Origin of the sequence: Citrobacter sp. 172116965, from assembly GCF_013458095.1 — a bacterium.
GTDB classification, from domain to species: Bacteria; Pseudomonadota; Gammaproteobacteria; order Enterobacterales; family Enterobacteriaceae; genus Citrobacter; species Citrobacter braakii.
Window position 1 is genome coordinate 1,320,269 of record NZ_CP046673.1, and the last position, 57,671, is coordinate 1,377,939.

Consider the following 57,671-nt stretch of genomic DNA (forward strand, 5'->3'; position numbering starts at 1 on the left):
GAAAGAGGTAAAAAAGGGATTGGTAATGGAAGAAAGCAGCATTCTGCTTCAGTTAAAAAATGTCGCATGGCAGGCAGGGGCGACGCAGGTTCTCAATAACATCTGTTTTAATCTCCGGGCCGGAGAATTTAAGCTGATTACCGGCCAGTCTGGTTGCGGTAAAAGTACGTTACTCAAGATAGTGGCGTCATTAATTAGCCCGACTGCCGGTGAAATTCTCTTTGAGGGCAAGGAGATAAACACTCTTAAGCCTGAAACATATCGCCAGCAGGTCTCTTATTGTGCGCAAACGCCCGCGTTGTTTGGTGACACCGTTTACGACAACCTCATTTTCCCCTGGCAAATCCGCGATAAACGTCCGGATCCGGATGTGTTTCTTGCCGATCTGGCCCGTTTTGAGCTACCCGAAACGATCCTCAAAAAAAACATCAATGAGCTGTCTGGCGGCGAAAAGCAACGCGTCTCGTTAATTCGTAATTTACAGTTTCTGCCAAAAATCCTGCTGCTTGATGAAATCACCAGCGCGCTGGATGAAGCCAATAAACGGAATGTGAACGAATTAATTCACCACTATGTTCGCGATAAGAATATTGCTGTGCTGTGGGTGACGCACGACAAAGATGAAATTAATCATGCGGATAATGTCATAACCCTTCAACCGCACGCCGGAGAAATGCAGGAAGTAAGCAATGAACGAGCATAATATTACCAATGAATCACTGGCGTTAGCGATGATGCTGGTGGTGGTCGCGATACTGATCAGCAACAAAGAAAAACTGGCGCTGGAAAAAGATATTCTCTGGAGCGTTTGCCGGGCGGTGGTTCAGCTTATTATCGTTGGTTATGTGCTGAAATATATTTTCGGCGTTAACCACAGCATTCTGACCTTATTGATGGTGCTGTTTATCTGTTTCAACGCGGCCTATAACGCGCAAAAGCGCAGTAAATATATTGATAAAGCTTTTCTCTCGTCATTTATCGCCATCACGGCGGGGGCGGGGTTAACGCTGGCGGTGCTGGTTCTGTCAGGCTCTATCGAGTTTACCCCAATGCAGGTGATCCCAATTTCCGGCATGATTGCAGGCAATGCGATGGTTGCGGTAGGGCTGTGTTACAACAATCTGGGGCAGCGGTTTAACAGCGAACAGCAGCAAATTCAGGAAAAACTCAGCCTCGGTGCGACGCCGAAAGTGGCCTCCGCGCCGCTGATTCGCGACAGTATTCGCGCTTCGCTGATCCCGACGATTGATTCAGCGAAGACCGTGGGACTGGTGAGTTTACCGGGGATGATGTCCGGGTTGATCTTTGCAGGTATTGATCCGGTAAAAGCGATTAAGTATCAGATTATGGTGACGTTTATGCTGCTTTCGACCGCCAGTCTGTCAACCATTATCGCCTGCTACCTGACCTATCGGAAGTTCTATAATCCACGTCACCAACTGGTGGTGACGCATTTGAAAAAAAACTAATGGAATACCGGATGGCGCGGGCCTACGGGGAGATTGTAGGCCCGATTAGCGCAAGCGCCATCAGGCAAATGCAGCGGATTAGTACAACAGCGCGTACAGCTGGCGGCGGTATTTCGAGGCCAGCGCATCGCCGGTGCCCAGTGCGGCAAGGATCTCCTGGAAGGTTTTACGCGCCTGACCGTCGGCTGCAGTGAGATCTTTCTTCAGGTGACTGAACAGCAATTCCAGCGATTCCTCGTTACGTCCAACCTGGTGTAACTGAATGGCTAGTTGAGTTGCCAGCGCCGCATCCTGTGGATTGCTGGCGACCTGCTGCTGCAACTGTTGGATTTCAGGTGTATCAGCCGCCTGCTTCAGCAGTTCGATCTGTGCCACCAGGCCATGATAACGGGTGTCCTGATCCTGCAACGGGATAGTTTTCAGTACCGCTTCGGCTTCGTCAGAACGGTTCAGGGCGATTTGCGTTTCCGCCAGCAGCAGGCCAATTTCGCTGCTCTGGTTGGAGATCTGCCAGGCTTCTTTCAGCAGCGGCAGCGCATCAGCGTGATTGCCGGCTTCGATGAACTCGATCGCCTGGCGCGCTTTCAGCTCTTCCTCGCTCGGTAACACTTTCTCCAGCAGCGCGCGAATAACCTCTTCCGGCTGCGGGCCCTGGAATCCATCTACCGGCTGACCGTTCTGGAACAGATAAACCGTGGGGATCGCGCGCAGACCAAACTGGGAGGCGATCATCTGCTCGGCGTCGCAATCTAACTTGGCGAGAATAAACTGACCGTTGTACTGAGCAACAAGGCTCTCCAGTACCGGCGTTAATTGCAGACAATGCTGGCTGCGCTCAGACCAAAAATAGAACAGGACCGGCGTGGTCATCGACTGTTCAAGGGTCTGCTGGAGGTTCGATTCGTTAATGTTAACAATATTCTGTGTGGACATGGAGTTACTCTCTTTTGTCGATTTCTTGTTACATGGGGGCTGACGCGCGTGCTTCAACTCAACCGTGTAAAATTTTGTCCATTATGCGGCCTGGCAACAGGCGCTTCAGTAGCATAACTGCCCAGGTCACCAGCGTAACCGGATAACGCAGCTTTGGTTTGTCGCTCTCAAACGCATGACGCACTTTGGCGACAACCGCTTGTGGCCCCAGCGTAAAACGCGCGGCAATTCCGGGGTTTTCCACGGGAGCATCGCTCTGGGTCTGGTTGACGTTTTCGGTAAAGCGGGTGCGAATAGGGCCAGGCTCAATCAGGCTGACCTTAATCCCGCTGTGGCGCAGCTCCATACGCAGCGCGTCGGACCAGGCTTCCAGCGCATATTTGCTGGCGGCATAGGCCCCGCGCCCCGGCGTTGAGATCAATCCCATTACCGACGAGGTCATCACAATTCGTCCTTCGCCGTGGGGTAGCATGGCAGGTAACAGGCGCATGGTAAGCTGATGTGCGCCAAAGAAGTTGGCGGAAAACTGCTGTTCCATCTGCTCGCGGCTGATGGTGGGCAGTGGGCCATAGACGCCGTATCCGGCGTTGTTAAAGATCCCATACAAACGATTATCGGTCAGGGCGATCACCGCATCAGCCGCGCGATCTACGCTCTCGGGTGAATCCAGATCCAGCAATATGCCGGTGAATCCCATGCTGTTCATACGCGCCACATCGTCAGGTTTGCGACAGCCCGCCAGAATTTGAAAACCCTGGCGCTTTAGCTCAAGCGCGCTTTCCAGACCGATTCCGCTGGAACATCCTGTTATTAAGACCGATTTTTGCATAACTTTACCTGTCAGGATCTCCGTTGTTTTACGAGTCGTGATTTACTAGAGGAGTAAGATGTTGCGCCATCCAGTCGGCAATAAACGGCTGGGCGTCACGGTTAGGATGAATACCATCATCCTGCATCCACTGGGGTTTCAGATAAACCTCTTCCATAAAAAAGGGCAGCAGAGGTATATCAAACTCTTTGGCGAGTTTTGGATAAATCGCGCTAAAGCTTTCATTATAACGGCGACCGTAGTTTGCCGGCAGACGAATTTGCATCAGCAGCGGTTCGGCATTTGCTGCTTTCACATCCTGCAGAATCGTGCGCAGGGTTTGTTCGGTTTGCGCAGGCGCAAAACCGCGCAGACCGTCGTTGCCGCCAAGTTCGACCAGCACCCAGCGCGGCTGGTGCTGCTTCAGTAATGCAGGCAGACGGGCCAGACCCTGCTGCGAGGTGTCGCCGCTAATACTGGCATTCACCACCTGCGTTTTGGTTTGCCATTTATCATTAAGTAGCGCAGGCCACGCGGCGCTGGCGGACATACGGTATCCGGCGCTCAGGCTGTCACCCAGAATTAATAACGTGTCCGCTGCGGCGGCGCGGAAAGTTAACAGGACCAGGAACAGGAAAGGCCAATGCCAGCGGAAAACATTGTTGAAGTTCATCATCTTAAGAAATCCGTCGGTCAGGGTGATCATGAGCTATCCATCCTTACCGGAGTTGAACTGGTTGTCAAACGCGCCGAGACCATTGCGCTGATTGGCGAGTCGGGTTCAGGAAAATCCACACTGCTGGCGATCCTCGCCGGGCTGGACGATGGCACCAGCGGTGAAGTCAGCCTGGTGGGGCAGGCGCTGCACACCATGGATGAAGAAGCCCGGGCACAGCTGCGGGCGCGACACGTGGGTTTTGTCTTCCAGTCATTCATGTTAATTCCGACCCTAAACGCGCTGGAAAACGTCGAGTTGCCCGCGTTGTTGCGCGGCGAAAACAGCGGAAAAAGTCGCGACGGGGCAAAAACGTTGCTGGAGCAACTGGGGCTGGGAAAACGTCTTGATCATCTTCCGGCCCAGCTTTCCGGCGGGGAGCAGCAGCGCGTGGCGCTGGCGCGGGCGTTTAACGGTCGTCCTGACGTGCTGTTTGCCGATGAACCGACGGGCAATCTGGACCGCCAGACCGGAGACAAAATCGCCGACCTGCTGTTTTCTCTGAACCGGGAACATGGCACCACCCTGATTCTGGTGACCCATGATTCTCAACTGGCGGCGCGTTGCGATCGGCGTTTACGCCTGGTGAACGGACAGTTGCAGGAGGAGGCATGATTGCACGCTGGTTCTGGCGAGAATGGCGCTCGCCTTCATTACTGATTGTCTGGCTGGCGCTGAGCCTGGCCGTAGCCTGCGTGCTGGCGCTGGGCAATATCAGCGATCGTATGGAAAAAGGGCTGAGCCAGCAAAGCCGTGAGTTTATGGCGGGAGATCGGTCGCTGCAAAGTTCGCGTACCGTGCCGAAAGCGTGGATTGACGAGGCGCGACAGCGTGGCCTGAAAGTGGGCGAACAGCTGACCTTTGCCACTATGACCTTTGCCCGGGATACACCGCAGTTGGCGAACGTTAAAGCGGTGGATGATGTGTATCCGATGTATGGCACGTTGCAAACCAATCCGCCGGGACTGAAACCTCAGCCTGGCTCGGTGCTGCTGGCTCCGCGTCTGATGGCGTTGCTGAACTTAAAAATCGGTGATTCCATCGACGTGGGTGATGCCACGCTGCGCATCGCCGGGGAAGTGGTGCAGGAGCCGGACGCCGGTTTTAATCCGTTCCAGATAGCGCCGCGCCTGATGATGAACATGGCGGATGTCGAAAAAACGGCGGCGGTCCAGCCGGGAAGCCGGGTGACCTGGCGCTATAAATTTGGCGGGACACCGCAGCAACTGGAAGCCTATGAAAAATGGCTGCTCCCGCAGTTAAAGCCTGAACAGCGCTGGTATGGGCTGGAGCAGGATGAAGGGGCGCTGGGGAAATCACTGGAGCGTTCGCAACAGTTCCTGCTGCTGTCGGCGCTGCTAACCCTGCTGCTGGCGGTCGCTGCGGTTGCCGTGGCGATGAGCCATTACTGCCGCAGTCGTTACGATCTGGTGGCTATTCTGAAAACCCTTGGCGCGGGCAGAGCACAGTTGCGCAGGCTGATTGTTGGTCAATGGCTGATGGTGCTGGCGCTGTCTGGCGTGACCGGAGGGTTATTCGGGCTGTTGTTTGAACGCGTGCTGGTGGTATTACTTAAGCCGGTACTGCCCGGCGAACTGCCGCCTGCCAGTCCCTGGCCGTGGCTATGGGCATTAGGCACCATGACGGTCATTTCTCTGCTGGTGGGGTTACGCCCTTACCGTTTGCTGCTGGCGACTCAGCCACTGCGGGTACTGCGCCGTGACGTGGTGGCAAACGTCTGGCCGCTGAAGTTTTATTTGCCGGTGGTATTGATAGTCGTGATTGCCCTGCTCGCCGGACTGATGGGCGGAAGTCCGCTGCTGTGGGCCGTGCTGGCCGGAGCGGTAGTGCTGGCGCTTTTGTGCGGGGTGCTCGGCTGGATGCTGCTCAACGTGCTGCGTGGCCTGACGCTCACCTCGCTGCCGCTGCGTTTAGCGGTCAGTCGGCTGTTGCGCCAGCCGTGGTCAACGCTCAGTCAGCTGTCGGCATTTTCGCTTTCCTTTATGTTGCTGGCGCTGCTGCTGGTACTGCGTGGCGACCTGCTCGACCGCTGGCAGCAGCAAATGCCGCCGGAAAGCCCGAACTATTTTCTCATCAACATTGCCACCGAACAGGTGGTTCCACTCAAGGCTTTTCTGGCTGAGCATCAGGTGATCCCGGAATCGTTCTATCCGATTGTGCGGGCGCGTCTGACGGCGATCAATGAGAAGCCGACCGAAGGCAATCACGATGAGGCGCTGAACCGCGAGCTTAATCTGACCTGGCAGGATACCCGACCGGATCATAACCCGATCGTTGCCGGAAGCTGGCCGCCAAAAGCGGGCGAAGTCTCGATGGAAGAGGGGCTGGCGAAACGGCTGAACGTCAAGCTTGGCGATCGGGTGACCTTTATGGGCGATACCCAGGATTTCAGCGCTACGGTCAGCAGTCTGCGCAAAGTGGACTGGGAAAGCCTGCGCCCCAACTTCTTCTTTATCTTTCCCTCCGGCGCGCTGGACGCTCAGCCGCAAAGCTGGTTAACCAGCTTTCGCTGGGAGAACGGCAACGGCATGCTGACGCAGCTTAACCGCGAATTCCCGACTATCAGCCTGCTGGATATTGGCGCAATCCTCAAACAGGTGAGCCAGGTGCTGGAGCAGGTGAGCCGGGCACTGGAGGTGATGGTGGTGCTGGTTACCGCTTGCGGTATGTTGCTGCTATTGGCGCAGGTCCAGGTCGGAATGCGTCAGCGTCATCAGGAACTGGTGGTCTGGCGCACGCTGGGCGCGGGTAAGAAGCTATTGCGTACCACGCTATGGTGCGAGTTCGCCATGCTCGGGATGGTCGCTGGACTGGTGGCTGCTATCGGCGCGGAAACCGCACTGGCGGTGCTGCAAACCCGAGTGTTTGATTTTCCGTGGGAGCCAGACTGGCGACTGTGGGTCGTGTTGCCGCTTTGTGGGGCATTGTTGCTCTCGCTATGCGGCGGATGGCTCGGTTCACGTCTGCTAAAAGGCAAAGTGCTGTTCCGTCAATTCAGTAGTTAATTCATATTTGTGATGATTACGCACCGGTTTTTTAAATCGGTGCGTTTTTTTATCTATGTAGCACAAATTGATAACTCATTGATATTTAACAGCACAGAACAATAAAAACCCGACAACACGAGTGTATTAATAAACGTTAATATTTGTATGCTGAATAATTGGCAGGCTATCTATCAAGGTACAAATAATGACTATAAAAAAAACGGCGCTGGCGGTATCGATCGGCGCAGCAGTGGCATTAACGACGTTCGCCTCCCAGGCGGAAATCACGGTCCTGAAACAAGATCCACAGGCGGGCAACCCGCTGAGCCGTCTTAACTTCACCGTTGGCGGGAGTATTCGTCCGCAGTTCCAGAATATGGCCGGTGATGATGGTAAGAATGGCTACAAACGTAATGGTTTCGACGGCGGGACGCGTTTCCGCTTCGCCGCTGATTACTATCTGTTTGATGACATCAGCTGGGTGAGTTATTACGAGCTGGGCGTAAACTTCCCGGCAATGTTCAACTGGGATAATCACTATGCTAACGGCGCCAACGATACCACGCGTCGTATGTTGTACACCGGTCTGAAGAGCGCGACCTGGGGTACGCTGACCTTCGGTCAACAGAACAGCATTTACTATGATGTGGTTGGTGCGAAAACGGATATCTGGGACTACGACATGATCGGTCAGGCACCAGGTAACGGTATCAATGGCGACTATGACGGTTCCTATCGTACGCGTAAATCACTGAAGTATAAGAAAACGGTTGGCGATGTTGATCTCTACGCGTCTTATCTGTTCAGTGATGATTACAACCCGAACAATGGTCTGCGCTACAAGCGTAAAGGCGGTGGCTCGCTGGGTGTGGATTATCACATCACTGATGACCTGACCTGGGGTACGGCGTGGAACTACACCCGCGCGGAAATGCGTGGCGACACCAGCAAAACCTACGATCAAAACATCGTCGGTACCGCGCTGAGCTGGAAACCGGACAACTGGACCTTCTCGATGGGCGGCGGTTGGTATCAAAACTTCATGACCACCAAAAAAGTCTCTGTTAACGATTACTTTGCCGGTGATGCCTGGGGTCTGGAATACTTTGCGGGTTACACCTTCCCGGTTGGTCAGTATGCGCTGAAATCCGTTCAACCCTACGTTATGGGCGACCGTATTGAATACGTGAATGGTCGTAACTACCTGCGTACCGACAATGGTGTGGGTATCAGCTTCCAGCTGGACTACGGTTTCCGTGTGGATTACGAACACGTCTTCACCTCCAGCACCGACAATCTGGGTGATATGAACCTGGTTCGTCTGCGTTACGATTTCTAAGTCAATTTCCCTGCCAAAACCGGGTAACCAGAAGGTTATCCGGTTTTTTACTATCCTTTGCTGAAAAACACATTAGTACCTTCAGCGTACATTCAACGACATATCCCGCAACATCATGAAATAATTTCAAGGACAGCAGGTTGTGATCTGTGTCATGTTAACAATCAGCCTGTTAACAGGCCAACAAGAACAACGCCGCAAGAACGGCGTGAGACATGACACCACAACGTTAAAATGGAGAAATTATGGGATTGCGTCAGAGTTTACGCGTCGCGACCGGAGCGCTGTTACTGGCCTGTGGATTACAACTTGCTCATGCGAACAGTGACCCGCATACCATCGTGTTTGGCGTCGCACCTGGTCCGTACGGCGATATGGTGAAACAGGCCATTGCCCCTACGCTGAAAGAGAAAGGCTATAAGGTAGTGGTGCGCGAATTCAGCGACTACGTGCAGCCGAACATGGCGCTTTCCAACGGCAGTATTGATGCCAACTTGTTCCAGCACTCGCTCTACTTTGACAAATTCACCGCTGATAAAGGACTGAAGCTGAGCAAGCTGATTGTGGTCCCGACGGCCGGGATGGGTTTTTACTCACATAAAATCAAAAGCCTGGATGAGTTAAAAAAAGGGGATGTGATCACGCTTTCCAATGATCCAACCAATCTGGCTCGCGGTCTGCGTTTCCTGCAGTCTATTGACCTTATTACCATCAAAGACACTATCGATCCGACTAAAGCCTCTGAGCGCGATATCGCCAGCAACCCGAAAGGGCTGGTGTTTAAACCGCTGGAAGCGGCACAACTGCCGCGTACCCTGGACGGTGTGACCGGCGCGCTGGTCAACGGTAACTTTGCCGTGGCGGCGAAACTGGATCTCGCCAGCGCCATCAAGCAAGAGCATCTTGATGAAAATCTAAAAAATATCATAGCGGTACGCAGTGAAGATGCGGATAAACCGTTCGCGAAAGATATTGTGGCGGCGGTGAAATCTCCGGCGTATCGCGCGGTGATCGACGATCCGCAAAATATCTACAGCGCCTTCCAGAAACCGGAATGGATGTCGGCAGCCCAATAATCGCTGCGCACAAGGTTAACAGGGGCAGCGGCGACTGCCCTTTTCGCATTTCTGAGGTGGCTATGATTGAGATAGAAAAGGTTTGCGTGGATTTTAGCGCAGGCCGTGGACCATCAACCCGGGCGGTTGATGACGTCAGCTTGCGCATAGGCGCAGGCGAGATATTTGGCATTGTCGGGACCAGCGGCGCGGGGAAAAGTACGCTGCTGCGCACCCTGAACGCCTTAACGCGACCAGGCCTGGGAAGCGTAAAGGTTAACGGCGTAGAAATTTCCGCGCTGGAAGGGGCGCAACTACGTAAAGCCCGTCAGCGTATTGGGATGATTTTTCAGCATTTTAATCTGATGCATACCCGTACCGTGGCGCAAAACGTCGCTTTCAGCCTGAAGGCTGCCGGATGGGAGCGCAGTAAAATTGGCCCACGCGTCAGCGAAATCCTGACGCTGGTGGGGCTGTCTGACAAGGCGAACCGCTTTCCTGTGCAGCTCAGCGGCGGGCAAAAGCAGCGCATTGGTATTGCCCGTGCGATTGCCAATCACCCCGATGTGCTGCTGTGTGATGAACCGACCTCTGCGCTGGATCTGGAAACATCGGCCACTATTCTGGCATTGCTTAAGCAGATCAACCAACAGCTGGGGATCACGATCGTGCTGATCACTCACGAGATGAACGTGATCAAATCGATTTGCGATCGTGTGGCGGTGATGTCCGGCGGCAAGGTGGTGGAGTCCGGTGAGGTGTTTGACGTTTTTGCTCACCCGCAGCACGCTTTCACGCAGCAACTGGTGTCGCATACCCTCAATCTGACGCTACCCGAACGCTTGCGCCAGCATTTGCCTGGCCAGTTGCTGAAAATTCTGTTCATCGGCGATTCGGCGGAACAGCCAGTGTTGTCAGAAGTCGCGGTTAAATTTGGTGTGGCGGTGAACATTCTGCACGGCAAAATTGAATATATCGGCGAGCGTGCGCTGGGGATTCTGGTGGTGCAACTGACCGCGCCGCATAACCCTTCTGCGGTGGATGTCGCCGTGGAACATATTCGTCAACGCACGGCACAGGTGGAGGTGATTCGTGGATGATTTATTGCCTGATTTGACGCTGGCGTTTAATGAAACCTTTCAGATGCTAAGCATCTCTACGGTGCTGGCGATTATTGGCGGTCTGCCGCTCGGTTTTCTTATTTTCGTCACCGACCGGCATTTATTCTGGCAAAACCGTTTTGTGTATCTGCTCAGCTCCGTGCTGGTGAATATCATCCGTTCGGTGCCGTTTGTGATCCTGCTGGTGCTGCTGCTGCCGCTCACACAGTTTTTACTCGGAAATACCATTGGGCCGATTGCGGCGTCGGTCCCGCTCTCGGTGGCGGCAATCGCTTTTTATGCCCGTCTGGTCGACAGCGCACTGCGTGAAGTCGATAAAGGCATTATTGAAGCGGCGGAAGCCTTTGGCGCCAGCCCGATGCGCATCATCTGCACCGTTCTGTTACCTGAAGCGAGCGCGGGTCTGCTGCGTGGGTTGACGATAACGCTGGTGAGTCTGATCGGTTACTCCGCGATGGCCGGAATTGTTGGCGGCGGTGGGGTAGGCGACCTGGCGATTCGCTTTGGTTATTACCGCTACGAAACCCAGGTCATGATCGTCACCGTGGTGGCGCTGATTATTCTGGTGCAGGTCGTGCAGGTGCTGGGCGACTGGCTGGCGAAACGCGCGGATAAGCGCGACAGACACTGATCACTGTGCGTTAAGCCAGTCGGCAACATCCTGCCATGTGCCGCGAAAGACGATTTTCGCGGCTTTCTTTTCCAGTTGATAGCGATACATCGGGTCGTAATACTCGTTGAGCAACGGCACCAGCCAGCCCATATGGGCGTCGGTACTGCCCGTCGCTTGCTGTTCGCGCAGAGCCACGTCGAGCAGGGCCGTCAGCTCGGCAAAACGTTGTAAACCCAGACGGCGGCGAATAGCAAACAGGCCGTGGTGCAGATACTCGCTATACTCCTGCCAGCCCTGACTCTCGCCATAAGCATGGGTAAAATCGTGGTGCATCCGCACGAAATACTCTTCGCGCAGTCGCTCCAGACGACGCTCAAAAGGATCGTCCACCACTGCAATAGATGCCTGGGTCATGCGTTCGCGCAGGCATTCGGGCAGATGATTAGCCCCGATCATGCGGCCTTCATCTTCCAGTACCCACAGACGCAGATCCTGACGGCTGTCGGTTCTGAGCATTTCGACCGCCAGTAGGTTTTCAAAACTCGCCTGACTCAGCTGCGGTTCAACGGTGCGACCAAACGAGGAACCGCGATGGTGCGCCAGACCTTCGAGATCCACGCCGTTCGGCTGCTGTTGCACCAGCTGCGTTTTACCGTTCCCGGTACAGCCGCCAATTAAGACGATCGGCTTTTGCACTAATTCTTCAGTCAGTTGAATCGCCGCCTGACGCAGGGCTTTGTAGCCGCCGTGTATCAGCGGGTAGTCAATCCCGGACTCGCGCAGCCACTGCTGCACAATGTGCGAACGCTGACCGCCGCGCGCGCAGCATAAATAACCCGCAGGATTTTGACGACAGGCATCCAGCCAGGCCTTCATACGTTGTTGGCGAGTCTCGCCGCAGACCAGTTGATGGCCGAGCGTGAGGGCTGCCTCGGGTCCCTGACGTTTATAACAGGTACCCACGACGGCACGTTCGTCATCGTTCATTAGGGGAAGGTTGATTGCGCCCGGCATTGCGCCTTGCAGAAATTCGACGGGGGCGCGTACATCGATTATAGGCGTACCAGCGAGCAAAATTGCGCGATAGTCCTGTGCTGTTTGTGTGTCTTGCATAGTAAAAAACGAAACCTCAAATCATCCTGTGTACTATTTTACGCGCCAAATGAGAGGATGACTTGATTTTCAATCGCGTGCATTGTTGAAAATTGCTAAAAATCCGGCGATTTCCGGTTTTCGCTGGGTAAACAGCGCCACAATATCTTCTACGGCCTTACCCGCGCCAAACTTATGCCACGCGAGGCTTAAGGGGGAAGGGGGACGCATGGTCGGGATGATACTGCTGACCAGTTGGCCGCTATCTAGTAACGGTTGGCAGAGCGGCTGCGGAACGAATCCAATACCCACACCCGCAAGATGCGCCGCAATCTTGGTTTCCATGTCCGGTACGATGATCTCCTTTTGACCGGGAAGACGCCATGCGACCCGTTTGGTCAGGGTCCGCGCGCTGTCCTCAATGTTAATTGCCGGAAAGCGGCGCAACTGCGCTTCCGTTAATGAGCCGCTGACGTCTGCTAGTGGATGATCCGCTGACATGACAAATCGCCACTGAACAGAACCCAAAGGATCGAGGGTAAAGGTGTTTGCCATCGGTTCCGTGCCGGTTACGCCGATAGCCAGCGAGAATCCTTCGTACAAGAGTGAATCCCATACGCCCATATAAATTTGCCGGGAAAAGTGAAACTGAGTAAAGGGGTAGCGGGCGTTAAGCCAGGATAACAGGCGAGCGACGGCTTCAGGGCTGTACAGCAGGTTGTTGACCACAATATTCACCTGGCGCTCTACGCCGTCATTCACTTGCTGTAATTCGCTGGGCATGCTGTCCAGCCAGGCGAGCCAGTCTTTTGCCTGGGAAAGAAGGTGAGAACCTGCGGCGGTTAACGTCACGCTTCGGGTGGTGCGAAAAAACAGCGCGACGCCGGTATTTTCTTCCAGAAGCTTAATGCGGTAACTGATGGTGGCCGTGGTTTTACACAAGCGATCCGCTGCCCGGGAGAAACTTCCCGTTTCGGCGACGCCGATAAAGGTACGTAGTGTTTCCGGGTCAAACATTTTCAGCTACTCCCTAAATGATCATCTGCAAGCCTGATTTCTTGTTCTCTGATTTATAAGTATTTTTGCATAATGACCTTGTTTAAATTGTGGTCTAAATCTAGTTTTGGAAAATTTTTCCAATTTTTGTGTTGATGTTAAATCACGAAGGTTTTAGATTGCATGGTATTGAAGCCGCTAAGTGTTCTGACTGCGGTTCAGCGGAATTCAGTTACAAGGAAATGATGATGAAACTAGAGGTACTACCGTTAAATCAGCACGCGTTCAGCGCCTATGGCGATGTGATAGAAACTCATAAACGTGATTTTTTTCATATCAATGATGGGCTCGTTGAACGTTATCACGACCTGGCCAATGTGGAGATACTTAAGCAGGATCGCACGCTCATCAGTATCAACCGCGCGCAACCAGCAGCGATGCCGATTGTTGTGCATGAACTGGAGCGCCATCCGCTAGGCACTCAGGCATTTATGCCTATGAATGGCGAAGCGTTTGTAGTGATTGTCGCGCTCGGCGAGGACAAACCTGACCTTTCCACTTTAAAAGCCTTTATCACCAATGGCCAACAGGGTGTGAATTACCACCGAAATGTCTGGCATCACCCGCTGTTTGCCTGGCAAACCGTGACCAATTTTCTGACCATCGATCGTGGTGGTAGCGATAATTGCGATGTTGAAAGTATCCCGGCACATGAGCTCTGTTTTGCGTGACGCTATCGGCCTTCTTGCTTAATATGCGCATATTGTTCATTGTTTATGCTCATATTTTGGGCCGGAGTAAACGTAGTGGAGACGGAAGTAAGACGGCGCGGCAGGCCTGGACAGGCGGAGCCGGTTGCGCAGAAAGGCGCTCAGGCGCTTGAGAGAGGCATTGCGATTTTGCAGTATCTCGAAAGAAGTGGAGGCAGTTCGTCAGTTAGCGATATTTCCGGCAGTCTGGATTTACCGCTCTCCACGACTTTTCGCCTGTTGAAGGTTTTACAGGGTGCTGATTTTGTCTATCAGGACAGCCAGTTAGGCTGGTGGCACATCGGTTTAGGCGTATTCAATGTGGGCTCTGCGTATATTCATAATCGCGACGTCCTGTCGGTAGCCGGACCGTTTATGCACCGATTAATGCTGCTGTCAGGCGAAACGGTTAATGTCGCAATTCGCAATGGCACCGAAGCGGTGTTGATTGGTCAGAAGGAGTGCAAATCGATGGTCAGAATGTGCGCACCTTTAGGCAGTCGTATGCCGTTACATGCTTCCGGCGCGGGAAAAGCGCTGCTTTATCCGTTGATGGAAGAAGAGCTAATGGACATCATCGTGAAAACGGGTTTGCAGCAATTTACGCCAACCACGTTGGTGGATTTTCCTACTCTGCTGCGCAATCTGGAAATGGCGCGTGAGAATGGGTATATCGTCGATCACGAAGAACATGTTATTGGATTGAATTGCATTGCATCAGCTATCTATGATGATGTAGGTAGTGTCGTTGCTGCCATCTCTATTTCGGGGCCCGCATCCAGACTGACGGAAGATCGTTTTATCAGTCAAGGGGAGCTGGTACGGGATACTGCACGAGATATCAGTACGGCTCTGGGTTTAAAAGCCCCCGTAGCTTAAGTCGCAACCCGCTCAGAGGAGCGGGACTTTTTTGGATTTTTTCAAAGTTGGAAAATTTTTCCAATTAATAGAGGTAGAAAGAAAATGGCAAAAATGAGAGCCGTTGACGCGGCAATGTATGTGCTGGAAAAAGAAGGTATCACCACCGCATTTGGGGTTCCTGGAGCGGCAATTAACCCGTTCTATTCCGCAATGCGTAAGCACGGAGGCATCCGTCACATTCTGGCTCGTCATGTTGAAGGCGCTTCCCATATGGCGGAAGGCTATACGCGTGCGACGGCAGGAAACATTGGCGTTTGCCTTGGCACTTCTGGTCCTGCAGGCACTGATATGATCACTGCGCTGTATTCCGCCTCTGCTGATTCTATTCCAATTTTATGCATCACCGGTCAGGCACCTCGCGCTCGCCTGCATAAGGAAGATTTTCAGGCTGTTGATATTGAATCTATTGCCAAACCGGTCAGCAAAATGGCGGTAACAGTGCGTGAAGCCGCACTGCTTCCCCGGGTTTTGCAGCAGGCATTCCATGTCATGCGCTCTGGTCGTCCTGGTCCGGTATTGATCGATTTACCTTTTGATATTCAGGTTGAAGAAATCGAATTCGATCCCGACATGTATGAACCGCTGCCAGTCTACAAGCCTGCAGCCAGCCGCAAACAGATTGAGAAAGCGTTGGAAATGCTGATTCAGGCTGAGCGTCCGGTCATCGTGGCTGGGGGCGGGGTGATTAATGCTGATGCCAGCGAATTGCTGCAACGTTTTGCAGAATTAACCAACGTACCGGTAATTCCTACACTGATGGGCTGGGGATGCATCCCGGACGATCATGAGTTAATGGCCGGAATGGTGGGGTTGCAAACGGCGCATCGGTACGGAAACGCCACGCTGCTGGCCTCCGATATGGTGTTCGGTATTGGTAACCGCTTTGCTAACCGACACACAGGCTCCGTCGCGAAATATACCGAAGGGCGCAAAATCATTCATATCGATATTGAACCGACGCAAATTGGCCGCGTCCTGTGCCCGGATTTAGGAATCGTTTCGGATGCCAAAGCTGCGCTAACTTTGCTGATTGACGTTGCTCAGGAGATGCAGAAAGCCGGTCGTTTACCTTGCCGGAATACCTGGGTTGATGAATGTCAGCAGCGTAAGCGGACGCTACTGCGTAAAACCCACTTCGACAATGTCCCGGTTAAACCGCAGCGTGTTTATGAAGAGATGAATAAAGCCTTTGGTCGTGATGTTTGCTACGTCACTACCATTGGGTTATCGCAAATTGCCGCTGCGCAAATGCTGCACGTATTTAAGGATCGTCATTGGATCAACTGCGGTCAGGCAGGCCCTCTTGGCTGGACGCTGCCCGCGGCATTAGGGGTTTGCGTGGCTGACCCAATGCGTAACGTTGTTGGGATTTCCGGTGATTTTGACTTCCAGTTCCTGATCGAAGAACTGGCGGTGGGCGCACAGTTCAACATTCCTTACATCCATGTGCTGGTCAACAACGCTTATCTCGGCCTGATTCGCCAGTCGCAGCGCGCTTTTGATATGGATTACTGCGTCCAACTGGCGTTCGAAAACATCAACTCCAGCGAAGTAAACGGCTATGGCGTTGATCACGTCAAAGTGGCTGAGGGATTAGGCTGTAAAGCCATCCGCGTACTTAAACCTGAAGATCTTGCTCCGGCATTTGAACAAGCCAAAGCTCTGATGGCACAGTACCGCGTTCCGGTTGTGGTCGAAGTGATCCTTGAGCGCGTGACCAACATCTCTATGGGCAGTGAGCTGGATAATGTCACCGAGTTTGAAGAGATTGCAGACGGTGCGATGGATGCACCAACCGAAACCTGTTTTATGAAATACGAATAGAAGGGGTGACAGATGTTACGTTTCTCAGCCAATCTTTCCATGTTGTTTCTGGAATACAGTTTTCTTGAACGCTTCGATAAAGCGGCATAATCGGGATTTCGTGGCGTAGAGTTTATGTTTCCCTACGATTACGACATTGACGTATTAAAGGAAAAGCTGCAGATCAACCAGCTGGAGCATACGCTGCATAATCTTCCTGCCGGAGACTGGGCGGCGGGTGAACGCGGTATCGCCTGTATTCCAGGTCGCGAAGAAGAATTTCGAGATGGTGTCGCGGCGGCTGTTCGTTATGCGAAGGGGCTCGGCAATAAGAAGATCAATTGCCTGGTAGGTAAAACTCCTGCGGGGTTTTCTGCCGAACAGATCCAGCAGACGTTGGTGGAAAACCTGCGCTATGCGGCAAATATGTTAGCGAGGTAATGACTCCAACTTATTGATAGTGTTTTATGTTCAGATAATGCCCGATGACTTTGTCATGCAGCTCCACCGATTTTGAGAACGACAGCGACTTCCGTCCCAGCCGTGCCAGGTGCTGCCTCAGATTCAGGTTATGCCGCTCAATTCGCTGCGTATATCGCTTGCTGATTACGTGCAGCTTTCCCTTCAGGCGGGATTCATACAGCGGCCAGCCATCCGTCATCCATATCACCACGTCAAAGGGTGACAGCAGGCTCATAAGACGCCCCAGCGTCGCCATAGTGCGTTCACCGAATACGTGCGCAACAACCGTCTTCCGGAGCCTGTCATACGCGTAAAACAGCCAGCGCTGGCGCGATTTATCCCCGACGTATCCCCACTGTTCGTCCATTTCCGCGCAGACGATGACGTCACTGCCCGGCTGTATGCGCGAGGTTACCGACTGCGGCCTGAGTTTTTTAAATGGCGGAAAATCGTGTTGAGGCCAACGCCCATAATGCGGGCGGTTGCCCGGCATCCAACGCCATTCATGGCCATATCAATGATTTTCTGGTGCGTACCGGGTTGAGAAGCGGTGTAAGTGAACTGCAGTTGCCATGTTTTACGGCAGTGAGAGCAGAGATAGCGCTGATGTCCGGCAGTGCTTTTGCCGTTACGCACCACCCCGTCAGTAGCTGAACAGGAGGGACAGCTGATAGAAACAGAAGCCACTGGAGCACCTCAAAAACACCATCATACACTAAATCAGTAAGTTGGCAGCATCACCCGAAAATGTAGACGATGTATCGGTCATGATGGGAACGCCGGCGAATAAATCGTTACTGGAAACGACCGGGTTTTGGCATGACGATTTTAATCAGGCTACGCCGAATGATATTTGCGTGGCTATTCGTACTGAAGCGGCAGATGAGAGTATTACGCAGGCCATTTTGCAACAGCTGAATGAGTCGTTGCAGCAGCTGGCGCAGGCTACCGGGGGAAGCCAAACGCTACTGCAGGTCAGACGCTGGGAAAGTGCGTGTCAGAAATTGCCTGAGGCGAATATGACGCTAATTTCTGTTGCTGGTGAATACGCGGCAGAACTGGCGAACCAGGCGCTGGATCGCAACCTGAACGTCATGATGTTCTCCGACAACGTCACGCTGGAAGATGAAAACAATCTCAAGCGCCGCGCACAAGATAAAGGTCTGCTGGTGATGGGACCGGATTGCGGAACCGCCATGATCGCCGGTACGCCGCTGGCTTTTGCCAACGTAATGCCGGAAGGCAATATTGGTGTGATAGGCGCCTCCGGCACAGGGATCCAGGAGCTCTGTTCACAGATAGCGCTGGCCGGGGAAGGCATCACTCACGCCATCGGGCTGGGCGGACGCGATCTGAGCGCTGAGGTGGGGGGCATTAGCGCACTTACCGCGCTGGAGATGCTCGGTACAGATGATAAAAGCCAGGTGCTAGCTTTTGTGTCTAAACCACCGGCGGAAGCTGTTCGTCAGCGTATTGTCACGGCGATGAAAGCCACGGGAAAACCCGTTGTGGCCCTGTTTTTAGGTTACACCTGCGCAGCGGCCCGTGATGAGAACGTCTGGTTTGCATCGACGCTGGATGATGCGGCCCGTCTAGCCTGTTTACTGGCGCGAGTCACGGCGCGACGCTGCGCGCTTGCTGCCACGGGAGATGGACTGATTCGTGGGCTATATACCGGAGGAACGCTGGCTGCCGAAGCGGCGGGACTGTTGGCCGCACACCTTAACGTTGCAGCGGATGCTCAGCATCATCACGGCATGATGCTGGATGCCGCCGGGCATCAGATTATTGACCTGGGGGATGATTTTTATACCGTCGGGCGGCCGCATCCGATGATCGATCCTGCACTACGTAATCAGCTTATTACGGATCTCGGTTCGCAGCCGCAGGTACGGGTGTTATTGGTCGACGTCGTGATTGGTTACGGTGCGACGGCAGATCCTGCGGCATCAATGGTTCAGGCCTGGCAAAAGGCATGTGCTGCCCGAAACATCGAGCAACCGCTGTTTGCGATTGCGACGGTGACCGGTACAGAACGCGATCCGCAGTGTCGTTCACTGCAAATTGCCACGCTGGAGGACGCCGGTATCGCTGTAGTGAGTTCACTGCCTGAGGCAACTCTGCTTGCCGCCGAACTTATTCGGCCATCTCGACCGTTGTCTCATCAATCCGCACCTTCTCTACTGGAAAAAGTAGCGGTCATTAATGCCGGGTTACGCAGTTTTGCACTGGATTTACAGGCGGCAGAAAAGCCTGTGGTGCATTACCAGTGGGCGCCTGTCGCTGGCGGTAACAAAAAACTGGCTCGTTTATTAGAACGTTTGCAATAAGGGGTTCCAATGTTTACATCAGTGGCGCAAGCCAATGCTGCAGTAATCGAACAAATTCGTCGTGCGCGCCCGCACTGGCTGGATGTGCAACCCGCGTCCTCGTTAATCAGCGAACTCAATGAAGGAAAAACGCTGCTTCATGCAGGACCGCCAATGCGTTGGCAAGAGATGACCGGCCCGATGAAAGGGGCCTGCATTGGTGCATGCCTTTTCGAAGGGTGGGCCAATGATGAAATGAGCGCGCTGGCATTACTGGAGCAGGGGAAAATCAATTTTGTACCTTGCCATCACGTTAATGCCGTGGGGCCAATGGGCGGAATCACCTCTGCTAGCATGCCGATGCTGGTGGTGGAAAACATCACTGAAGGGAACCGGGCTTACTGCAATCTCAACGAAGGCATTGGCAAAGTGATGCGTTTCGGCGCATACGGAGAAGATGTCCAGCAGCGTTTACGCTGGATGCGTGATGTCCTGATGCCAGTCTTAAGCGCAGCGTTGGGCACTTTGGAGCAGGGTATTGATTTGACCGCCATGATGGCGCAGGGCATTACGATGGGGGACGAGTTCCATCAGCGCAACATTGCCTCTTCAGCCCTGCTAATGCGAACCCTGGCACCGCAAATTGCCCGTCTGCAACATGATAAGCAGCAGATTGCTGAGGTAATGGATTTCCTCAGCGTAACCGACCAGTTCTTCCTCAACCTGGCGATGGCTTACTGCAAAGCAGCGATGGACGCCGGAGCGATTGTGCGTTCTGGCAGTATTGTGACGGCGATGACCCGTAATGGCGACATGTTCGGAATTCGGGTGAGCGGACTTGGCGATCGCTGGTTTACCGCACCTGTTAACACACCGCAGGGACTGTTCTTTACTGGTTTTTCACAGGAGCAGGCAAATCCGGATATGGGCGATAGCGCCATCACCGAAACTTTTGGCATTGGCGGTGCAGCGATGATCGCCGCACCTGGCGTCACGCGTTTTGTCGGTGCAGGAGGGATGGAAGCCGCGAAATCCGTGTCTGAGGAGATGGCGGAAATCTATCTGGAGCGCAATATGCAGTTGCAGATCCCCGGCTGGGATTTCCAGGGGGCCTGCCTGGGACTCGATATCCGTCGCGTGGTCGAAACGGGGATTACGCCGCTGATCAATACCGGTATTGCGCATAAAGAGGCCGGTATTGGCCAGATTGGCGCGGGAACCGTCCGTGCGCCGTTAGCTTGCTTTGAGCTGGCCCTGGAAGCGCTGGCTGAAAGCATGGGCATTAGCTAAAAGGGGGGCGCATAATGATCATCCATCCTCTGCTCGGCAGCCAGCAGTCTGCGGATTATCGCTAGGTATGGCAGTTGTCCGGCATCTGGCGGCGCGCGATTAATCTTGTGGCCGAAAGCGGCGCACTGTTGACGTTGCACCGCCAGGGTAGCGGCTTTAGCCCGGGAGGATGGGTGATCCGTACGCATGACTTTGATGCGCTGCGTACGGCGTTACGTGGGAGTGAAACCCCTCTGGCTGTCCCAAGGGGGATCCAGTTGGGGCCATTTTTGCTGTGCCAGCCGCGGCGCTGCTGTTCATTGAGAATAACTTACCGTCCACATTCCCCGCGCCTTGCACCCGACTGGATGGAGCGCGGCGAGGAAACGGGATTGTTCGGGCCATTAATGCTGGCGGCAAACCTGCCTTTGTGCCCCGAGCTACGTCAGTTCCGCCACTGCTTTTTCTCGGCGCTTGCGGGGATGCCGACAGACTGGCGACAGTGGTTAGGCAAAGGGCCCGGTTTAACGCCCAGTCATGATGATACATTGACTGGCATGCTGCTGGCGGCCTGGTATTTCGGCGCGCTGAATAAGGTTTCCGGTCACCGTTTCTTTGATGATTCCGGCTACCTTGAGCAGGCGACGACTGTGGTTAGCGTGAGCTACCTACGCTACGCGGCATCAGGTTACTTCGCTTCACCTTTACTCCACTTCACCCATGCTTTGCGTCGCCAGGAAAGGCTGGACACAGCGATAAATTCGCTGCTGGCGCTTGGGCATACCTCCGGTGCAGACATCCTGTTGGGGTTCTGGATTGGGCAACAAATCATAGAAGGATAGGGAATGAAAACGCTGGTTGTTGCTCTTGGTGGCAACGCATTATTGCAGCGCGGCGAGGCGCTGACCGCAGAAAATCAATATCGTAATATTGCCAGCGCCGTACCTGCCCTGGCGCGTCTGGCGCGCTCGTACCGCCTGGCTATTGTACATGGCAACGGACCGCAGGTTGGCCTGCTGTCGTTACAGAATCTTGCCTGGAAGGAGGTCGAACCTTATCCATTAGATGTACTGGTTGCCGAGACTCAGGGCATGATTGGTTATATGTTGGCCCAGAGCCTGACCGCTGAACCGGAGATGCCGCCGGTGACCACGGTGTTAACACGGATTGTTGTGTCAGAGGACGATCCTGCGTTTATGGCACCGGAGAAATTTATCGGCCCGGTATATTTGCCCGAAGAACAAACGCAACTGGAAGCCACCTACGGCTGGCATATGAAGCGTGACGGCAAATATCTGCGGCGCGTTGTCGCTTCGCCAGAACCTCGCCAGATTGTAGAAAGCGATGCCATTAAGCTCTTACTTAAAGAAGGGCATGTGGTAATTTGCAGCGGGGGAGGCGGCGTACCTGTTACTGGCGAAGGATTAGGGTCTGAAGCGGTCATTGATAAGGATCTCGCTGCGGCGTTGCTGGCTGAACAGATTGATGCCGATGGTCTGGTCATTCTGACCGATGCCGATGCGGTCTATGAAAACTGGGGGACGCCAGAGCAGCGCGCGATTCGTCAGGCCTCTCCTGATGAACTAGCGCCGTTTGCGAAAGCCGATGGTTCGATGGGACCAAAGGTCACCGCCGTCAGCGGATATGTGAAACGACGTGGGAAACCGGCATGGATTGGCGCGTTGTCACGTATTGAAGATACGCTGGCGGGCAAAGCCGGAACCTGTATCCGTCTGTAAAAAATGGGCGGCGTGTGTAAACACGCCGCCCATATCGGCTTATTTCAGCGTTGACTGCGCCCAGATAATACCGCTGGCATATTCAGGCGGCAGCAGGGGGATAAGCGCTTCCAGCGTCGCGCTAAGACGCGCGGTATCGCTGTCGCTCAGGTTCAGGTGTCCCACCTTACGCCCTTCACGCACCTCTTTGTCATACCAGTGCAGATGCACCAGCGGCAGCTTCAGCCAGTCATAGTTCAGGTCGCTACCAATCAGATTTACCATCACCGAAGGAGTGTTCACTATCGGCGTGGGTAACGGCAGGTTGGTAATGGCGCGCAGGTGCAGCTCAAACTGGCTGATGCTGGCACCGTTTTGCGTCCAGTGCCCGCTGTTGTGCACGCGTGGAGCCAGTTCGTTAATCAGCAGACCTTCCGGGGTGATGAAACATTCCATCGCCATCACGCCGACATAGCCCAGCTCCTGCATGATGGCAGAGAGCATCGCTTCGGCCTGTTTCTGCTGTTTGGCGTTAGCCTGTGGGAAGACCACGCTGGTGCGCAGAATGCCGTCCTGGTGCAGGTTATGGGTCAGCGGATAGAAGACGGTGCTACCGTCGTGCGCACGAGCGCCAACCAATGAGACTTCACCAGAGAAGTTGATTCCCCGCTCAACGATGCACTCGCCGTAGCAGTCGTCCGGCAGTTGTTCGGTTTCATTTACGCGCAAACGCCACTGCCCACGACCGTCGTAGCCGCCGACGCGACGTTTCACGATCGCCAGCTCGCCGAGTTTGTCGAATACTGCAGGCCATTCGCTTTTATCCGCCAGCAACTGCCACGGCGCAGTTGCCAGGCCGAGCTTGTCAAAAAGCTGCTTTTGCGTCAAACGGTCGGCAATAATCGGGAAAACGTCGCGGTTGACAAATGCCGGATGGCGCGCGAGCTCGCGGGTGAGCGCCGTTTCCGGCCAGCGCTCAATCTCAGCGGTGATCACGCTTTGCTGAAAAGGGACCGCTGCTGGTTCGGCATCCAGCCCGACGGGCCAGACCGCAATGCCCAGCGGCTCACCGGCCTGGCGCAGCATGCGCCCTAACTGACCGTTACCGAGTACGCAGACCTGCTTCATGCCGCACCTCGCGGGTCCGGATTCTCCAGCACCTCGTCGGTTTGTGCTTTGCGCCAGTCGTTCAGACGCTGGTGTAATACTTTGTCGTGTGTTGCCAGAATTTGTGCTGCCAGCAGGGCCGCATTTGCCGCGCCCGCTTTGCCGATAGCCAGCGTTCCGACCGGAATACCGCGCGGCATCTGTACGATGGAGTAAAGGCTATCTACGCCGCTCAGCGCCGCGCTTTGCACCGGGACGCCTAAAACAGGCACCAGCGTTTTCGCCGCAATCATGCCTGGCAGATGTGCAGCGCCACCCGCACCGGCAATGATCACCTGATAGCCGTTCTCTTCTGCGCTTTCGGCGAAGCTAAACAGCTTGTCAGGGGTGCGGTGGGCGGAGACGACTTCAACATGATGCGGCACGTTCAGAATTTCGAAGATTTCGGCGGCGAACTGCATGGTAGCCCAGTCGCTTTTGGACCCCATCACGATGGCGACACGCGCCGGGTTATTGCGGGAAGACATGCGTCTGAAAACTCCTGTGATGCACTACACTCGACTTTTGAGGCCACAGAGAATAGCATAATTCGCCGTCAAGGAAAACGATTGCGCGCTTTACACTTCACCCTTCAAGCAGCCTCTGTAGCTGGCTGCATCTCAACGAGTTTTGTGTAAAGAGGAACTGGATATCTGCGGAATTAAAACGGAAATGCGATCAGTTCAACGTCATTTGGCGTGACTTTGATCATCGACCCTTCGGTGTGCCATGCGCCTAATACCACACGGAAAGCGGGTTGCTCATTGGCCGTAAGTTCGTGGACTGCCGGGCGGTGGGTGTGGCCGTGAATTAACCACTGGACCTGATGCTGTTCCATCTCGGTGATGACGGCCTGCGGATTCACATCCATGATCTCCAGTGACTTGCTGCTGTTGGCCGCTTTGCTGTTGGCGCGCATTTTCGCGGCGATACGTTGGCGAACGAACAGAGGTAAGGAGAGGAACAGCTTCTGTAGCCAGGGTTGATGTACTTTGGCGCGAAACGCCTGATAGCCTGCATCGTCTGTACACAAAGTGTCGCCATGCATGATCAATACCTTGCGGCCATACAGGTTGAGTACTTTTTTCTCAGGCAGCAAGCTCATGCCGCTTTCACGGGCAAAACGTTTGCCGAGCAGAAAATCTCGGTTGCCGTGAATAAAAAAGCAGGGAACGCCGGAATCAACCAGTGATTTTATCGCCGCGGCTATTTCATGATGCAGTGGGGTTGGGTCGTCGTCGCCAATCCAGGCTTCAAACAGGTCGCCGAGAATGTACAGTGCATCAGCTTTTCGCGCATCACCGGCTAAAAAACGCAGAAAACCGGCGGTGATCGCCGGTTCTTCTGTGCAGAGGTGAAGATCTGCAATAAACAGTGTCGTCACGATTACTCGCTGACGGTCACGTTTTCGATGATGACGTCTTCTTTTGGCACATCCTGGTGCATACCGCTGCGACCAGTGGAAACGCCTTTGATTTTATCAACCACGTCCATGCCTTCAACAACTTCGGCAAACACGCAATAACCCCAACCCTGCATGCTTTCGCCGGAGAAGTTCAGGAAGTCGTTGTCTGCAACGTTGATGAAGAACTGTGCGGTTGCGGAGTGCGGAGCCTGAGTACGCGCCATCGCCAGCGTACCACGGGTGTTTTTCAGACCGTTGTTCGCTTCGTTTTTGATCGCTTCTTTCGTGGCTTTTTGCTTCATGCCCGGTTCGAAACCGCCGCCCTGGATCATGAAACCGTTAATAACACGGTGGAAAATGGTGTTGTTGTAAAAACCTTCGCGGCAGTAGTACAGGAAGTTTTTAACTGTTTCAGGCGCTTTATCATCAAACGTTTTGATTACGATATCGCCGTGATTAGTGTGGAAAGTAACCATTTTTGCATCCTGTTCCGATAGATTGGTGCTTCGACCCCGTGAAGGGTCAGAGTTAGGGGTGTGTTATAGCATAACCGCAAGCTGCGATCACCTCGCAAAGTGTGCTGCTTCCGGTCTAAATTATGGGTATTATACAGACTTTACTATCCACACACGTCTACACGGAATCTTCGATGTTAAAAATCTTTAATACACTGACGCGCCAAAAAGAGGAATTCAAACCTATTCATGCCGGGGAAGTCGGCATGTACGTGTGTGGTATTACCGTTTACGATCTCTGTCATATTGGCCACGGACGTACCTTCGTTTCTTTCGACGTTGTCGCGCGCTATTTGCGCTTCCTCGGCTATAAGCTGAAATATGTGCGCAATATTACTGATATCGATGACAAAATCATCAAGCGCGCGAATGAAAACGGTGAGAGCTTTGTGGCGTTGGTCGACAGAATGATCGCGGAAATGCATAGCGATTTCGACGCACTGAATATTCTGCGCCCGGATCTGGAGCCGCGCGCTACGCACCATATCGCTGAGATCATTGAAATCACTGAACAGCTGATTGCCAAAGGTCACGCTTATGTCGCTGATAACGGCGACGTGATGTTCGACGTGCCGACTGACCCGAACTATGGTCAGCTGTCACGCCAGGATCTGGATCAGCTGCAGGCGGGCGCACGCGTTGATGTGGTTGATGTGAAGCGCAACCCGATGGACTTCGTGCTGTGGAAAATGTCCAAAGAAGGCGAGCCGAGCTGGCCGTCTCCGTGGGGGGCGGGTCGTCCTGGCTGGCACATCGAATGTTCGGCGATGAACTGCAAACAGTTGGGCAACCATTTTGATATTCATGGCGGTGGTTCGGATCTGATGTTCCCGCACCATGAAAACGAAATCGCTCAGTCCACCTGTGCGCATGACGGTGAATACGTTAATTACTGGATGCACTCCGGGATGGTGATGGTTGACCGGGAGAAAATGTCCAAATCGTTGGGCAACTTCTTTACCGTGCGTGACGTGCTGAAATACTACGACGCCGAAACCATTCGCTACTTCCTGATGTCTGGTCATTACCGTAGCCAGTTAAACTACAGCGAAGAGAACCTGAAGCAGGCGCGCTCTGCGCTGGAGCGTCTGTATACCGCGCTGCGCGGCACCGATAAGTCCGTTGCTCCAGCCGGTGGCGAAGCCTTTGAAGCACGCTTCATTGAAGCGATGGACGATGACTTCAATACGCCGGAAGCCTACTCCGTGCTGTTTGATATGGCGCGTGAGGTTAACCGCCTGAAGGGTGAAGATATGGCGGCGGCTAACGGTATGGCTTCGCATCTGCGTAAGCTTTCCAGCGTGCTGGGCCTGCTGGAACAGGAGCCCGAAGCATTCCTGCAAAGCGGTGCGCAGGCGGATGACGGTGAAGTTGCTGAAATTGAAGCGTTAATCCAGCAGCGTCTGGATGCCCGTAAAGCCAAAGACTGGGCGGCAGCTGACGCCGCGCGTGACCGTCTCAATGAGATGGGTATCGTGCTGGAAGATGGCCCGCAGGGCACTACCTGGCGCCGTAAGTAATGATATTGATTGCCGGATGGCGGCTCGCGCCCTGTCCGGCAATCAATGTACGAATGTCGGTCGGATAAGACGCTTGCTGTATCCGGCAAATTAATATTTCCGATACCACCACAGCACACCCATCATCATAACTCCCGGTAGCCATACCCATATCAACTCCGAAATTATCACCTGGTGCCCGTATGGTGTGGCGTAGCGAGATAGCGCAAACGGGGCGACTTTAATCACCTGCCACGGTGCAAAGAAGCGTTCATCCGACCACGGCCACAGCCAGCCGACGCCTTTGCCGCCAGTGGTGACCGAATCCAACAGACTGTGCGACAGCAGTGAAACCGTCAGGAATAGCCAGCAGCGAATTAAGCCTGCCTTAAACCATCGTCGACCCATCCATACGCAGAGCAGCGGCACCACGAAGGCGAACAGCAGCGAATGGGTAAAACCACGGTGACCAAACACGTTGCCGTAGGCGACGCCAAGCTTAAACGACAGTACGTCGGCATCCGGCAGCATAGCCAGAATGACGCCAGTAAATAGTAATTGCGGGGGGATGACTTTACGCCCGAGACCTAATCCTAAACAGAGAGGAACGGCAGCGTGGGTAACGATTGTTGGCATGATGATCGCTTCGTGTGGAAAAACAACATGCTAACAGTTCACTGTGAAGTGGTGATGAAGTCATTATCTGAAAAGGAGAGAGGAAGTGGCCGGACAGGGGTTAACCTCATCCGGCACCTGGGATCACGCCACGACGTTAATGCTGTGGCCTTCAAAGCTGACGGTCTGTCCTGCAACGATTTTGCAGCGTTTACGCGTTTCTACCGCACCATCGACCTTCACTAACCCTTCGCCAATAGCAATTTTTGCCTGGGCGCCGCTTTCGCTCCAGCCTTCCAGCTTCAGTAAATCGCAGAGTTCAACGTGTGGGTGTTTACCCAGTGAAAATGTGGCCATCTTAAACGTCCTTTACATCATGATATTCAACACACGCCTGCAGCGTGTTTTCGATAAGTGTGGCGACCGTCATTGGGCCTACGCCGCCGGGTACCGGCGTGATGTATGACGCGCGTGCGGCAGCATCTTCAAAGACCACATCGCCAACAACCTTACCATTCTCCAGACGGTTGATGCCGACATCAATCACAATCGCACCTTCTTTGATCCACTCGCCGGGAATAAAGCCAGGTTTGCCGACGGCAACAATCAGCAGGTCTGCATGCTCTACATGGCGACGCAGATCTTTGGTGAACCGGTGGGTGACGGTGGTGGTGCAGCCAGCCAGCAGCAGCTCCATGCTCATCGGGCGGCCAACAATATTCGACGCGCCAATAACGACCGCATTCAGACCGTAGGTGTCGATATTGTAACGCTCAAGCAGAGTCACAATACCGCGCGGAGTACATGGGCGCAGGCGCGGCGCACGCTGGCACAGGCGACCAACGTTATACGGGTGGAAACCGTCAACGTCTTTATCCGGCGCAATACGCTCGAGAACTTTAACGTTGTCGATACCCGCAGGTAACGGCAGCTGGACCAGAATACCGTCGATGGTGGTATCTGCATTGAGCGTATCGATCAGCTCGAGCAGCTCTGCCTCGCTGGTGGTTTCAGGCAGGTCATAGGAGCGGGAGACAAACCCCACCTCGTCACAGGCTTTGCGTTTACTCGCGACATAAATCTGCGAAGCCGGGTTGCTACCTACCAGCACAACAGCCAGGCCTGGGGCGCGTAATCCAGCCGCTAAACGCGCCTGAACTTTTTGAGCAACCTCAGAGCGCACCTGCTGCGCAATCGTTTTACCGTCAATAATCTTTGCTGCCATCAGAGAGAGGATTCCGTCTGTTACGTTAAATCGAAGGGGATGCCGCTATTTTGTCAGAAGCGGGACGTGCTGTCAGTTTTCGTTTGCATTTTTACGTGCGCCAGGGGGTGTCACGATCTGCGAATGGGGTCAGTACAGAGGCTTAAGCCTTACGGATAATTAATAAGCATGCTAATTAAAATTAACGTGAATGAAACAACTCATCACCCTGGTATTTTCAGGGGTAATGCGCCACAAACCAGTCTGTTACGGTTAATTATGAGGGATTTTACCTCATTCTCACCCAGATTTTTCCTGGGTCCCATTAAGAATTAGCCAGGGTCATTAAAAGGATTTGCAGGTATTTTTCATTAATTGAAATGTTTAATTTATCGCTGTGACGAATAGTCATATTCGCGAGGAATAATTAGTGAATCAAATACTCAGGAGAGTTGGGGTAAAAGGTTAGCTAATTCTCATGCGATATATATCTTTACAGGATGCAGAGATAATTAGCCTGACATTTAATGTCGATAATGATTCAAACGGATCCCGCAGGATGCTGGAGCCGGATGTGTGTAATTCAAGGGAAATCCATGAAACGTAAATTAATGACCTCTTCTGTTATTGCCAGCCTGATGTTAGTCGCCGGTGCAGCGGTTGCAGCCGATCCGGTAAGCGTTAGCGGCGGTACTGTGCATTTTGAAGGTGAACTGGTCAATGCAGCCTGTGCAGTCAGTACTCAGTCATCCGATCAGGTTGTGACGTTAGGCCAGTATCGTACTGCCAGTTTTGCCGCAGTGGGTGACACTACAGCACAAATTCCGTTCTCTATCGTGCTGAACGACTGTGACCCGAACGTTGCCGCAACTGCAGCCGTTGCTTTCTCTGGCCAGTCCGATAATACCAATAACAACCTGCTGGCTGTCACTTCTGCAGACAACGGTACCACTGCAGGCGGTGTTGGGATTGAAATTCTGGACAATACGTCCACCGCGCTGAAGCCGGATGGCGCAACCTTCTCTACCGCTCAGGCGCTGGTAGAAGGGACCAACACCCTGCGTTTCTCTGCGCGTTACAAAGCCACTGCCGCAAGCGCAACGCCGGGTCAGGCAAATGCCGACGCGACATTCATCATGAAGTACGAATAAGCCGTTTTGATTTGCGCAAGGATGACGTTCGCCTCAATGGATGAGGCAATATCCGGGGATGATGAAGGATGCGGCAGATGATAGGGAAAGGCGTGGCGCTGGCGGGAATGCTGTGCGTAATGCCTGTGCTTTCACATACGGTAATACTGGAAAGTGGCCGCGTCCACTTACGGGGGCAGCTCGTCAACGGCGCCTGTACGGTCGCCACTGACAGTCAGGATATGCGGGTGCAAATGGGGCAGTATCGCACCAATGCTTTCTCTGGGACGGGAAGCTTCGCCTCTACCAGCGTACCGTTTTCACTGCGCTTAACGTCGTGCAGCTCCGATGTTTATGACCATGTTGGGATTGCGTTTGCGGGCGTGACGCCAGCGGAAGATCCGCAGGTTTTTCTTGCCAGCGGCGATGCGTCTGCGGCTTCGGGGATTGGCCTGGCGTTATTTGACGAGCGCCAACGGCAAATTATACCGAATGCCCTGCCGCTTCATTATGTGCCGATTATAACGCAAGAGATGACGTTTCATTTCACTGCCCGCTATCGGGCTGTCTCGGAAAATATAACGCCGGGAACGCTTCGCTCAGACGTGTGGTTTACGTTGGTTTATCCCTGATTTATTTCCCAACGATAATCGCATCAAAGGTATTTTTAGCTATGTTTAATTATCTAAAATCAGGTTTTATCCTTTTACTGGCCTTATTTTCTGCTGCCAGTGTTCAGGCTGCCGGAGGCATTGCATTAGGCGCCACTCGCGTTATTTATCCGGCCGATGCCAAACAAACGTCCCTGTCTATTAGCAATAGCGATACCAAAGAACGTTACCTGGTAAATTCATGGATTGAGAATAGCGCAGGCGCTAAAGAAAAATCGTTTGTGGTTACGCCTCCGCTGTTTGTTAGTGAACCCAAAAGCGAAAACACGCTGCGTATCATCTATGCCGGTGAACCGCTGCCCAAAGACCGTGAGTCGCTGTTCTGGATGAACGTCAAAGCCATTCCGTCAGTCAATAAAAACAGCCTTGAGGGCAAAAACGTTCTGCAACTGGCGATTCTGTCACGCATCAAACTTTTCGTTCGTCCGAATAATCTGCCGCAAATCCCGGAAGATGCACCAGGAATGCTGACCTTTTCCCGCTCCGGCAACCACCTGAAGATCAACAATCCGTCAGCGTATTACGTCACGTTGGTCAATCTCAATGTGGGGAAAACGAAGGTCGATAACGTGATGGTTGCGCCGAAAAGCGATGCGCAGGTCCTGCTACCCACGGGCGTTCAGGGCAACGTCACGTTCCAGACGGTCAATGATTATGGCGCTGTGACCCCGGCTAAAACGGTTAGTGTGCGTTGAGATAACGATGAATAAGACAACGTATTTTCCTGGCCTGTTACCGGGGGTTACGCCACCGCTGGCGGGGGTGGCGTTGTCCACGCTGGCGGCGCTCTTTCCCTCTCTAAGCTATGGGGAAAGCTATTTTAATCCGGCCTTTTTATCTGCGGATACGGCAACCGTGGCGGATTTATCACGTTTTGAAAAAGGCAATCACCAGCCTGAAGGCGTTTATCGCGTGGATATCTGGCGCAACGATGAGTTTGTTGCCACTCAGGATATTCGTTTTACTACCAGTGCGGCAAAAGCCGGGGAGAAGTCCGGTGGGTTGATGCCGTGCTTTGGACTCGACTGGGTGAAGCGCCTTGGCGTCAATATCGCCGCGTTTCCGGCACTCAGTAAGGATCCGAACGATACCTGTATCAATCTACCTGAGGCGATTCCTGGCAGCGAGATTGCGTTTGATTTTTCTACCCTGCGCTTAAACGTCAGCCTGCCACAGGCGTCAATGTTAAACAGCGCGCGCGGCTATATTCCACCGGAAGAGTGGGATGAAGGGATCCCGGCCGCGCTGGTTAACTACAGCTTTACCGGCAGCCGTGGCAGTGATACTGACAGCTATTTCCTCAGTATGCTCAGTGGTCTGAACTATGGCCCCTGGCGGCTGAGAAACAACGGTGCGTGGAGCTACTCCAAGGGCGACGGATACCACTCACAAAGCTGGAAAAACATCGGTACATGGCTTCAGCGCGCAATTGTCCCGCTGAAGGGCGAACTGGTGATGGGCGACAGCAACACTGGCAACGACGTTTTTGACAGCGTCGGGTTTCGCGGTGCGCGGCTCTATTCCTCAGACAGTATGTATCCCGACAGCTTACAGGGCTACGCGCCTACCGTTCGCGGCATTGCGCGTACCGCAGCGAAACTGACCATTCGTCAGAATGGCTATGTGATTTATCAAAGCTATGTTTCACCCGGCGCTTTCTCGATAACCGATCTCAACCCAACGTCATCCAGCGGTGATCTTGAGGTCACGGTGGATGAGAAGGACGGCAGCCAGCAACGCTATACGGTGCCGTACTCCACCGTTCCCTTATTACAGCGAGAAGGGCGTTTCAAATATGACGTTGTCGCCGGGGATTTTCGCAGCGGCAATAGCCAGCAATCTTCACCGTTCTTTTTCCAGGGAACATTAATTGCCGGGTTACCAGAGGGCTATACCGCATACGGTGGTACGCAGTTGGCCTCACGTTACACCGCGGTGGTTTTAGGCACCGGTCGAAACCTGGGGGACTGGGGGGCGGTTTCTGTCGATCTCACCCATGCGCGCAGCCAACTGGCGGATGACAGTACGCACCAGGGGCAGTCTTTGCGTTTCTTGTATGCGAAATCGCTGAACAATTTTGGCACTAACTTCCAGTTGTTGGGGTATCGATACTCAACGCGTGGCTTCTATACCCTCGACGATGTGGCGTATCGCAGTATGGAAGGCTATGAGTACGAATACGACAGTGAGGGCAATCGCCACGACGTGCCCAATGTGACGAGTTACCACAACCTGAGCTACAGCAAAAAGGGCCGTTTCCAGATCAACATTTCGCAGAATCTGGGGGATTACGGATCGCTGTATATCTCGGGTAGTCAGCAGACGTACTGGAATACTTCAGACACCAATACCTGGTATCAACTGGGCTATGCCAGCGGCTGGCAGGGGATTAGCTATTCACTCTCCTGGTCGTGGAATGAATCGGTTGGCATCTCCGACACCGATCGTATTCTGGCGTTCAATATGTCTGTACCGTTCAGCCTGCTGAGCGGACGGCGTTACTCGCGTGATAACGCCCTCGATCGCACCTACGCCACCTTTAATGCCAACCGTAATAGCAACGGGCAGAACAGTTGGCAGAGCGGAATCGGCGGTACGTTGCTGGATGGGCGCAACCTGAGCTACAGCGTGAATCAGGGGCACAGCAGCAGCAATGGCTATAGCGGAAACGCCAGCGCCAACTGGCAGGCGGCCTATGGCACGCTGGGCGTGGGTTACAACTACGACCGTGACCAGCATGACTACAACTGGCAGCTCTCCGGCGGCGTGGTGGGGCATGCGGACGGCATTACGCTCAGTCAGCCTCTGGGCGATACCAACGTGCTGATTAAAGCGCCGGGCGCGCAGGGTGTACGGATAGAGAACCAGACCGGCGTTCAAACCGACTGGCGCGGATACGCGGTGATGCCATATGCCACCGTCTATCGTTATAACCGCGTCGCGTTAGACACCAATTCCATGAACAACAATACCGATGTGGAGAATAACGTCAGTAGCGTAGTGCCAACGCAAGGGGCGCTGGTGCGGGCGGCGTTTGATACACGAATCGGTGTGCGGGCGCTGATTACCGCCAAACATGCCGGTAAACCAGTGCCGTTTGGCTCCGTCGTGCGTGAAAACACCAGCGGCGTGACCAGCATGGTGGGTGAAGACGGGCAAATCTACCTGAGCGGCCTGCCGCTAAAAGGCGAGTTGTTGATCCAATGGGGGGAAGGCGCAAACGCGCGCTGCGTGGCGCGCTATGCCTTGCCAGAGGATAGCCTGAAACAAGCGGTAACGCTCACGAACGTGACGTGCGAATCTCCGTCAGCACGACAGGAATAATACGATGAAACGACAAACGGGTTTGTTACTGGGAAGCGCTTTACTGCTGATGGCCCATTCGTCCTGGGCGACGGTCTGCCAAAACTCGAATGGCACGCCAACGGATGTTTTTTACGATCTGTCGAATGTCTTCAACAGTAGTAACAACCAGCCGGGACAGGTGGTGACGTTACCGGAAAAATCTGGCTGGGTTGGCGTGAATGCCACCTGTCCGGCCGGGACAACGGTAAATTACACCTATCGAAGCTATGTCACTGAACTTCCGGTTCAAAGTACCGAAGGCGGCTTCCAGTATCTGAAGCTCAATGACTACCTGCTGGGGGCCATGAGCATAACCGATAGCTATGCCGGGTTATTTTATCCCCCGCGTAATTACATTCGCATGGGGACTCACCCTAACGTACCTAAGCAGCAGCCTTTTGGCGTGATGGATTCAAAGCTGGTGTTTAAGCTCAAAGTGATCCGCCCGTTTATTAACATGGTGCCGATTCCGCGGCAGACGATGTTCAGCGTCTATGTCACGACCAGTACCGGAGATGCGCTAAGCGTGCCGGTTTATACCATCAGCTACAGCGGCAAGGTGGAGGTTCCACAAAACTGCGAAGTAAACGCCGGGCAGATTGTTGAGTTTGATTTTGGTGATATTGGCGCATCGCTGTTTAGCAAGGCAGGAGCGGGAAACCGGCCAGAAGGCATCAATCCGCAGACCAAAACGGTAGCGATAAAATGCACCAACGTCGCTGCACAGGCCTACTTAACCATGCGTGTAGAGGCCGAGAAAGCCACCGGGCAAATGATGGTATCTGACAATCCCGATTTAGGTTTTATTGTCGCCGACAGCAGCGGTAAACCGCTGACGCCCAATAATCTGTCCAGCACTATCCCGTTTCAACTGGATGATAACGCCGCGGCGAGCGTGGGTATTCGAACATGGCCGGTTAGCGTGACGGGCAATAAACCTACCGAAGGACCTTTTACAGCCCGTGGCTATCTGCGAGTGGATTATGACTAACAAGCAAACGCCAGCCGCAGGGAAACGCCTGGCAATGGTGTGCCTGCTGACATTCAGCTCGTTGTGCCATGCCGCTTCGTCGCTGGGGGAAATCAATATTGAACTGCGCGGAAACGTGGTGGACTTTACCTGCGCGGTAATTGCCAGCGACAGCAATAAGTCCGTGGAGCTAGGCACCTGGCCGACCAAGCAGCTTCAGAACAGCGGAGATACTACTCAACCGGTCGCGTTTACGCTGAAGCTAGAAGGCTGCCCGCCGGGTTCCGCTTCGATAACGTTTTCCGGAACTCCGGCCCCGGGCACGACGTTGCTGGCGCTTGATGACGCGGTGATGGCGCAAAAGGTGGCGATCGAACTGCACGACAGCGACCGTACGCGATTGCCGCTCGAGCAGGCCAGTCAGACGGTGGGGATTGATGAGAACGGCAATGCCACGCTGACCTTTTTCGCAAACTATATCGCGTTAGCTGCTGGGGTTCAGCCTGGCATTGCCAGGGCTGATGCCACGTTCATGATTAACTATAACTAATCAATGCGCTAACAAAACACTCCCGAACGAAATCTCGCCGGGAGTGTTATTACATTAATTCATGCATTTTTGCGTAATCGATCAGCTCAACGATGGTGTGCAACCCGAGCTTGGAGTAGATATTAGCCTTGTGAGCGCTAATCGTTTTATTGCTGAGTAACAACTGCTCAGCAATTTCCTTATTGGATAGCCCGTTTGCCAGATAACGCAAAACGGTAACTTCACGGTTAGAGAGCGGCATGTCATGTAAGACGCCTTTTTGTGCATTTATATTGTTAATGAAATTAAGGGTATCCGAAGGAAAAAAGGAATATCCCGATAAAATCATTTTTACCGCATTGTAGATATCATTGAGATCCTTTCGTTTGCTGACAAACCCATTTGCACCGGCCCGGATAGCACGCCCGGCATAAAACGACTCGGATTTTGAGGACAGAAACAGTACCCGAGTTTTCTCCTGCAATGACTTTATTCTTTTGAGTAATGTAAACCCATCAGAACCAGGCAATTCAATATCCAGGATGACAAGATCGACAGGGTACGTGCGCAGATGTTCTATTGCCGTACGGCTGTCATCGGTTTTCAACACTACCTGAATATTACTGTTTTTCTCGAGTAGTACTTCTATCGACATTCTGACAATAGGGTGTTCGTCCATAATGATAACGGATGCTGGTTTCATTGTTGTATGCCTCAAACTGTTTGCGTATCTTGCGAATTTGATAAAACATCAGGCGTTATAATATTGTCAAATAGCCAAGAATTGTTCTGAGGGAGAGCCGAATAAATATTATTTCATCCTTGTTTATTCGGTTGTTCTTCTGCAGAACAATGAATTTGTGGAAAATCCATTTCACACCGGGAAAACTAACAATTAATCAGGAAACTGTGGGGATTATACCTGCTCTGCTCATTCGGAAAAGACTTACAACATCCTGGTTGTTAATGTCAGTTAGGGAAGGTGCGAATAAGCAGGTCATTTCTTCCCAAGCTGACTCGCTGATTAAAATTTCGCGGATCTGGGCCGATTTTTTTCCCGCAAACACATCGAATCAGCCTATTTAGGCTATTTTTTCCACCATTTCTGGCGTTATTTCCGGTTTTTACTGAGATCTCTCCCACTGACGTATCATTTGGTCCACCCGAAACAGGTTGGCCAGGGTGAATAACATCGCCAGTTGGTTATCGTTTTTCAGCAGCCCTTTGTATCTGGCTTTCACGAAGCCGAACTGCCGCTTGATGATGCGAAACGGGTGCTCCACCCTGGCACGGATGCTGGCTTTCATGTATTCGATGTTGATGGCCGTTTTGTTCTTGCGCGGATGCTGCTTCAAGGTTTTTACCTTGCCGGGACGCTCGGCGATCAGCCAGTCCACATCCACCTCGGCCAGCTCCTCGCGCTGTGGCGCTCCTTGGTAGCCGGCATCGGCTGAGACAAATTGCTCCTCTCCATGAAGCAGATTACCCAGCTGATTGAGGTCATGCTCGTTGGCCGCGGTGGTGACTAGGCTGTGGGTCAGGCCACTCTTGGCATCGACACCAATGTGGGCCTTCATGCCAAAGTGCCACTGATTGCCTTTCTTGGTCTGATGCATCTCCGGATCGCGTTGCTGCTCTTTGTTCTTGGTAGAGCTGGGGGCCTCAATGATGGTGGCATCCACCAAAGTGCCTTGGGTCATCATGACGCCTGCTTCGGCCAGCCAGCGATTGATGGTCTTGAACAATTGACGTGCCAGTTGATGCTGCTCCAGGTGGCGGAAATTCATGATGGTGGTGCGATCCGGCAGGGCGCTATCCAGGGATAATCGGGCAAACAGGCGCATGGAGGCGATTTCGTACAGGGCATCTTCCATGGCACCGTCGCTCAGGTTGTACCAATGCTGCATGCAGTGAATACGCAGCATGGTCTCCAGCGGATAGGGCCGTCGGCCATTGCCCGCCTTGGGATAAAACGGCTCGATGACAGCGGTCATATTCTGCCATGGCAGAATCTGCTCCATGCGGGAGAGGAAAATCTCTTTTCGGGTCTGACGGCGCTTAGTGCTGAATTCACTATCGGCGAAGGTGAGTTGATGGCTCATGATGTCCCTCTGGGATGCGCTCCGGATGAATATGATGATCTCATATCAGGAACTTGTTCGCACCTTCCTAAGGTAATCAGCTCCCAGTCGAACTGATTTATACGCCTGGAATGAATATAGTTAAGAACCGGAGATAATAAGGCCTGGCGCATCTCGGGGAGGCGCAAATTGCGTGGCAAGATATAAAATGGACCGGACAGTGAAATAAATCTAGTGAGGTCTTCATCGCGACTGGAAAGCATTATGAAGATTTGGATGTTATTATGCTTCTTAATTAGCTGGCGCAGGCTTTCAAGTATATCGAAATAAGGGGTTGTTAAGCTTTCAATGTCAATCACTAACTGGCTAATTACCGGCTCTTGCATGCTGAGCAAAGTCGATTCAACGCTCTGGAAGATCGCCGTGCGAGTACCTGAGAATAAATGTCGACTCAGCGCATAGGCCAGATAGTAGTCTGTCGTAATTATCGCCTGAGATATAGTGCCGTCCGGTAAGGTGTATTCGAGTTTTTGCGCCAGATACTCGATCCGGTCAAATACCTGTGAGGTACAGTGGGGAAATTGCCAGCTACAGTTAGCGTTTCGTATACGGCGATAGCGGTCCCGGCGTTTTGCACTGTGCATCCTTTTCCATTCCATTTCTGTTGCGGCAGGTCTGGATAAATTGCTGACTACAGGCATCCCTGAACCAAACTTTTGTCAGCGCAAAGGTGAGTTGACTTGTGCCGTTGGGTTTCAGTGCTTCAACAATCATCAGACTGGCAATTGCGTACTCCATCAGAATAATCTGCCGGAAGTTTTCTGATGTCTTACTCAATGCCCAAAAGATCGTTTTATCCAGTTCAACCTCTCTCTGAGATTAGATAAAATATTACCGGGTGTGTCTTTTTGTTACCCCGGAAATAGTATGGCCGGATTATTCTCGCAGCCTGAAGCCAGGTACAGTAGGAGCCGATGCTTAATCCATGATGAGATATTTCTCAATAAAAATTAGGCAGAGATACCCCGTCTAATTTTGCAGAAAGTTCAGATGTGCGCGGATGTATCTTAAGAATTGCTGATCGTTTTTCACATGCAGCTTTTTCATAATGCTGCGGCGGGTCGCTTTGGCCTGGATATCACTGACTGAGAGCAGATGAGCCGTTTCGGCTAACGTATACCCGCTGGCGAGAAACATTAAGAACTGGCGTTCTTCGATAGAAAAGTTGCGGGTGGTGCAGTAATGGCAGATAGTCGCGGGCACGCTAGTGCGCAGTGCGCGTTTTTGCAGGATGAGGACCAGTTTTTTGGTTATCTCGTCGACGTCATCTTCCCGATAAATCAGTGGCAACATGTACAGGCAGGGGCGGAACATCAGCTTATCTTTGTCGTTTTTGCTACAGATGACCACCCGGTGTTGGCGCCTGGTGTGGACAGGAACCATGTAACAATCGGCGCTGAGCCAATCTTCATCCAGTGAGATAAACGCGATTTCAGCGCGATCGATATCTTCGACAGGTAAAAAGCTAATCTCCTGATGCCACTGATTTGCCAGATGGGAGATGATGATTTTCAGTCCATGTTCGAAGTGACTGTTTTCTTCCTTGATGGCGATACTTAACATTAAAGAGTTCCTGACCACTGGAGAGGGGATAAAGGAATGTTAAGCAAAATCATAAATATTCTAAATACATGCATCCCTAAATCTGACGTTTTGCGGGCTGAGTTGTTACCAGGTGATTTCCTGGATACCTTTGAACAAGCAGAAAAAATCAACATTCGTACACTTCGCCAGCAACCGAAACAAAAGGCATTGACTCAGCAAGCGCTGACCGTATAATTCACGCGTTTCATCTGCATGAAGTAATCACTTCGCAATGCGCCCTTAGCTCAGTTGGATAGAGCAACGGCCTTCTAAGCCGTAGGTCGTAGGTTCGAATCCTACAGGGCGTACCATTTCAACGTCACTTCTGATGTTCAGCTTCGGCTAATCGCGACAAATTTTCTTTTGCCAACCACATTTCCACTTCTGTAAGACTTAGTTGTACTTCCTCTCTGAGTGAAAAATCAGCTAGCGGCTGCTGTTCAAGCGCTGCGCACATCCGGCTGGCAGAACGCATACCCATGCTGGCGCAGCTGCTTTTTAGCTGATGTGCCAGACGTTTTATCTTCTCGTACTCACATGCTGCGTGCGCTGCGTCAATCTCATCTAATACAGGAAGGGTGTGTTGCTTAAAGAGCGCTAACCATTCGTGCACCTTTTGCCATCCCATTAGCTGGATATCCCCGGCTAATTGCTGGGTATCTAACCGTTGGTTGTCATTTTCTAATGCAGCCGGGAGAGGGGCGTTACCGTGCAGATAATGGGTAATGAGCCGACTGAGTTCATCCTGGGGAACCGGTTTTTGAATAACGCCGAGAAACAGGGTGCTGGTTCTTTGGCTTAGCGTTTTGTCGATGACGTGTGCGCTAAAGCCTATTAGCTTTAACGTCGGAAACTCGCGGGTTAACTGTTGCGCCAGCGTGATGCCGTCGATATCCGGAAGATCAAAATCAACCAGCGCGGCATTATACTGGGCGTCTTGCTGCAGTATGGTGAGCGCCGCAGCCGCACTGTCGGCAGCGGTGACCTGGGCGCCATTGAGGGTGAGCATTTCTGTACTGATGCGCTGCGTGAGGGGGTTATCCTCGATTAGCAGCAAGCGTAAACCCTGTAACGATATGGCACGTGGAACGGATTTAGCTACCGGCATCGCGCCAGCCCGTAATGGCAGACGCAGACGAAAGCAGCTTCCGACTCCCGGCGTACTGGTGACGCTCAGTTCTCCCTGCATCGCCTGCGCAAGGCTGGCACTGATAGTGAGTCCAAGCCCGGTCCCCCCACGTTTACCGCTAACCTGAACAAACGGCTGAAAAATATCGCGCTGATGGACAGGGTCAATCCCGCATCCCGTGTCCTCAACCTCAATATACCAGTCCTGATCTTTACATCGGCTACGCAGGGTGATGTGTCCGCGATCGGTAAAGCGCAGCGCGTTGTTTAATAGGTTAGTTATGATTTGCCGAATGCGGCGCGGATCGCCGCGTAGGGAGTCGGGGACGTCGTCGGCAAAATCCGTAACCAGCACGACCGGGCGACCCACAACGCGACCGTGCATGAGCTGAAGCGTACTTTCCAGCAAGGGTCTGGGCTCAAAAGGTTCATCGCCGATCGCCACATTTTTTCCGCCCGCTTCGATGGCGGAATAGTCCAGGATATCGTTGAGGATGGTCAGCAGAGACTCGCCAGAGTCGGTGATTGCGCGCAGATTCTCCTGATGCTGCGCCAGAGCGGGATTGTCTGAGAGCAACTGCGCAGTGCCGAGGATCCCATACAGCGGGGTGCGTATTTCATGGCTCATGGCGGCCAGAAACGCCGATTTTGCCTGGTTGGCTTTTTCGGCTTCTGCCCGCGCCTGACGGTGTTCAGACACCATAGAACGCAGTTCGGCGGTGCGAGCTTTTACCTGAGCGGCCAGATGTTCGCGATGGCTATTAAGGGCGTGAACGCTGCCGCGAAAGGCATCCATCAACCGCCCGATGGTATCCAGTTCGCGAACGCCCGCGGTTTCCGGAAATGGGGAGTCAATATCACCTTCAAGCAGACGCTGTAACGCCTGGGTTTGCTGCGCCAACGGACGCGTGACCGAGCGGTAAACTACGCGCCAAAGAATGAGAATTAACAAGCACAATGACACCGCACCTAACAGCAGCAGCAGCGTTTGCCCGCGCTGGCTGGCCTGTTTGAGATGCGCCAGCCCGGTCTGATTGCGTTGGCCAATGATTTCTACCAACTGACTGACTTCGCTACTGAAACGGGTAAATTGCTCGATATTGTTCTGCGATAAGATCTGTAAGCGGGTGGTGATGTCATTATCCTGACGATACAGGGCCAGCAGATCGACATAACGGCTTATCGAATTTACAGCGCCGGCAACCTGAGTGCGTACCACCGGATCTTCAATGCGTATTTGTCGGCGGTGAAGCACTCTGACGGCGGCATTAAGCTGGGTTTCCAGCGCTGCAAGGTTATTCTGCGCCTGGTTATTCCCCAGATTCATCACCATTTGCTGCACGCGTAGCGCGCTCAGGCGCAGTTCATTCATCTGGTTATAATATTCCAGATCGATATCGATAAGCCTGTCGAGAGCGTGTTCCGCCGCCTGGCCCTGATGGCTCTCAATCAAATCATAAATGCTTGCCTGCGTAGCGCCCGCCGAGGTGGCGGCATTACTGGCCTGACCGCGCGCCATTTCGGCAACGTCGGCGGTAGCCTCAACAATATGTTGGCTGAGCTGTTGCTGCCGATCGCGCAGTTTCAGACGTTCGCCAACCAACTCCCCCTGATGGCTTAACGACTGGGCGATCTCTTTTTCCTGTTGTTCAATGGCCGACGTGTCAAAGCCCTGCTCGCGCAGGGTTTTCAGTAAAGCGGTTATTTTCAGGCTTTGGGCGGTTAACATACGCCCCTGAGCCAGCCACATATTTTCATTATCTGCGGTGGTCAGATTCTGCGCGGAAAACAGTTCCCAGGCGCTGGCTTCGCTGAGCTGGCGCGCCATGTCCATGGTCGGGATCAGCGCCTGGGTATTGGCCTGCTCAACCTGGCTGACAAAACGCAGGTTATACCAGCCTACCAGCGTACTAATGAGGGTCAGTGCCGCCATCAGCCCGAAGCCTATCCACAGTCGTTTGGTCAGAGATAAATTCACTGTCGGGTCGCCACAGATTAAAAAGGTTGAGTCCAAAAGAGGAAAGCAACTAGGATAAAGCCTTATCAATGTTGAGGCTATCATGCGCGTATTGGTTTTCCTGCTTATCACACTTTTTCCCGGCTTAGGTCACGCGACCGGGTCCGCACTGCTGCGCTGGCAGGATACCCAGCAGGCAGTGCCGGAGCCGCTAACGGACGTTACTGCGAACAAAGTCTGGAAACTGTGCGCGCTGTATCCCAGCCTGAAGGATTCCTACTGGCTTTCCGTGAATTACGGCATGCTGGAGGCGGCGAAAAAATACGGCGTAAGCCTGAAGGTGCTCGAGGCGGGAGGGTATCGCCAGTTCGACACGCAAAAATCACAAATCGCTCAATGCCAGCAATGGGGCGCGGATGCCATTTTGTTGGGCAGCAGCACGACGACTTTTCCGGATTTGCAGGCGCAGGTTGGCACGCTGCCGGTTATCGAGGTGGTGAATGCTATCCATGACGCAACGGTAAAAGCCCGGGTTGGGGTTCCGTGGTTCCAGATGGGTTATCAGCCAGGCCGCTATTTGGTTAAGTGGAGCGCGGGCAAACCGCTAAAGGTCTTATTATTGCCAGGACCTGATGACGCCGGGGGCAGTCGTGAGATGGTGGCCGGATTCCGTCAGGCGATTGCCGGCAGTCAGGTGCGCATCGTGGATGTGGCGTTGGGCGATAATGATATTGAAATACAGCGTAACCTGTTGCAGGAGATGCTTGAGCGTCACCCGGATGCCGACGTGGTGGCCGGTACAGCAATTGCTGCTGAAGCGGCAATGGGGGAGAAGCGCAATCAGGGCGCGCCGTTAACTGTCGTCTCTTTTTATCTGTCGCATCAGGTATATCGCGGGCTTAAACGCGAAAGAATCATTATGGCTGCCAGCGATCAAATGGTCTGGCAAGGTGAACTGGCGATTCAGCAGGCTATCAGAGTATTACAAGGACAACCGGTGCCGGAAAATATCAGTCCACCGATCCTGGTGCTCACCCCGAAAAATGCCGACAGCCAGCATGTAAAGTGCTCGTTGTCACCCGGCGGATTCCGTCCTGTTTATCTGTATCAGTACACGTCAGCCGCTAAAAAATAACCTTCCCCGTGCTGCGTTACCAGTAAATCAGCACGCAGCTTGTGGCGTAAACGGCGGATCAGTACGTCCACGGTGCGTAAGTCCGGATTGTCTACCCTTCGCGCCGAAAGCATGCGCAGTAAACGTTCGCGACTGAGAATTTCCCCCGGATTGGTGACAAACGCGACCAGCATTTCATACTCGGCGCGGGTGAGTTTGATTGCCTCTTCGCCCAGTTCCAGAGTATGACGGGAGACGTTCAAACAATACCCGGCAAACTGATAGCAATTGTCTTTGGCCTCCGGTCGCGCCTCGCGGGTAAGGTCGATACGCCAGAGTAAATTTTTCACTCTCACCACCAGTTCACGTAGCTCCAGCGGCTTGGTGACATAATCATCAGCACCCATTTCCAGGCCAACGATACGGTCAATTTGGTCACTACGACCCGTGACCAGGATGATCCCCACCGTTGAGCGTTCACGCAGGGCGCGGGTCAGCATTAAGCCATTTTCATCCGGGAGATTGATATCTAACAGAATAAGATCGACAGAGTGTTGTGACATGATTTCACGCAGGCCGGCTCCGCTGGCTGTGACCGAGACGTGATAACCTTCCTGTTCAAAATAAGCCTGTAATCGTGCCTGGGTAACGGGTTCATCCTCAACAATGACAATGTGATGCGACATCCTGGTTGTTGTCTCTTTCTGTTCATATCTGTTCACATTGTGCCGTAAGCCATTCATCCTGACCAGTGTTGCCGTTCACATTTGCGAAATAAGATCCTCTGTAACTAAACCATATATTTACAGGGGCTATTATGCGGAAACTATGGAGGGCGCTGCTCAGACCGAGCGCACGTTGGTCAGTGTTGGCGCTGGTCGTCATCGGGATGGTGGTCGGTATCGCGCTGATCGTCTTACCGCACGTTGGCATTAAATTAACCAGTTCAACCGAATTTTGCGTGAGCTGCCACAGCATGCAGCCGGTTTATGAAGAATATAAACAGTCTGCGCATTTTCAGAATGCCTCCGGGGTGCGCGCAGAGTGTCATGATTGCCACATTCCATCCGATATCCCTGGCATGGTGAAACGTAAGCTGGAGGCCAGCAACGATATTTACCAGACCTTTGTTGCCCACTCTATTGATACTCCTGAGAAATTCGAAGCCAAACGTGCCGAGCTGGCGGAGCGCGAATGGGCGCGAATGAAGGAGAACAACTCCGCGACCTGTCGTTCCTGTCATAACTATGATGCGATGGATCACGCGAAACAGCATCCTGAAGCTGCGCGTCAGATGAAGATTGCGGCCAAGGACAATCAATCCTGTATTGACTGCCATAAAGGTATTGCGCATCAGCTTCCCGATATGAGCAGCGGTTTCCGCAAGCAGTTTGACCAGTTACGCGCCAACGCAAACGACGATGGCGATACGCTCTATTCCCTGGACATCAAACCTATTTATGCCGCCAAAGGGGATAAAGAACCTGCGGGCTCACTGCTGCCTGCTTCTGAAGTAAAAGTGTTAAAGCGTGACGGCGACTGGCTGCAAATTGAAATTGTGGGCTGGACCGAGAGTAACGGGCGTCAGCGCGTGCTGGCGCAATTGCCAGGTAAACGCATTTTTGTGGCCTCCATTCGTGGCGACATTCAGCAGCACGTGAAAACCCTGGAGCAAACGACCGTCGCGGAAACGAATACGCAGTGGAGCAAGCTGCAGGCCACCGCCTGGATGCAGAAGGGCGATATGGTTAACGACATTAAGCCAATCTGGGCTTATGCCGACTCGCTCTATAACGGAACCTGTAACCAGTGCCACGGCGCACCTGAGAAAGAACACTTTGACGCCAACGGCTGGATTGGCACGTTGAACGGCATGATTGGATTTACCAGTCTGGATAAACGTGAAGAACGTACCTTACTGAAATATCTGCAGATGAATGCCTCTGACACCACGGACAAGCCGCATGGCGATAAGGGAGAAAGCAATGAAAAATAACGATCTCTTTCAGGCATCTCGCCGTCGTTTTCTACTGCAGTTGGGCGGCTTGACCGTCGCTGGTATGTTAGGACCTTCGCTGCTCACACCGCGCAGCGCCAACGCCGCAGAGGTGCAGGGAACTGGCGTCAAAGAGGGGATCCTGACCGGATCTCACTGGGGGGCAATCCGCGCCACCGTGGTTGATGGGCGTTTTATTGAAGCCAAACCGTTTGAGCGTGATAAGTACCCGTCAAAAATGATCGCCGGACTGCCGGATCACGTGCATGGCGGGGCGCGTATTCGCTATCCAATGGTCCGTGTCGACTGGTTGCGTAAACGCCATCAGAGCGATACCACGCAGCGTGGAGATAACCGCTTTGTGCGCGTTTCGTGGGATGAAGCGCTGGACTTCTTCTATCAGGAGCTGGAGCGAATTCAGAAGACCTATGGCCCGAGCGCGCTGCTGACGGCCAGCGGTTGGCAATCAACCGGCATGTTCCATAACGCCTCGGGGATGCTGGCGCGCGCCATTGCGCTGCACGGCAACAGCGTAAGTACCGGAGGCGACTATTCCACTGGTGCAGCCCAGGTGATTCTGCCGCGCGTGGTCGGGTCAATGGAGGTATATGAACAGCAGACCTCCTGGCCGCTGGTGCTGAAAAACAGCAAAACGATTGTGCTGTGGGGTTCCGACCTGATTAAAAACCAGCAGGCGAACTGGTGGTGCCCGGATCATGATGTTTATGAATACTACGAACAACTGAAAGAAAAAGTGGCGCGCGGCGAGATCTCGGTTATCAGTGTTGATCCGGTCATCACCTCGACGCACGACTACCTGGGCCGCGACAAGGTTAAACACGTCGCCGTGAATCCGCAGGCCGATGTGCCGCTACAGCTGGCGCTGGCGCACACACTTTATACCGAGAAGCTCTACGATAAGCATTTTCTCGATAACTACTGCGTAGGGTTTGAGCAGTTTCTGCCTTATCTGCTGGGGGAAAGTGACGGACAGCCTAAAGATGCCCAGTGGGCGGAAAAAATATGCGGGATTGATGCCGATACGATTCGTGAACTGGCGCGGCAAATGGCGGGCGGAAGAACGCAGATTATTGCCGGCTGGTGCGTCCAGCGTATGCAGCACGGGGAACAGTGGGCGTGGATGATCGTGGTGCTGGCCTCAATGCTTGGACAAATCGGCTTACCCGGCGGTGGCTTCGGCTTTGGCTGGCACTACAACGGCGCGGGCACGCCAAGCCGCAAAGGGATTATCCTGAGCGGTTTTTCTGGCTCCACCACCGTACCTCCTGTGCATGACAGCACTGATTATAAGGGGTACAGCAGCACCATCCCGATCGCGCGTTTTATCGATGCGATTCTTGAGCCGGGTAAACAAATTAACTGGAACGGCAAAACCGTCAAGTTGCCGCCGTTGAAGATGTGCGTTTTTGCCGGGACCAACCCTTTCCATCGTTACCAGCAGATCAATCGTATTATTGAGGGCTGGCGTAAGCTGGAAACCGTTATCGCCATCGATAATCAGTGGACCTCGACCTGTCGATTCGCTGACATCGTATTGCCCGCGACGACCCAGTTTGAGCGTAACGATCTTGACCAGTATGGCAACCACTCCAACCGCGGCATTATCGCCATGAAACAGTTGGTGCAGCCGCAATTTGAAGCACGTAATGATTTCGATATTTTCCGCGATCTCTGCCGCCGCTTTAATCGTGAAGAAGCCTTTACCGAAGGGTTGGATGAGATGGGGTGGCTGAAACGGATCTGGCAGGAAGGAAGCCAGCAGGGGAAAGGGCGCGGCGTTCATCTCCCCGCTTTTGACGTTTTCTGGAATCAGCAAGAGTACGTTGAGTTCGAACATCCGCAGATGTTTGTACGTCATCAGGCATTCCGCGAAGACCCCGATCTTGAGCCGCTGGGCACGCCGAGCGGATTGATCGAAATTTTCTCGAAAACCATTGCCGGTATGCAGTATGACGACTGCCAGGGGCATCCGATGTGGTTTGAGAAAATCGAACGCTCACATGGTGGACCCGGGTCGCAGCGTTGGCCACTGCATCTGCAATCTGTTCACCCTGATTTCCGTCTGCACTCGCAGCTTTGTGAATCTGAAGCGCTGCGTAAGCATTATGCGGTAAGTGGTAAAGAGCCGGTGTTTATCAACCCGCAGGATGCCAGCGTCAGGGGGATTCGCAATGGTGATATTGTCCGTGTGTTTAACGCACGTGGACAAGTACTGGCCGGGGCGGTTGTCTCCGATCTCTACTCGCCAGGCGTGGCGCGTATTCATGAAGGTGCCTGGTACGACCCTGATAACGGCGGAGAAACTGGGGCGCTGTGTAAATACGGCAATCCAAACGTATTAACAATCGATATCGGCACGTCTCAACTGGCACAGGCGACCAGCGCTCATACTACGCTGGTGGAAATTGAGAAATATACCGGCAAGGTGGATAACGTGACGGCGTTTAGCGGCCCGATAAAAATGGTGGCGCAGTGCGAATATGTTCAGGCGGAGAAGGTATCGTCATGATAAAACACTCTTCCCTGACAACAGAACAGATGGCCTGCGTTTACGCCTGGCTGGCGCAGTTGTTTTCCCGGGAACGTGACGATGACAGCCTGGCACTTTTGCAGTCCAGCGAAATGGCTGAGTGGTTCGCGGTGCTAAAAGGTGAACCGTCGCTTGAAGCGGAAGTCCTTCAGCTGGAGGAGAAAATTGCTGCGCTTCAGGTGCGTGAGGACGCAACCCTCGAACTGGCGGCTGATTTTTGTAGCCTGTTTCTGATGTCGGAAAAACACGCGGCGTTACCCTATGCGTCGGCCCATCTTGAAGGAGGGCCGAATTACGGGGTCATTAAACGATTGTTAGCCGATGCTGGTATGCAGGTAAGCGAAACGTTTAGCGAGTCAGCCGATCATCTGGCGATTTTTATCGAACTGCTGAGTCATCTGCATTTTTCTCTGGGAGAGTCCGGGCTTAGCCGCCAGCGTATTGATGCGCTGCGCAGAGAAACGCTGGCGGGGCTGTTACGCTGGTTACCGGAATTCACCGCCAAATGCCGCCGCTATGATGACTTTGGTTTCTACGGTGCGCTGAGTCAGCTGTTGCTAGCACTGGTCAGACTGGATATTCAGAACTGAGTGATGGCCTAAGCCACAGAACACCGGGAATACATTCGCTCTAATGCTTGCCATTTTAACGAAAATGAATGGGCGTAATGAGTAACTGAGAGTGGGACATCCGGAGGCAATGAATCTGTTGCCTCCGGTATATTGCTACATTTACCGCTGAGGTGAACGGAACCCTGAGCAAGAATCACATGTTCTCAAGAATGCTTAACTTATAAACGTTAGTGCAAATTCGCCCCCATTTTAACCTTATCACCGCACAACCAGCACGGGACATTTTGCATGGCGTACTACGGCAGCCGCCGTTGAACCCAGCAGATAAGTGCTAAAACCAGGCTTATGTGAGGCAATGACGATAAGCTCAGCGTCTACCGCCTCCGCCAGTTTGAGGATCTGATCCTTCGGCGGGCCGTAAACGACGTGAGTCTGACTCCTGCCTGCAGGAATATTGAACTGCTTAATAATCTCTTCGAGTTTTTCGCTGGCCTTGGCCTGCAGACCGCTTCTGTCCGGGAATTCTGTTGAGTAAGCTAGCCCCAGCGAGGCATAGAACGGAACGGTAGGAATAACGGCTAAAAAGTGGACCTTAGCGGTTTTGGCATGCGCCAGGACCTGTGGAACAACATGGCGGGTTAAATCGGTTTCAGAGATATCAATGGGCACCAGAATTGAGCGATACATATTCACTACCTCCTGTTTGTTTACCTCTACCCAGAGTGTAGCGAAAATCGAATCTGTATAATAAGTGACCAGATCAAGGTTGCATGCATAAATGCGTGTCAATGATTGGTGTGTGTCACAACTCTTGTCGTGAATGTATATCTGAGCACAACCACAAGAGGGGTATCTTCATTAATACGTGTTATCACGTAATAGAAAAGGGTTCGTTTTTATGTTTTTTCATTGTATATTTTATTATATAGCGACTATTGCCAAGGGCATAATTTTAATGCCATTCAGCACTCATTAAATTTTTATTCTGACGTTTCCATGATTAATGGTTAATTAAACCTTGGGCTTGGTTCAATCCTCTGATTTTAAAAAGGTATTTTATATTTAATTTCGTTCTTATTAATTATGCGAGCGCCTTCAAAATTACCCACATGCTGATTCTCATTTCCGTCTGCGTTTGATGAATATCAATAAGTAGCCGCGTTAGGGTAATTATTGTCTACCTATTAAAGGGTATTCGTCTTGTGGGAATAAAAGATGAGAAAAATAAATAAAACCATCCTCGGGACGATGCTGCTGTGCATTGTTCTTGGTGCTGTTATCGTTTTGGCAGGGCAATGGACGTTGCACAAAACCTCAAGCACGGAATTCTGTTTATCGTGCCATACGATGCAAGCACCGTATGAGGAATATACCGGTTCGGTTCACTTTCAGAATCAGAAAGGTATTCGTGCAGAGTGTGCTGATTGTCATATCCCCCAGGGCGGCCTGGATTATCTGGTGGCTAAACTGCGGGCCTCAAAAGATGTTTATCATCAGTTCATAACCAAAAAAATCGATACCCCTGAAAAATTTGAAGAACACCGTCTGGAGATGGCGCAAACCGTCTGGGCACAGCTAAAAGCGAGCGATTCTGCGACCTGCCGTAGCTGTCACAGCATGGACGCGATGGATCTTGCCGCACAAAGCGCAGAGGCCCAGAAAATGCACAAAATGGGCATCGAGGAAAAGCAAACCTGTATTGATTGCCACAAAGGCGTCGCCCATTTCCCACCTGAAATAAAAATGGATGACAGCGCGCTCAAAGGGCTTGAAGCGCAGTCCGCCTCCACCCCTGCTTCGGCAACAGAGCTTTATGCCGTAAGCAACACTGCGCTGGGCGATTTGGGAACCGTTTACCCGGCAACAAAAATGCAGGTTCTGAAAACAACGGACAATACGCGACAGGTCGAGATTCGCGGTAGCCAGATGCAGGGAAATGAACAGGTCATTTACTACGCGGCAGGACAGCGTTTGATTCTTGCCAGCCTGAGTGAAAAAGGTCAGCAATCGCTGAAGATCCTCTCCGACTGGAAAAAAGATGATTACGGCAATGTGTGGCGAGATGTCGTGCTGCAGGGTGAATGGAGCGGTTCCGCTCTCGCCAGCCGTGAACCGATGTGGGATTACGCACGCAAACTCGACAATGTCTACTGCGCGGGCTGCCATGCGCCAATTCCGGCGAATCATTTCACGCTCAACGCCTGGCCTTCAGTAGCAAAAGGGATGGGCGCTCGCACCAATATCAGTGAAAACGAACTGGATATCCTGAGCCGTTACTTCCAGTACAACGCTAAAGACATGAACAAATAAGCGATAAATCAGGAGAAATCATGAAACTCACAAGACGTGACTTTATTAAGACGGCCGGCGCGGCAACCGGGACAATGGCGATTTCTTCGGTGATCCCAATGCCGGCCTGGGCCGAAGGCCAAAATGGCGGAGCGATTCTGACGGCAGCGCGTTGGGGCGCGGTATACGTGGAAGTAAAAGATGGCAAAGTGGTTTCCTCAAAAGGCGCGTTGCCTAAAACGGTGCCGAACTCGTTACAGCAAACCGCGCCGGATCAGGTCCATACCAATATCCGCGTAAAATATCCGATGGTGCGCAAAAGCTATCTGGAAAACCCGGGTAATGCGGATGGTAAACGTGGAAGCGATCCTTTCGTGCGGGTTAGCTGGGAGCAGGCACTGAAACTGATACACGAGCAGCATAGCCGGATCCGTAGCAGCTATGGCCCAGCGTCGATATTTGCTGGTTCTTATGGCTGGCGCTCCAGCGGCGTTCTGCATAAAGCGCAAACCTTACTGCAACGCTATATGAGCATGGCCGGTGGTTACGCAGGTCATACCGGAGATTATTCAACCGGTGCCGCGCAGGTGATCATGCCTTACGTTGTGGGATCGGTTGAAGTCTATGAGCAGCAAACCACCTGGCCGATGGTGCTTGAGCACAGTCAGGTCGTGGTGCTGTGGGGGATGAACCCGCTCAATACCCTCAAGATTGCCTGGAGCAGCACGGATGAACAGGGGATTGAATACTTTAATCTGCTGAAGAAATCAGGGAAAAGCGTCATCGCCATCGATCCGATGCGTTCCGAAACCATTGAGTTCTTTGGTGATAATGCGACCTGGATTGCGCCACATATGGGGACCGATGTGGCGATGATGTTAGGGATCGCCCATACGCTGGTGAAGAAAAATCTCCATGACAAAGCCTTCCTGGAAAAATACACCACTGGATATCCGCAGTTTGAAGAGTATTTGCTCGGCAAGAGCGACAAAATAGAGAAAACCGCCGAGTGGGCTTCCGGCGTGTGCGGCGTGCCTGCGGAGCAACTGGAGAAGCTGGCGGAAATTTTCTCCAGCAATCAAACCATGCTCATGGCGGGTTGGGGGATTCAGCGCCAGCAATACGGTGAGCAAAAACACTGGATGCTGGTGACTCTGGCGGCGATGCTGGGGCAAATTGGTACCGAAGGCGGTGGTTTCGGATTCTCTTATCACTATTCCAACGGTGGTAACCCAACGCGTACCGGGGGAGTATTGCCAGCCATCTCCGCCCAAATTGAGGGTGGGTCATCTGCGGGTAACGACTGGGCGGTTTCCGATGCGGTGACTAGCCTGCCGGTAGCGCGAATTGTCGAAGCGCTGGAAAATCCAGGCGGCAAATATCAGCATAACGGTAAAGAGCAAACCTTCCCGGATATCAAAATGATCTGGTGGGCGGGCGGCGCTAACTTTACCCATCATCAGGATACTAACCGTCTAATCAAAGCCTGGCAGAAGCCTGAACTGGTTGTCATCTCTGAGTGCTACTGGACCGCAGCGGCCAAACATGCCGATATAGTCCTGCCGATCACCACGTCGTATGAGCGCAACGATCTGACCATGACCGGTGATTACAGTAACCAACATCTGGTGCCGATGAAGCAGGTCATTGAGCCGCAGTTTGAAGCACGCAGTGATTTTGACGTATTTGCCGATCTGGCGGAGATGCTCAAGCCTGGCGGTAAGGCGGTCTACACCGAGGGCAAAGATGAAATGGCGTGGCTGAAGCAGTTCTATGATGCCGCGCAAAAAGCCGCCCGCGCCCAGCGTATCGCCATGCCTCAGTTCAACGCGTTTTGGCAGCAAAACAAACTGATCGAAATGCGTGAGAATGAAAAGAATAACAAATATGTACGCTACGCGGATTTCCGCAGCGATCCGGTGATGAATGCGCTTGGAACGCCGAGCGGTAAGATAGAAATCTACTCAAAAACGATTGAAGGCTATCAATACAAAGATTGCCCGCCGCATGCGTCATGGATTGAACCCGATGAATGGAAAGGAACTGCGGATAAAGATCAACTGCAGCTACTGACGGCGCACCCGGCACATCGTCTGCATAGTCAGTTGAACTACGCTTCGCTGCGCAAAGAGTACGCGATTGCCAATCGTGAGCCGGTAACGATTCACCCGGATGATGCGAAAGCCAGAGGTATTGCCGAAGGCGATCTGGTACGCGTATGGAACGCGCGTGGACAGGTGCTGGTGGGGGCACACATCAGTGACGGTATCAAACCGGGAATCATCTGTATCCATGAAGGCGCATGGCCAGATATTGAGAACGGTATCTGCAAAAATGGCGGCGCGAATGTGCTGACGGCGGATATCCCAACCTCAAGGCTGGCGAATGGCTGCGCGGGGAATACCAGCCTGGTATACGCAGAAAAATTCACCGGCGAAGCGCCAAAACTCACCGTCTTTGATGAGCCAGCAATCGTCACTCTGTAATGATGGTTGAAAAGCGGGGGCCGTAAGGCTCGAATGCTGGCAGTTAACGAGGATGAGTGGCCGTAGCGATAACGGAGAGTGGCACATACGGAGGTAATGAATCTATTGCCTCCGGTATATTGCTACGTTCACCTTATGTTTGTCACTTCTCTGAAACGATCCTCCCTGTGAACGTGTTAAGGGTACTATCGCCGTACCCTTAACAATCCCGGCTCCCGGCGGGAAAATTGCCGCTCCGCGGTCCCCTCCGTTTATTCCTCCAGGCTACCGGGCCGGGCGCGAGGTAGCGTCCCTGCAAAACGCGCCCTGAACCCGCATCCCTGCGGGTTCTCCCTGCCTTACGGAAACACGTCGGCAATTTTCAGCCGGACCAGCCCACACCTGCCCACCTGCGTTTTTTATCTGAACAGCAAAACAGATTTAACTGATCGGCAGTAGGCCGTAAGGCTCCCGCTTTTTATTGCTGGTATGGCAATGTCTTATCGCCGTTACTCTGCCAGCACAATCACATCTCCCGTTGCCGGGGCGTCAGTTCCCGGTAGCCACAATCGACCCCACGAACCGGTGCAATGACAGCCGAGTAGTTTTTCTGGTTGTTGTTGCTTAATAAATTGTCGGGTTCGCCATAGCTTAGCGGGGGAGGCAGTGCGTAAATGGAACCCACCGACGAGGGCGTAAATTTGGTTAACGCCGGTGATGTTTTGGCAATGGCGTACGATATTCTCTATTCCCCGATGCCCGCATCCGGTAATGATGACTAACCCGCGATCAGATTTATAGATCAATACGCCTTCGTCGCTGATGTAATCCGGTTGAGGTGTTTTCTCGCTAATAACGCCATAGGCCTGTGGAGTGGCGACACTAATTTCCCCGGACCACAAAAATCGATCGCTGATCGCCAACGGTTCACGGGTGTATTCCATGATTAGTCGAGAGTAGTCGTTATCACGCGAGAGTTTTTTTATTTTTCTTGGCGTTCCCGCCAGGGTTATTGAGGCATATCGTTCGCAGGCTATTTGGGGATGGCAAATGATACGACTGTTATCCGTCAGCCACGGCACGCCGCCACAGTGATCGTAATGGCCGTGCGAAAGAACCACGGCGGTCAATTGCGTCAGGTCTACGCCCATTTGCGCGGCGTTAAGTATGAAGCTGTCGTCCGGGCCGGTATCAAATAGTATGGTGGTGGTTTCATCCTGAACTAACAGACTTAATCCAGGCTTTGCCCGTAATGATTTATCTGCGCTCGCAGCGCGCCTGTTTTCAAGCAATACCGTGAGGGTTAATGCCATGCCTGACTCCAGTATTAAAACGGCATACTGTAATACATGACCGTTGAGAGCGCTGTGATCGCAGCGCTCTTTGTGCTGACTTAGCGGTGATAGTAATGGCCGTCATCATCGGAGTGATGGTGACTATGCCGCCACGCATGCTGGTTCTCCCTTTGCTCGCGCTCCTGGCGTTCATGCTCTTTATCACGGTTGGCTTCACGGTTTTTGTGATTAGCGATCGCCGTGGCAACTGCTGCGGCCCCAATACCAGCAGCGGCTGCAGAAAGGTAAGGATGTTCGGCACAGCCCGACAGACTAGCCATAATAACCAACGTGGAAATCAGTTTTTTCATTGTGGCGGTATCCGTTACTCGCGCACAATTTTGCCAGCATTCCCGGCATCGCTGTCATTCCAGCTACCGCGACCATTCGTTTTAATGGTGTAAGTGGCATAGCCGACACGGAAGGTCATCGTATCCTGATAGGTATTTACGTCACGCACTTCATTACCATTGACGTACACGCTGGAACCCTCGACGTGAATATCAACGCTGCGTTGACCATTGGCAAATTTGGCTACGTAATTTCCGCTGAATTTGCCGTAAATATCGGCATTATCGTGGTTATCCCGGTCAGCGGTATTTTGCTGCTCTTCACCATGACGATGATGACGGCTCTGCTGGCTGTTGCCGTTCTCAATAAAGCCATGATCGCGGTTCCACTGATAGGATTTATTGATATCGCAGCCATTGAGTTCACTCATTTGTGTACAACCTGAATGTTCATACTTTTTCTGCATTGCCGGGGTAATTGCGCATGCTGTTGTGGCCGTTGTCAGGCCGAGGACAAAGAGGGTCAGCAGACGTTTTTTCATTTTTTTGCTCACTATCATCATTAAGTTTATTTATAGGAATACGAACTGTTCGAATGTCATGTTTACGACGACGGCAGTCTCCCATTAAATATTAATGACGCATACCAGGGGGAATCCTAATTTATATTAATGGTGAGAGCGTGGGGGCTGTAATATGCAACATTACAAGCAGGTGAATCACGTAGTTTATACAAGTAAGATAAAACGCTTAATTATATTTACTTTTTAATGAAGTGTTTAAAGAAATATTAATATTGACATTAATGGCAGGAACGCAGGCTTGTAAATGTACAGGCCTGCGTGGCGCGTTTTGTCCGCAATATTCATACATAGCGTATTGATGGACATTTTATTCAACACAGGACAACGTTACCCTTGCGCGGGGATCTGTGCGCGGTGCTGCCTGGCCTGAACCTCATGGGCATATGAATGACCGTTATTCACTGACTGGTGAACGACCATCGCTTTTTCATGTTTATTCATTTGTGAAAAAGGGCGTGCCTGGGATGGTGTTGACGTTGAATTATTCGTCTGCGCGACGTGTTCTTGCGCCATTTGTTGATGTGCAGGGGCACTGCTGTTATTCATCATTTCATGGGCTGCTGCGGCCTGCTGATGCATTTTGGGTGTGTCTGCCGCATTAACGCCAGCTGAAATAAAAAACGCGATAGCGAAAAAAGAGGATATCTTATTCATCATATTTCTCCTGTTTGGGTTTACGGAAGAAATTATAATTGGTGAGGGCTGTCAGCGGCGTGACAGGACTATGACGGTTATGACAGAGAATCGGTGATGATATATATCGTTCATACTTCAAGTTGCATATGCGTTGGCTGCGCTCGTTCACCCCAGTCATTTACTTAAGTAAGTGACTGGGGATTCCCTCTCTTGCCGCCTTCCTGCAACTCGAATTGTTTAAGGTATCAACGCCATTACCATAAATTACATCGCATGCTTGGGCAGCGTCAGAATAAATCGGGTGGCAAGCTGATCGGATGTCACCGAGACTTTCCCCTGATGGGCGATAACAATCGATTTCACAATCGCCAGGCCAATACCGCTGCCTTCGCCTTTACGCTGTCGCGAAGGGTCAACCCGATAAAACCGATCAAATAGCCGCGATAGATGCTGTGGGGGAATGGGGGGGCCGGGATTTTCCACGACTATCTGGACCAGGCCATCCGCCTCTTTCACCCGCACGGTTACCGACTCGCCTTTTGGTGTGTAGCGCATGGCATTTGAAAGCAGATTACTCATTGCCCGGCGTAGCATTAACGGATCGCCTGAAACCCAGCATGCGCGTCCTTCAAAACGTAAGCCAACCTCGCGCTCTTCTGCCCAGGCTTCGAAAAAATCGAACACTTTACCAACCTCATCGGCCAGATTAAGCGCTGTCTTTTCCGGGATAAGCTGATTGTTGTCTGCCTGCGCCAGAAACAGCATGTCGCTTACCATTTTCGACATACGACTAAACTCTTCAAGATTGGAATACAGCACGTCTTCCAGCTCTTTTTGGCTACGGGTTTGGCTGAGCGCAATTTCCGTTTGCGTGACCAGGTTGGTTATTGGCGTGCGGATCTCATGGGCAATATCCGCCGAGAAGTTCGACTGACGTTTAAATACATCCTCAATGCGTTCGATCATGTGATTAAACGAACTTACCAGCTGTTCCAGTTCAATAGGGACCGCTTGCGGATCGAGGCGCACATCAAGATCTTTTGAGGTGATATTTTGGATGCGCCGACTGACATTACGGATCGGTTCATGGCCTTTATACACAGCGAACAGCACGATAAATACAATCATCATGCTAATCAGCGATGCCGTCATAATCAGTTTGTTTTTCAGGTCGTTAATATAGTGCAGATGAAAATCGATCGATAACGCCAGATACAGCGTATACGCCGCTTTTCCATCAGTCAGCTTTCCTACCGGCAGGCGAATCATTCGCCAGTTAGACGACGTTTTTTGTCCGTGAATATGTTTGGCCGTTTGCAGTGTTGGGCCGGATATAATAAAAACATCGCTGGCATGGGCATTTTTATCCGGTCTTGCGCTGGCGATAAATTGCCGGAGATCCGGCGCATTTGGCGAATGAAAAATGGCTTTCTGCTTACTGTCTTCCAGAGAAATAATGACGTTCGAGTAGCCCTCTACCACGTTTTTTAGCGTTTCCAGGCGGCGTGATTCTGGCTCGTTGGGTTGGTTAATAATCCGCTCCAGCGTGGCGCTGATCTCTTGTAAATCATTGATGTCCTGCTCGGCGAAATGGACCTTTACGGAGTGGATCATTATCCAT

54 protein-coding genes, 1 tRNA gene and 1 pseudogene (1 of these 56 cut by a window edge) are annotated in these 57,671 nt (G+C 52.6%); 31 read left to right on the top strand and 25 right to left on the bottom strand.

The features are described from left to right. The first annotated feature begins 25 nt into the window (after positions 1-25). Together fetA and fetB are read left to right on the top strand one after the other, a co-directional pair. Positions 26-703, top strand: coding sequence for an iron ABC transporter ATP-binding protein FetA (fetA, locus tag GPJ68_RS06250; protein WP_019076194.1), 678 nt, complete (start codon positions 26-28; stop codon positions 701-703). Beyond that, positions 690-1,469: an iron export ABC transporter permease subunit FetB gene (gene fetB / locus GPJ68_RS06255; protein WP_019076195.1), complete on the top strand. Its 780-nt coding sequence runs from the start codon at positions 690-692 to the stop codon at positions 1,467-1,469. Before fetA ends, fetB begins: the two co-directional genes overlap by 14 nt. A 78-nt stretch (positions 1,470-1,547) precedes the next feature. Here the strand turns inward: fetB and GPJ68_RS06260 are convergent, their stop codons facing one another. Genes GPJ68_RS06260 through tesA form a run of 3 tightly spaced genes read right to left on the bottom strand, consistent with a single transcriptional unit; the run spans position 1,548 to position 3,886 of the window. Next, positions 1,548-2,402, bottom strand: a complete 855-nt coding sequence (locus GPJ68_RS06260) for a co-chaperone YbbN (protein ID WP_104651320.1) — start codon at positions 2,400-2,402, stop codon at positions 1,548-1,550. Positions 2,403-2,460: 58 nt separating this feature from the next. After that, a complete protein-coding gene (locus GPJ68_RS06265; RefSeq protein WP_094760906.1) occupies positions 2,461-3,231 on the bottom strand; it encodes an SDR family oxidoreductase in 771 nt (256 codons plus the stop codon). Positions 3,232-3,259: 28 nt separating this feature from the next. After that, on the bottom strand, positions 3,260-3,886 hold the full coding sequence (gene tesA, locus GPJ68_RS06270; protein WP_180837180.1) for a multifunctional acyl-CoA thioesterase I/protease I/lysophospholipase L1: 627 nt from the start codon (positions 3,884-3,886) through the stop codon (positions 3,260-3,262). Between tesA and ybbA the strand changes: the two genes are divergently transcribed. The 6 genes from ybbA to GPJ68_RS06300 all read left to right on the top strand — a co-directional run bounded on the left by ybbA (position 3,854) and on the right by GPJ68_RS06300 (position 11,079). Then, the gene (gene ybbA / locus GPJ68_RS06275; RefSeq protein ID WP_016152113.1) at positions 3,854-4,540 is read left to right on the top strand and encodes a putative ABC transporter ATP-binding protein YbbA; all 687 of its coding nucleotides are present in this window, start codon (positions 3,854-3,856) and stop codon (positions 4,538-4,540) included. The two genes, tesA and ybbA, sit on opposite strands and share 33 nt — an antisense overlap. Beyond that, positions 4,537-6,951, top strand: coding sequence for a putative ABC transporter permease subunit YbbP (gene ybbP / locus GPJ68_RS06280; protein ID WP_172860570.1), 2,415 nt, complete (start codon positions 4,537-4,539; stop codon positions 6,949-6,951). Before ybbA ends, ybbP begins: the two co-directional genes overlap by 4 nt. A gap of 187 nt (positions 6,952-7,138) precedes the next feature. Then, positions 7,139-8,272, top strand: coding sequence for a porin (locus GPJ68_RS06285; protein WP_016152115.1), 1,134 nt, complete (start codon positions 7,139-7,141; stop codon positions 8,270-8,272). 245 nt (positions 8,273-8,517) lie between these two features. Continuing rightward, positions 8,518-9,348: a MetQ/NlpA family ABC transporter substrate-binding protein gene (locus tag GPJ68_RS06290; RefSeq protein ID WP_016155899.1), complete on the top strand. Its 831-nt coding sequence runs from the start codon at positions 8,518-8,520 to the stop codon at positions 9,346-9,348. A 62-nt stretch (positions 9,349-9,410) separates the two neighbouring features. After that, on the top strand, positions 9,411-10,427 hold the full coding sequence (sfbB, locus tag GPJ68_RS06295) for a virulence-associated ABC transporter ATP-binding protein SfbB (protein ID WP_104651334.1): 1,017 nt from the start codon (positions 9,411-9,413) through the stop codon (positions 10,425-10,427). After that, positions 10,420-11,079 (top strand): methionine ABC transporter permease, encoded by a 660-nt coding sequence (locus tag GPJ68_RS06300; protein ID WP_003831085.1) that lies wholly within the window; start codon positions 10,420-10,422, stop codon positions 11,077-11,079. Before sfbB ends, GPJ68_RS06300 begins: the two co-directional genes overlap by 8 nt. Here GPJ68_RS06300 and mnmH read toward each other — a convergent pair whose 3' ends face one another. Together mnmH and allS are read right to left on the bottom strand one after the other, a co-directional pair. Next, positions 11,080-12,174: a tRNA 2-selenouridine(34) synthase MnmH gene (gene mnmH / locus GPJ68_RS06305; protein ID WP_104651322.1), complete on the bottom strand. Its 1,095-nt coding sequence runs from the start codon at positions 12,172-12,174 to the stop codon at positions 11,080-11,082. 69 nt (positions 12,175-12,243) lie between these two features. Beyond that, positions 12,244-13,170, bottom strand: coding sequence for an HTH-type transcriptional activator AllS (gene allS, locus GPJ68_RS06310; RefSeq protein ID WP_104651323.1), 927 nt, complete (start codon positions 13,168-13,170; stop codon positions 12,244-12,246). Positions 13,171-13,397: 227 nt separating this feature from the next. Here allS and allA point away from each other — a divergent pair, with 227 nt between their 5' ends. From allA to GPJ68_RS06330, 4 genes and pseudogenes are all read left to right on the top strand, one after another. After that, positions 13,398-13,880: an ureidoglycolate lyase gene (allA, locus tag GPJ68_RS06315; protein ID WP_104651324.1), complete on the top strand. Its 483-nt coding sequence runs from the start codon at positions 13,398-13,400 to the stop codon at positions 13,878-13,880. 45 nt (positions 13,881-13,925) lie between these two features. Continuing rightward, a complete protein-coding gene (gene allR / locus GPJ68_RS06320; protein WP_104651325.1) occupies positions 13,926-14,777 on the top strand; it encodes an HTH-type transcriptional repressor AllR in 852 nt (283 codons plus the stop codon). An 84-nt stretch (positions 14,778-14,861) separates the two neighbouring features. Further along, on the top strand, positions 14,862-16,643 hold the full coding sequence (gene gcl, locus GPJ68_RS06325; protein WP_104651326.1) for a glyoxylate carboligase: 1,782 nt from the start codon (positions 14,862-14,864) through the stop codon (positions 16,641-16,643). A gap of 12 nt (positions 16,644-16,655) precedes the next feature. Next, positions 16,656-17,060: pseudogene (locus GPJ68_RS06330) on the top strand (TIM barrel protein); the annotation flags it as partial. A 13-nt stretch (positions 17,061-17,073) separates the two neighbouring features. On the opposite strand, the gene GPJ68_RS06335 reads toward GPJ68_RS06330, so the two are convergent. Then, positions 17,074-17,771 (bottom strand): IS1-like element IS1B family transposase gene (locus GPJ68_RS06335; protein WP_235611130.1). Its coding sequence is split into 2 segments (ribosomal slippage): positions 17,074-17,522 and positions 17,522-17,771, totalling 699 coding nucleotides; the frame shifts between segments, so codons are not numbered across the junction. A gap of 32 nt (positions 17,772-17,803) precedes the next feature. On the opposite strand from GPJ68_RS06335, the gene GPJ68_RS06340 reads away from it, so the two are divergent. From GPJ68_RS06340 to GPJ68_RS06355, 4 genes are all read left to right on the top strand, one after another. Then, positions 17,804-19,414, top strand: a complete 1,611-nt coding sequence (locus GPJ68_RS06340; protein ID WP_304653862.1) for an acyl-CoA synthetase FdrA — start codon at positions 17,804-17,806, stop codon at positions 19,412-19,414. Between the two features lie 9 nt (positions 19,415-19,423). Further along, positions 19,424-20,683, top strand: a complete 1,260-nt coding sequence (locus tag GPJ68_RS06345; protein ID WP_104652283.1) for a DUF1116 domain-containing protein — start codon at positions 19,424-19,426, stop codon at positions 20,681-20,683. 74 nt (positions 20,684-20,757) lie between these two features. Then, complete coding sequence (locus GPJ68_RS06350; protein WP_255489518.1) at positions 20,758-21,504, top strand: DUF2877 domain-containing protein; 747 nt, start codon at positions 20,758-20,760, stop codon at positions 21,502-21,504. Positions 21,505-21,507: 3 nt separating this feature from the next. Continuing rightward, positions 21,508-22,401 (top strand): carbamate kinase, encoded by an 894-nt coding sequence (locus GPJ68_RS06355; RefSeq protein WP_104652281.1) that lies wholly within the window; start codon positions 21,508-21,510, stop codon positions 22,399-22,401. A gap of 39 nt (positions 22,402-22,440) precedes the next feature. Here GPJ68_RS06355 and purK read toward each other — a convergent pair whose 3' ends face one another. The 4 genes from purK to ppiB form a co-directional block, all read right to left on the bottom strand. Continuing rightward, complete coding sequence (gene purK / locus GPJ68_RS06360) at positions 22,441-23,508, bottom strand: 5-(carboxyamino)imidazole ribonucleotide synthase (protein ID WP_103928985.1); 1,068 nt, start codon at positions 23,506-23,508, stop codon at positions 22,441-22,443. After that, positions 23,505-24,014, bottom strand: a complete 510-nt coding sequence (gene purE / locus GPJ68_RS06365) for a 5-(carboxyamino)imidazole ribonucleotide mutase (protein ID WP_053389384.1) — start codon at positions 24,012-24,014, stop codon at positions 23,505-23,507. The genes purK and purE overlap by 4 nt, the downstream gene beginning before the upstream one ends. 173 nt (positions 24,015-24,187) lie before the next feature. Then, the gene (gene lpxH / locus GPJ68_RS06370) at positions 24,188-24,910 is read right to left on the bottom strand and encodes a UDP-2,3-diacylglucosamine diphosphatase (protein ID WP_104652279.1); all 723 of its coding nucleotides are present in this window, start codon (positions 24,908-24,910) and stop codon (positions 24,188-24,190) included. A gap of 2 nt (positions 24,911-24,912) precedes the next feature. Next, the gene (gene ppiB, locus GPJ68_RS06375) at positions 24,913-25,407 is read right to left on the bottom strand and encodes a peptidylprolyl isomerase B (protein WP_180837183.1); all 495 of its coding nucleotides are present in this window, start codon (positions 25,405-25,407) and stop codon (positions 24,913-24,915) included. Between the two features lie 173 nt (positions 25,408-25,580). On the opposite strand from ppiB, the gene cysS reads away from it, so the two are divergent. Then, positions 25,581-26,966 (top strand): cysteine--tRNA ligase, encoded by a 1,386-nt coding sequence (cysS, locus tag GPJ68_RS06380; RefSeq protein ID WP_006685638.1) that lies wholly within the window; start codon positions 25,581-25,583, stop codon positions 26,964-26,966. Between the two features lie 90 nt (positions 26,967-27,056). On the opposite strand, the gene GPJ68_RS06385 is transcribed toward cysS, so the two are convergent. From GPJ68_RS06385 to folD, 3 genes are all read right to left on the bottom strand, one after another. After that, positions 27,057-27,581, bottom strand: a complete 525-nt coding sequence (locus GPJ68_RS06385) for a metal-dependent hydrolase (protein ID WP_046276061.1) — start codon at positions 27,579-27,581, stop codon at positions 27,057-27,059. A gap of 123 nt (positions 27,582-27,704) precedes the next feature. After that, positions 27,705-27,917, bottom strand: coding sequence for a ribosome-associated protein YbcJ (gene ybcJ / locus GPJ68_RS06390; RefSeq protein ID WP_016152124.1), 213 nt, complete (start codon positions 27,915-27,917; stop codon positions 27,705-27,707). Between the two features lies 1 nt (position 27,918). Then, positions 27,919-28,785 carry a bifunctional methylenetetrahydrofolate dehydrogenase/methenyltetrahydrofolate cyclohydrolase FolD gene (gene folD / locus GPJ68_RS06395; protein ID WP_003021887.1) on the bottom strand — a complete coding sequence of 289 codons (867 nt, stop codon included), beginning with the start codon at positions 28,783-28,785 and terminating at the stop codon, positions 27,919-27,921. Between the two features lie 575 nt (positions 28,786-29,360). On the opposite strand from folD, the gene fimA reads away from it, so the two are divergent. The 6 genes from fimA (at position 29,361) to sfmF (ending at position 35,430) form a co-directional block, all read left to right on the top strand. Further along, on the top strand, positions 29,361-29,915 hold the full coding sequence (fimA, locus tag GPJ68_RS06400; RefSeq protein ID WP_019076202.1) for a type 1 fimbrial major subunit FimA: 555 nt from the start codon (positions 29,361-29,363) through the stop codon (positions 29,913-29,915). A gap of 77 nt (positions 29,916-29,992) precedes the next feature. Beyond that, positions 29,993-30,526 carry a type 1 fimbrial protein subunit FimI gene (gene fimI / locus GPJ68_RS06405; RefSeq protein ID WP_019076203.1) on the top strand — a complete coding sequence of 178 codons (534 nt, stop codon included), beginning with the start codon at positions 29,993-29,995 and terminating at the stop codon, positions 30,524-30,526. A gap of 41 nt (positions 30,527-30,567) precedes the next feature. After that, positions 30,568-31,260 carry a type 1 fimbria chaperone FimC gene (gene fimC, locus GPJ68_RS06410; RefSeq protein WP_016152127.1) on the top strand — a complete coding sequence of 231 codons (693 nt, stop codon included), beginning with the start codon at positions 30,568-30,570 and terminating at the stop codon, positions 31,258-31,260. Positions 31,261-31,267: 7 nt separating this feature from the next. Continuing rightward, on the top strand, positions 31,268-33,889 hold the full coding sequence (locus GPJ68_RS06415; RefSeq protein WP_104652278.1) for a fimbrial biogenesis usher protein: 2,622 nt from the start codon (positions 31,268-31,270) through the stop codon (positions 33,887-33,889). A 4-nt stretch (positions 33,890-33,893) separates the two neighbouring features. After that, a complete protein-coding gene (fimH, locus tag GPJ68_RS06420) occupies positions 33,894-34,901 on the top strand; it encodes a type 1 fimbria D-mannose specific adhesin FimH (RefSeq protein ID WP_016155910.1) in 1,008 nt (335 codons plus the stop codon). Continuing rightward, positions 34,894-35,430, top strand: a complete 537-nt coding sequence (gene sfmF / locus GPJ68_RS06425) for a fimbria assembly protein (RefSeq protein ID WP_019076205.1) — start codon at positions 34,894-34,896, stop codon at positions 35,428-35,430. The genes fimH and sfmF overlap by 8 nt, the downstream gene beginning before the upstream one ends. A gap of 49 nt (positions 35,431-35,479) precedes the next feature. Here sfmF and fimZ read toward each other — a convergent pair whose 3' ends face one another. The 4 genes from fimZ to fimW all read right to left on the bottom strand — a co-directional run bounded on the left by fimZ (position 35,480) and on the right by fimW (position 39,113). Then, positions 35,480-36,112, bottom strand: a complete 633-nt coding sequence (gene fimZ / locus GPJ68_RS06430) for a fimbria biosynthesis transcriptional regulator FimZ (RefSeq protein WP_016152131.1) — start codon at positions 36,110-36,112, stop codon at positions 35,480-35,482. Positions 36,113-36,533: 421 nt separating this feature from the next. Then, positions 36,534-37,511, bottom strand: coding sequence for an IS5-like element ISKpn26 family transposase (locus GPJ68_RS06435; RefSeq protein ID WP_180837185.1), 978 nt, complete (start codon positions 37,509-37,511; stop codon positions 36,534-36,536). Continuing rightward, on the bottom strand, positions 37,508-38,134 hold the full coding sequence (locus GPJ68_RS06440) for a fimbriae Y protein (RefSeq protein ID WP_255489520.1): 627 nt from the start codon (positions 38,132-38,134) through the stop codon (positions 37,508-37,510). Before GPJ68_RS06440 ends, GPJ68_RS06435 begins: the two co-directional genes overlap by 4 nt. A gap of 385 nt (positions 38,135-38,519) precedes the next feature. Continuing rightward, the gene (fimW, locus tag GPJ68_RS06445; protein ID WP_016155913.1) at positions 38,520-39,113 is read right to left on the bottom strand and encodes a fimbria biosynthesis transcriptional regulator FimW; all 594 of its coding nucleotides are present in this window, start codon (positions 39,111-39,113) and stop codon (positions 38,520-38,522) included. A gap of 36 nt (positions 39,114-39,149) precedes the next feature. Between fimW and GPJ68_RS06450 the strand changes: the two genes are divergently transcribed. Together GPJ68_RS06450 and GPJ68_RS06455 are read left to right on the top strand one after the other, a co-directional pair. Continuing rightward, positions 39,150-39,329 carry a hypothetical protein gene (locus GPJ68_RS06450; protein ID WP_104652398.1) on the top strand — a complete coding sequence of 60 codons (180 nt, stop codon included), beginning with the start codon at positions 39,150-39,152 and terminating at the stop codon, positions 39,327-39,329. 39 nt (positions 39,330-39,368) lie between these two features. After that, positions 39,369-39,445, top strand: a tRNA-Arg gene (locus tag GPJ68_RS06455). A gap of 8 nt (positions 39,446-39,453) precedes the next feature. On the opposite strand, the gene torS is transcribed toward GPJ68_RS06455, so the two are convergent. Next, positions 39,454-42,240, bottom strand: coding sequence for a TMAO reductase system sensor histidine kinase/response regulator TorS (gene torS / locus GPJ68_RS06460; RefSeq protein WP_104652399.1), 2,787 nt, complete (start codon positions 42,238-42,240; stop codon positions 39,454-39,456). 82 nt (positions 42,241-42,322) lie between these two features. Here torS and torT point away from each other — a divergent pair, with 82 nt between their 5' ends. Beyond that, positions 42,323-43,354, top strand: a complete 1,032-nt coding sequence (gene torT / locus GPJ68_RS06465) for a TMAO reductase system periplasmic protein TorT (protein ID WP_047501845.1) — start codon at positions 42,323-42,325, stop codon at positions 43,352-43,354. On the opposite strand, the gene torR is transcribed toward torT, so the two are convergent. After that, positions 43,327-44,019, bottom strand: coding sequence for a two-component system response regulator TorR (torR, locus tag GPJ68_RS06470; RefSeq protein WP_049042941.1), 693 nt, complete (start codon positions 44,017-44,019; stop codon positions 43,327-43,329). The genes torT and torR overlap by 28 nt on opposite strands. 131 nt (positions 44,020-44,150) lie before the next feature. Between torR and torC the strand changes: the two genes are divergently transcribed. Genes torC through torD form a run of 3 tightly spaced genes read left to right on the top strand, consistent with a single transcriptional unit; the run spans position 44,151 to position 48,470 of the window. After that, a complete protein-coding gene (gene torC, locus GPJ68_RS06475; protein ID WP_016152138.1) occupies positions 44,151-45,329 on the top strand; it encodes a pentaheme c-type cytochrome TorC in 1,179 nt (392 codons plus the stop codon). Further along, positions 45,319-47,859 (top strand): trimethylamine-N-oxide reductase TorA, encoded by a 2,541-nt coding sequence (torA, locus tag GPJ68_RS06480; RefSeq protein ID WP_180837187.1) that lies wholly within the window; start codon positions 45,319-45,321, stop codon positions 47,857-47,859. Before torC ends, torA begins: the two co-directional genes overlap by 11 nt. Further along, a complete protein-coding gene (gene torD / locus GPJ68_RS06485) occupies positions 47,856-48,470 on the top strand; it encodes a molecular chaperone TorD (RefSeq protein ID WP_016152140.1) in 615 nt (204 codons plus the stop codon). The genes torA and torD overlap by 4 nt, the downstream gene beginning before the upstream one ends. Positions 48,471-48,710: 240 nt before the next feature. Here the strand turns inward: torD and uspF are convergent, their stop codons facing one another. Next, entirely contained in the window at positions 48,711-49,139 is a 429-nt protein-coding gene (gene uspF / locus GPJ68_RS06490) for a universal stress protein UspF (RefSeq protein WP_016152141.1), read from the bottom strand. Positions 49,140-49,667: 528 nt separating this feature from the next. Here uspF and GPJ68_RS06495 point away from each other — a divergent pair. Further along, positions 49,668-50,762 (top strand): NapC/NirT family cytochrome c, encoded by a 1,095-nt coding sequence (locus GPJ68_RS06495; protein ID WP_016155916.1) that lies wholly within the window; start codon positions 49,668-49,670, stop codon positions 50,760-50,762. A 20-nt stretch (positions 50,763-50,782) separates the two neighbouring features. Next, complete coding sequence (locus tag GPJ68_RS06500) at positions 50,783-53,227, top strand: trimethylamine-N-oxide reductase 2 (RefSeq protein WP_180837189.1); 2,445 nt, start codon at positions 50,783-50,785, stop codon at positions 53,225-53,227. Between the two features lie 488 nt (positions 53,228-53,715). On the opposite strand, the gene GPJ68_RS06505 is transcribed toward GPJ68_RS06500, so the two are convergent. The 5 genes from GPJ68_RS06505 to GPJ68_RS06525 all read right to left on the bottom strand — a co-directional run. Beyond that, positions 53,716-54,519 carry an MBL fold metallo-hydrolase gene (locus tag GPJ68_RS06505; protein WP_104652340.1) on the bottom strand — a complete coding sequence of 268 codons (804 nt, stop codon included), beginning with the start codon at positions 54,517-54,519 and terminating at the stop codon, positions 53,716-53,718. Positions 54,520-54,599: 80 nt separating this feature from the next. Further along, entirely contained in the window at positions 54,600-54,851 is a 252-nt protein-coding gene (locus GPJ68_RS06510) for a membrane lipoprotein lipid attachment site-containing protein (protein ID WP_019076216.1), read from the bottom strand. Positions 54,852-54,865: 14 nt separating this feature from the next. Continuing rightward, positions 54,866-55,372, bottom strand: a complete 507-nt coding sequence (locus GPJ68_RS06515) for a hypothetical protein (protein WP_047358081.1) — start codon at positions 55,370-55,372, stop codon at positions 54,866-54,868. Between the two features lie 369 nt (positions 55,373-55,741). Further along, the gene (locus GPJ68_RS06520; protein ID WP_016152147.1) at positions 55,742-56,068 is read right to left on the bottom strand and encodes a hypothetical protein; all 327 of its coding nucleotides are present in this window, start codon (positions 56,066-56,068) and stop codon (positions 55,742-55,744) included. A gap of 246 nt (positions 56,069-56,314) precedes the next feature. Further along, positions 56,315-57,671, bottom strand: the 3' portion of a protein-coding gene (locus GPJ68_RS06525) for a Cu(+)/Ag(+) sensor histidine kinase (protein ID WP_104652342.1). The gene runs 95 nt beyond the window's last position; only the last 1,357 of its 1,452 coding nucleotides appear in the window; the start codon falls outside the window, past its right edge; its stop codon occupies positions 56,315-56,317.

Bases quoted from the DNA above. Each gene is read 5' to 3' on its own strand.
- fimA (WP_019076202.1), top strand. From the start codon at position 29,361: ATGAAACGTAAATTAATGACCTCTTCTGTTATTGCCAGCCTGATGTTA.
- GPJ68_RS06260 (WP_104651320.1), bottom strand. From the start codon at position 2,402: ATGTCCACACAGAATATTGTTAACATTAACGAATCGAACCTCCAGCAG.
- uspF (WP_016152141.1), bottom strand. From the start codon at position 49,139: ATGTATCGCTCAATTCTGGTGCCCATTGATATCTCTGAAACCGATTTA.
- GPJ68_RS06500 (WP_180837189.1), top strand. From the start codon at position 50,783: ATGAAACTCACAAGACGTGACTTTATTAAGACGGCCGGCGCGGCAACC.
- GPJ68_RS06505 (WP_104652340.1), bottom strand. From the start codon at position 54,519: ATGGCATTAACCCTCACGGTATTGCTTGAAAACAGGCGCGCTGCGAGC.
- GPJ68_RS06290 (WP_016155899.1), top strand. From the start codon at position 8,518: ATGGGATTGCGTCAGAGTTTACGCGTCGCGACCGGAGCGCTGTTACTG.
- GPJ68_RS06515 (WP_047358081.1), bottom strand. From the start codon at position 55,372: ATGAAAAAACGTCTGCTGACCCTCTTTGTCCTCGGCCTGACAACGGCC.
- torT (WP_047501845.1), top strand. From the start codon at position 42,323: ATGCGCGTATTGGTTTTCCTGCTTATCACACTTTTTCCCGGCTTAGGT.
- sfbB (WP_104651334.1), top strand. From the start codon at position 9,411: ATGATTGAGATAGAAAAGGTTTGCGTGGATTTTAGCGCAGGCCGTGGA.
- fetB (WP_019076195.1), top strand. From the start codon at position 690: ATGAACGAGCATAATATTACCAATGAATCACTGGCGTTAGCGATGATG.
- fimC (WP_016152127.1), top strand. From the start codon at position 30,568: ATGTTTAATTATCTAAAATCAGGTTTTATCCTTTTACTGGCCTTATTT.
- torR (WP_049042941.1), bottom strand. From the start codon at position 44,019: ATGTCGCATCACATTGTCATTGTTGAGGATGAACCCGTTACCCAGGCA.
- ppiB (WP_180837183.1), bottom strand. From the start codon at position 25,407: ATGGTTACTTTCCACACTAATCACGGCGATATCGTAATCAAAACGTTT.
- GPJ68_RS06385 (WP_046276061.1), bottom strand. From the start codon at position 27,581: ATGCCAACAATCGTTACCCACGCTGCCGTTCCTCTCTGTTTAGGATTA.
- sfmF (WP_019076205.1), top strand. From the start codon at position 34,894: ATGACTAACAAGCAAACGCCAGCCGCAGGGAAACGCCTGGCAATGGTG.
- GPJ68_RS06345 (WP_104652283.1), top strand. From the start codon at position 19,424: ATGTTTACATCAGTGGCGCAAGCCAATGCTGCAGTAATCGAACAAATT.
- fimZ (WP_016152131.1), bottom strand. From the start codon at position 36,112: ATGAAACCAGCATCCGTTATCATTATGGACGAACACCCTATTGTCAGA.
- fetA (WP_019076194.1), top strand. From the start codon at position 26: ATGGAAGAAAGCAGCATTCTGCTTCAGTTAAAAAATGTCGCATGGCAG.
- fimH (WP_016155910.1), top strand. From the start codon at position 33,894: ATGAAACGACAAACGGGTTTGTTACTGGGAAGCGCTTTACTGCTGATG.
- folD (WP_003021887.1), bottom strand. From the start codon at position 28,785: ATGGCAGCAAAGATTATTGACGGTAAAACGATTGCGCAGCAGGTGCGC.
- GPJ68_RS06285 (WP_016152115.1), top strand. From the start codon at position 7,139: ATGACTATAAAAAAAACGGCGCTGGCGGTATCGATCGGCGCAGCAGTG.
- GPJ68_RS06520 (WP_016152147.1), bottom strand. From the start codon at position 56,068: ATGAATAAGATATCCTCTTTTTTCGCTATCGCGTTTTTTATTTCAGCT.
- purE (WP_053389384.1), bottom strand. From the start codon at position 24,014: ATGTCTTCCCGCAATAACCCGGCGCGTGTCGCCATCGTGATGGGGTCC.
- GPJ68_RS06355 (WP_104652281.1), top strand. From the start codon at position 21,508: ATGAAAACGCTGGTTGTTGCTCTTGGTGGCAACGCATTATTGCAGCGC.
- cysS (WP_006685638.1), top strand. From the start codon at position 25,581: ATGTTAAAAATCTTTAATACACTGACGCGCCAAAAAGAGGAATTCAAA.
- fimW (WP_016155913.1), bottom strand. From the start codon at position 39,113: ATGTTAAGTATCGCCATCAAGGAAGAAAACAGTCACTTCGAACATGGA.
- GPJ68_RS06510 (WP_019076216.1), bottom strand. From the start codon at position 54,851: ATGAAAAAACTGATTTCCACGTTGGTTATTATGGCTAGTCTGTCGGGC.
- allR (WP_104651325.1), top strand. From the start codon at position 13,926: ATGCTCATATTTTGGGCCGGAGTAAACGTAGTGGAGACGGAAGTAAGA.
- purK (WP_103928985.1), bottom strand. From the start codon at position 23,508: ATGAAGCAGGTCTGCGTACTCGGTAACGGTCAGTTAGGGCGCATGCTG.
- torA (WP_180837187.1), top strand. From the start codon at position 45,319: ATGAAAAATAACGATCTCTTTCAGGCATCTCGCCGTCGTTTTCTACTG.
- fimI (WP_019076203.1), top strand. From the start codon at position 29,993: ATGATAGGGAAAGGCGTGGCGCTGGCGGGAATGCTGTGCGTAATGCCT.
- torC (WP_016152138.1), top strand. From the start codon at position 44,151: ATGCGGAAACTATGGAGGGCGCTGCTCAGACCGAGCGCACGTTGGTCA.
- torD (WP_016152140.1), top strand. From the start codon at position 47,856: ATGATAAAACACTCTTCCCTGACAACAGAACAGATGGCCTGCGTTTAC.
- GPJ68_RS06435 (WP_180837185.1), bottom strand. From the start codon at position 37,511: ATGAGCCATCAACTCACCTTCGCCGATAGTGAATTCAGCACTAAGCGC.
- mnmH (WP_104651322.1), bottom strand. From the start codon at position 12,174: ATGCAAGACACACAAACAGCACAGGACTATCGCGCAATTTTGCTCGCT.
- GPJ68_RS06415 (WP_104652278.1), top strand. From the start codon at position 31,268: ATGAATAAGACAACGTATTTTCCTGGCCTGTTACCGGGGGTTACGCCA.
- allS (WP_104651323.1), bottom strand. From the start codon at position 13,170: ATGTTTGACCCGGAAACACTACGTACCTTTATCGGCGTCGCCGAAACG.
- gcl (WP_104651326.1), top strand. From the start codon at position 14,862: ATGGCAAAAATGAGAGCCGTTGACGCGGCAATGTATGTGCTGGAAAAA.
- ybbP (WP_172860570.1), top strand. From the start codon at position 4,537: ATGATTGCACGCTGGTTCTGGCGAGAATGGCGCTCGCCTTCATTACTG.
- GPJ68_RS06440 (WP_255489520.1), bottom strand. From the start codon at position 38,134: ATGCACAGTGCAAAACGCCGGGACCGCTATCGCCGTATACGAAACGCT.
- GPJ68_RS06495 (WP_016155916.1), top strand. From the start codon at position 49,668: ATGAGAAAAATAAATAAAACCATCCTCGGGACGATGCTGCTGTGCATT.
- GPJ68_RS06265 (WP_094760906.1), bottom strand. From the start codon at position 3,231: ATGCAAAAATCGGTCTTAATAACAGGATGTTCCAGCGGAATCGGTCTG.
- allA (WP_104651324.1), top strand. From the start codon at position 13,398: ATGAAACTAGAGGTACTACCGTTAAATCAGCACGCGTTCAGCGCCTAT.
- tesA (WP_180837180.1), bottom strand. From the start codon at position 3,886: ATGATGAACTTCAACAATGTTTTCCGCTGGCATTGGCCTTTCCTGTTC.
- ybbA (WP_016152113.1), top strand. From the start codon at position 3,854: ATGCCAGCGGAAAACATTGTTGAAGTTCATCATCTTAAGAAATCCGTC.
- ybcJ (WP_016152124.1), bottom strand. From the start codon at position 27,917: ATGGCCACATTTTCACTGGGTAAACACCCACACGTTGAACTCTGCGAT.
- GPJ68_RS06450 (WP_104652398.1), top strand. From the start codon at position 39,150: ATGTTAAGCAAAATCATAAATATTCTAAATACATGCATCCCTAAATCT.